This is a genomic window from Enterococcus avium ATCC 14025 (assembly GCF_000406965.1).
Classification (GTDB): Bacteria; Bacillota; Bacilli; order Lactobacillales; family Enterococcaceae; genus Enterococcus_A; species Enterococcus_A avium.
This window is the reverse complement of the sequence record NZ_KE136365.1, coordinates 114,848-172,518: the sequence shown is the minus strand read 5'-3', so window position 1 is coordinate 172,518 and position 57,671 is coordinate 114,848. Positions and strand designations below refer to the sequence as shown.

At 38.4% G+C, this 57,671-nt stretch carries 58 protein-coding genes (1 of these 58 cut by a window edge); 39 read left to right on the top strand and 19 right to left on the bottom strand.

Translation table 11 applies throughout. From position 1 onward, the window contains the following. The first annotated feature begins 41 nt into the window (after positions 1 to 41). From OMU_RS16385 to OMU_RS16375, 3 genes are read left to right on the top strand one after another with little or no spacing between them, the layout of a single operon-like run. Positions 42 to 956: an ABC transporter ATP-binding protein gene (locus tag OMU_RS16385; RefSeq protein WP_016180980.1), complete on the top strand. Its 915-nt coding sequence runs from the start codon at positions 42 to 44 to the stop codon at positions 954 to 956. Continuing rightward, positions 949 to 2,556, top strand: coding sequence for an ABC transporter permease (locus OMU_RS16380; RefSeq protein WP_016180979.1), 1,608 nt, complete (start codon positions 949 to 951; stop codon positions 2,554 to 2,556). Before OMU_RS16385 ends, OMU_RS16380 begins: the two co-directional genes overlap by 8 nt. Before the next feature lie 4 nt (positions 2,557 to 2,560). Further along, positions 2,561 to 3,196 carry a TetR/AcrR family transcriptional regulator gene (locus OMU_RS16375; protein ID WP_016180978.1) on the top strand — a complete coding sequence of 212 codons (636 nt, stop codon included), beginning with the start codon at positions 2,561 to 2,563 and terminating at the stop codon, positions 3,194 to 3,196. A 46-nt stretch (positions 3,197 to 3,242) separates the two neighbouring features. On the opposite strand, the gene OMU_RS16370 is transcribed toward OMU_RS16375, so the two are convergent. Then, positions 3,243 to 3,464 carry a hypothetical protein gene (locus OMU_RS16370; protein WP_016180977.1) on the bottom strand — a complete coding sequence of 74 codons (222 nt, stop codon included), beginning with the start codon at positions 3,462 to 3,464 and terminating at the stop codon, positions 3,243 to 3,245. Between the two features lie 214 nt (positions 3,465 to 3,678). On the opposite strand from OMU_RS16370, the gene OMU_RS16365 reads away from it, so the two are divergent. From OMU_RS16365 to OMU_RS16300, 14 genes are all read left to right on the top strand, one after another. Further along, positions 3,679 to 4,416 carry a GntR family transcriptional regulator gene (locus OMU_RS16365; protein WP_016180976.1) on the top strand — a complete coding sequence of 246 codons (738 nt, stop codon included), beginning with the start codon at positions 3,679 to 3,681 and terminating at the stop codon, positions 4,414 to 4,416. Positions 4,417 to 4,562: 146 nt separating this feature from the next. After that, positions 4,563 to 5,051 (top strand): PTS sugar transporter subunit IIB, encoded by a 489-nt coding sequence (locus tag OMU_RS16360; protein WP_016180975.1) that lies wholly within the window; start codon positions 4,563 to 4,565, stop codon positions 5,049 to 5,051. Between the two features lie 18 nt (positions 5,052 to 5,069). Beyond that, positions 5,070 to 5,882 carry a PTS mannose/fructose/sorbose/N-acetylgalactosamine transporter subunit IIC gene (locus OMU_RS16355; protein ID WP_016180974.1) on the top strand — a complete coding sequence of 271 codons (813 nt, stop codon included), beginning with the start codon at positions 5,070 to 5,072 and terminating at the stop codon, positions 5,880 to 5,882. Further along, positions 5,882 to 6,724: a PTS system mannose/fructose/sorbose family transporter subunit IID gene (locus tag OMU_RS16350; protein WP_016180973.1), complete on the top strand. Its 843-nt coding sequence runs from the start codon at positions 5,882 to 5,884 to the stop codon at positions 6,722 to 6,724. Before OMU_RS16355 ends, OMU_RS16350 begins: the two co-directional genes overlap by 1 nt. A gap of 28 nt (positions 6,725 to 6,752) precedes the next feature. Beyond that, positions 6,753 to 7,172: a PTS sugar transporter subunit IIA gene (locus OMU_RS16345; protein WP_016180972.1), complete on the top strand. Its 420-nt coding sequence runs from the start codon at positions 6,753 to 6,755 to the stop codon at positions 7,170 to 7,172. A 35-nt stretch (positions 7,173 to 7,207) separates the two neighbouring features. Then, positions 7,208 to 8,941 (top strand): class I mannose-6-phosphate isomerase, encoded by a 1,734-nt coding sequence (locus tag OMU_RS16340; protein ID WP_016180971.1) that lies wholly within the window; start codon positions 7,208 to 7,210, stop codon positions 8,939 to 8,941. Positions 8,942 to 8,957: 16 nt separating this feature from the next. Then, positions 8,958 to 9,737: a glucose-6-phosphate isomerase family protein gene (locus tag OMU_RS16335; RefSeq protein WP_016180970.1), complete on the top strand. Its 780-nt coding sequence runs from the start codon at positions 8,958 to 8,960 to the stop codon at positions 9,735 to 9,737. 23 nt (positions 9,738 to 9,760) lie between these two features. Then, positions 9,761 to 10,321: a glucose-6-phosphate isomerase family protein gene (locus OMU_RS16330; protein WP_016180969.1), complete on the top strand. Its 561-nt coding sequence runs from the start codon at positions 9,761 to 9,763 to the stop codon at positions 10,319 to 10,321. A 145-nt stretch (positions 10,322 to 10,466) separates the two neighbouring features. Beyond that, complete coding sequence (locus OMU_RS16325) at positions 10,467 to 11,111, top strand: hypothetical protein (protein ID WP_016180968.1); 645 nt, start codon at positions 10,467 to 10,469, stop codon at positions 11,109 to 11,111. A gap of 134 nt (positions 11,112 to 11,245) precedes the next feature. After that, positions 11,246 to 12,046, top strand: coding sequence for a 4-hydroxy-tetrahydrodipicolinate reductase (gene dapB / locus OMU_RS16320; RefSeq protein ID WP_016180967.1), 801 nt, complete (start codon positions 11,246 to 11,248; stop codon positions 12,044 to 12,046). Positions 12,047 to 12,690: 644 nt separating this feature from the next. Beyond that, a complete protein-coding gene (locus OMU_RS16315) occupies positions 12,691 to 13,833 on the top strand; it encodes a cystathionine gamma-synthase (RefSeq protein ID WP_016180966.1) in 1,143 nt (380 codons plus the stop codon). A 1-nt stretch (position 13,834) separates the two neighbouring features. Continuing rightward, entirely contained in the window at positions 13,835 to 14,608 is a 774-nt protein-coding gene (locus tag OMU_RS16310) for an amino acid ABC transporter substrate-binding protein (protein WP_016180965.1), read from the top strand. Between the two features lie 18 nt (positions 14,609 to 14,626). Beyond that, positions 14,627 to 15,280 (top strand): amino acid ABC transporter permease, encoded by a 654-nt coding sequence (locus tag OMU_RS16305; protein WP_016180964.1) that lies wholly within the window; start codon positions 14,627 to 14,629, stop codon positions 15,278 to 15,280. Positions 15,281 to 15,291: 11 nt separating this feature from the next. Continuing rightward, a complete protein-coding gene (locus OMU_RS16300) occupies positions 15,292 to 16,023 on the top strand; it encodes an amino acid ABC transporter ATP-binding protein (RefSeq protein WP_016180963.1) in 732 nt (243 codons plus the stop codon). A gap of 55 nt (positions 16,024 to 16,078) precedes the next feature. On the opposite strand, the gene OMU_RS16295 is transcribed toward OMU_RS16300, so the two are convergent. The 3 genes from OMU_RS16295 to OMU_RS16285 all read right to left on the bottom strand — a co-directional run bounded on the left by OMU_RS16295 (position 16,079) and on the right by OMU_RS16285 (position 21,053). After that, positions 16,079 to 18,748, bottom strand: a complete 2,670-nt coding sequence (locus OMU_RS16295; protein ID WP_016180962.1) for a cation-translocating P-type ATPase — start codon at positions 18,746 to 18,748, stop codon at positions 16,079 to 16,081. Positions 18,749 to 19,220: 472 nt separating this feature from the next. After that, on the bottom strand, positions 19,221 to 20,294 hold the full coding sequence (pepA, locus tag OMU_RS16290; RefSeq protein WP_016180961.1) for a glutamyl aminopeptidase: 1,074 nt from the start codon (positions 20,292 to 20,294) through the stop codon (positions 19,221 to 19,223). Between the two features lie 18 nt (positions 20,295 to 20,312). Continuing rightward, positions 20,313 to 21,053: a methyltransferase domain-containing protein gene (locus tag OMU_RS16285; RefSeq protein WP_016180960.1), complete on the bottom strand. Its 741-nt coding sequence runs from the start codon at positions 21,051 to 21,053 to the stop codon at positions 20,313 to 20,315. Between the two features lie 226 nt (positions 21,054 to 21,279). Between OMU_RS16285 and OMU_RS16280 the strand changes: the two genes are divergently transcribed. Continuing rightward, entirely contained in the window at positions 21,280 to 21,741 is a 462-nt protein-coding gene (locus OMU_RS16280) for a GNAT family N-acetyltransferase (protein WP_016180959.1), read from the top strand. A 111-nt stretch (positions 21,742 to 21,852) separates the two neighbouring features. Beyond that, positions 21,853 to 22,275: a GNAT family N-acetyltransferase gene (locus OMU_RS16275; RefSeq protein ID WP_016180958.1), complete on the top strand. Its 423-nt coding sequence runs from the start codon at positions 21,853 to 21,855 to the stop codon at positions 22,273 to 22,275. 24 nt (positions 22,276 to 22,299) lie between these two features. Here OMU_RS16275 and OMU_RS16270 read toward each other — a convergent pair whose 3' ends face one another. Both OMU_RS16270 and OMU_RS16265 read right to left on the bottom strand, forming a co-directional pair. After that, entirely contained in the window at positions 22,300 to 22,998 is a 699-nt protein-coding gene (locus tag OMU_RS16270; RefSeq protein WP_016180957.1) for a DUF554 domain-containing protein, read from the bottom strand. A 150-nt stretch (positions 22,999 to 23,148) separates the two neighbouring features. Next, positions 23,149 to 24,582 (bottom strand): amino acid permease, encoded by a 1,434-nt coding sequence (locus OMU_RS16265; protein ID WP_016180956.1) that lies wholly within the window; start codon positions 24,580 to 24,582, stop codon positions 23,149 to 23,151. Between the two features lie 309 nt (positions 24,583 to 24,891). Here OMU_RS16265 and OMU_RS16260 point away from each other — a divergent pair, with 309 nt between their 5' ends. Then, the gene (locus OMU_RS16260) at positions 24,892 to 25,479 is read left to right on the top strand and encodes an ATP-dependent Clp protease proteolytic subunit (protein WP_016180955.1); all 588 of its coding nucleotides are present in this window, start codon (positions 24,892 to 24,894) and stop codon (positions 25,477 to 25,479) included. A gap of 222 nt (positions 25,480 to 25,701) precedes the next feature. After that, positions 25,702 to 27,261, top strand: coding sequence for a PucR family transcriptional regulator (locus tag OMU_RS16255; protein WP_016180954.1), 1,560 nt, complete (start codon positions 25,702 to 25,704; stop codon positions 27,259 to 27,261). Positions 27,262 to 27,302: 41 nt separating this feature from the next. On the opposite strand, the gene OMU_RS16250 is transcribed toward OMU_RS16255, so the two are convergent. After that, positions 27,303 to 28,328 carry a threonine aldolase family protein gene (locus OMU_RS16250; protein ID WP_016180953.1) on the bottom strand — a complete coding sequence of 342 codons (1,026 nt, stop codon included), beginning with the start codon at positions 28,326 to 28,328 and terminating at the stop codon, positions 27,303 to 27,305. 107 nt (positions 28,329 to 28,435) lie between these two features. Continuing rightward, complete coding sequence (locus OMU_RS16245; RefSeq protein WP_016180952.1) at positions 28,436 to 29,119, bottom strand: metal-dependent hydrolase; 684 nt, start codon at positions 29,117 to 29,119, stop codon at positions 28,436 to 28,438. A 126-nt stretch (positions 29,120 to 29,245) separates the two neighbouring features. Between OMU_RS16245 and OMU_RS16240 the strand changes: the two genes are divergently transcribed. Then, positions 29,246 to 29,896, top strand: a complete 651-nt coding sequence (locus OMU_RS16240; RefSeq protein WP_016180951.1) for a B3/B4 domain-containing protein — start codon at positions 29,246 to 29,248, stop codon at positions 29,894 to 29,896. A 28-nt stretch (positions 29,897 to 29,924) separates the two neighbouring features. On the opposite strand, the gene OMU_RS16235 is transcribed toward OMU_RS16240, so the two are convergent. Further along, entirely contained in the window at positions 29,925 to 30,401 is a 477-nt protein-coding gene (locus tag OMU_RS16235) for a YbaK/EbsC family protein (protein WP_016180950.1), read from the bottom strand. A gap of 232 nt (positions 30,402 to 30,633) precedes the next feature. On the opposite strand from OMU_RS16235, the gene OMU_RS16230 reads away from it, so the two are divergent. From OMU_RS16230 to OMU_RS16210, 5 genes are all read left to right on the top strand, one after another. Then, on the top strand, positions 30,634 to 31,590 hold the full coding sequence (locus OMU_RS16230) for a sugar-binding transcriptional regulator (protein ID WP_016180949.1): 957 nt from the start codon (positions 30,634 to 30,636) through the stop codon (positions 31,588 to 31,590). 161 nt (positions 31,591 to 31,751) lie between these two features. Then, entirely contained in the window at positions 31,752 to 32,432 is a 681-nt protein-coding gene (locus OMU_RS16225) for a fructose-6-phosphate aldolase (RefSeq protein ID WP_016180948.1), read from the top strand. A 210-nt stretch (positions 32,433 to 32,642) separates the two neighbouring features. Continuing rightward, complete coding sequence (locus OMU_RS16220) at positions 32,643 to 32,960, top strand: DUF1722 domain-containing protein (RefSeq protein WP_071879929.1); 318 nt, start codon at positions 32,643 to 32,645, stop codon at positions 32,958 to 32,960. A 63-nt stretch (positions 32,961 to 33,023) separates the two neighbouring features. Next, on the top strand, positions 33,024 to 33,962 hold the full coding sequence (locus OMU_RS16215; protein WP_016180946.1) for an NADP-dependent oxidoreductase: 939 nt from the start codon (positions 33,024 to 33,026) through the stop codon (positions 33,960 to 33,962). Between the two features lie 152 nt (positions 33,963 to 34,114). Continuing rightward, positions 34,115 to 34,855, top strand: a complete 741-nt coding sequence (locus tag OMU_RS16210) for a cyclase family protein (protein WP_016180945.1) — start codon at positions 34,115 to 34,117, stop codon at positions 34,853 to 34,855. A gap of 17 nt (positions 34,856 to 34,872) precedes the next feature. Here OMU_RS16210 and OMU_RS16205 read toward each other — a convergent pair whose 3' ends face one another. Continuing rightward, positions 34,873 to 35,604 carry an NADPH-dependent oxidoreductase gene (locus OMU_RS16205; RefSeq protein WP_016180944.1) on the bottom strand — a complete coding sequence of 244 codons (732 nt, stop codon included), beginning with the start codon at positions 35,602 to 35,604 and terminating at the stop codon, positions 34,873 to 34,875. A gap of 378 nt (positions 35,605 to 35,982) precedes the next feature. On the opposite strand from OMU_RS16205, the gene OMU_RS16200 reads away from it, so the two are divergent. The 6 genes from OMU_RS16200 to OMU_RS16175 all read left to right on the top strand — a co-directional run bounded on the left by OMU_RS16200 (position 35,983) and on the right by OMU_RS16175 (position 45,138). Continuing rightward, positions 35,983 to 36,252 (top strand): ACT domain-containing protein, encoded by a 270-nt coding sequence (locus OMU_RS16200; RefSeq protein WP_016180943.1) that lies wholly within the window; start codon positions 35,983 to 35,985, stop codon positions 36,250 to 36,252. Positions 36,253 to 36,264: 12 nt separating this feature from the next. Further along, positions 36,265 to 37,608, top strand: coding sequence for a PFL family protein (locus OMU_RS16195; RefSeq protein ID WP_016180942.1), 1,344 nt, complete (start codon positions 36,265 to 36,267; stop codon positions 37,606 to 37,608). Between the two features lie 328 nt (positions 37,609 to 37,936). After that, positions 37,937 to 40,618 (top strand): ABC transporter permease, encoded by a 2,682-nt coding sequence (locus OMU_RS16190; protein ID WP_016180941.1) that lies wholly within the window; start codon positions 37,937 to 37,939, stop codon positions 40,616 to 40,618. A gap of 376 nt (positions 40,619 to 40,994) precedes the next feature. Then, complete coding sequence (thrS, locus tag OMU_RS16185; RefSeq protein WP_016180940.1) at positions 40,995 to 42,902, top strand: threonine--tRNA ligase; 1,908 nt, start codon at positions 40,995 to 40,997, stop codon at positions 42,900 to 42,902. Positions 42,903 to 43,120: 218 nt separating this feature from the next. Next, a complete protein-coding gene (locus tag OMU_RS16180; RefSeq protein WP_016180939.1) occupies positions 43,121 to 44,125 on the top strand; it encodes a nucleoid-associated protein in 1,005 nt (334 codons plus the stop codon). Between the two features lie 62 nt (positions 44,126 to 44,187). Beyond that, positions 44,188 to 45,138 carry a P1 family peptidase gene (locus tag OMU_RS16175; RefSeq protein WP_016180938.1) on the top strand — a complete coding sequence of 317 codons (951 nt, stop codon included), beginning with the start codon at positions 44,188 to 44,190 and terminating at the stop codon, positions 45,136 to 45,138. Positions 45,139 to 45,424: 286 nt separating this feature from the next. Here the strand turns inward: OMU_RS16175 and OMU_RS16170 are convergent, their stop codons facing one another. The 5 genes from OMU_RS16170 to OMU_RS16150 all read right to left on the bottom strand — a co-directional run bounded on the left by OMU_RS16170 (position 45,425) and on the right by OMU_RS16150 (position 49,407). After that, the gene (locus OMU_RS16170; RefSeq protein ID WP_016180937.1) at positions 45,425 to 45,961 is read right to left on the bottom strand and encodes an Asp23/Gls24 family envelope stress response protein; all 537 of its coding nucleotides are present in this window, start codon (positions 45,959 to 45,961) and stop codon (positions 45,425 to 45,427) included. Between the two features lie 73 nt (positions 45,962 to 46,034). Next, positions 46,035 to 46,223 carry a DUF2273 domain-containing protein gene (locus tag OMU_RS16165; protein ID WP_016180936.1) on the bottom strand — a complete coding sequence of 63 codons (189 nt, stop codon included), beginning with the start codon at positions 46,221 to 46,223 and terminating at the stop codon, positions 46,035 to 46,037. An 11-nt stretch (positions 46,224 to 46,234) separates the two neighbouring features. After that, complete coding sequence (amaP, locus tag OMU_RS16160; RefSeq protein ID WP_016180935.1) at positions 46,235 to 46,804, bottom strand: alkaline shock response membrane anchor protein AmaP; 570 nt, start codon at positions 46,802 to 46,804, stop codon at positions 46,235 to 46,237. 256 nt (positions 46,805 to 47,060) lie between these two features. Further along, the gene (locus OMU_RS16155; RefSeq protein ID WP_016180934.1) at positions 47,061 to 48,803 is read right to left on the bottom strand and encodes an ABC1 kinase family protein; all 1,743 of its coding nucleotides are present in this window, start codon (positions 48,801 to 48,803) and stop codon (positions 47,061 to 47,063) included. A gap of 142 nt (positions 48,804 to 48,945) precedes the next feature. Beyond that, on the bottom strand, positions 48,946 to 49,407 hold the full coding sequence (locus OMU_RS16150) for a DUF441 domain-containing protein (protein ID WP_016180933.1): 462 nt from the start codon (positions 49,405 to 49,407) through the stop codon (positions 48,946 to 48,948). A 152-nt stretch (positions 49,408 to 49,559) separates the two neighbouring features. On the opposite strand from OMU_RS16150, the gene OMU_RS16145 reads away from it, so the two are divergent. The 3 genes from OMU_RS16145 to OMU_RS23465 all read left to right on the top strand — a co-directional run bounded on the left by OMU_RS16145 (position 49,560) and on the right by OMU_RS23465 (position 51,717). Then, on the top strand, positions 49,560 to 50,510 hold the full coding sequence (locus OMU_RS16145; protein WP_016180932.1) for an aromatic acid exporter family protein: 951 nt from the start codon (positions 49,560 to 49,562) through the stop codon (positions 50,508 to 50,510). Positions 50,511 to 50,595: 85 nt separating this feature from the next. Then, positions 50,596 to 51,411 (top strand): DUF4097 family beta strand repeat-containing protein, encoded by an 816-nt coding sequence (locus tag OMU_RS16140; RefSeq protein ID WP_016180931.1) that lies wholly within the window; start codon positions 50,596 to 50,598, stop codon positions 51,409 to 51,411. Positions 51,412 to 51,558: 147 nt separating this feature from the next. Further along, positions 51,559 to 51,717 carry a hypothetical protein gene (locus tag OMU_RS23465; RefSeq protein ID WP_016180930.1) on the top strand — a complete coding sequence of 53 codons (159 nt, stop codon included), beginning with the start codon at positions 51,559 to 51,561 and terminating at the stop codon, positions 51,715 to 51,717. 35 nt (positions 51,718 to 51,752) lie between these two features. Here OMU_RS23465 and OMU_RS16135 read toward each other — a convergent pair whose 3' ends face one another. Further along, positions 51,753 to 52,442: a YoaK family protein gene (locus OMU_RS16135; protein ID WP_016180929.1), complete on the bottom strand. Its 690-nt coding sequence runs from the start codon at positions 52,440 to 52,442 to the stop codon at positions 51,753 to 51,755. 445 nt (positions 52,443 to 52,887) lie between these two features. On the opposite strand from OMU_RS16135, the gene OMU_RS16130 reads away from it, so the two are divergent. Both OMU_RS16130 and OMU_RS16125 read left to right on the top strand, forming a co-directional pair. Continuing rightward, positions 52,888 to 53,643, top strand: a complete 756-nt coding sequence (locus OMU_RS16130; RefSeq protein ID WP_016180928.1) for an AzlC family ABC transporter permease — start codon at positions 52,888 to 52,890, stop codon at positions 53,641 to 53,643. Then, positions 53,636 to 53,953, top strand: a complete 318-nt coding sequence (locus OMU_RS16125) for an AzlD domain-containing protein (RefSeq protein ID WP_016180927.1) — start codon at positions 53,636 to 53,638, stop codon at positions 53,951 to 53,953. The genes OMU_RS16130 and OMU_RS16125 overlap by 8 nt, the downstream gene beginning before the upstream one ends. Before the next feature lie 169 nt (positions 53,954 to 54,122). Here the strand turns inward: OMU_RS16125 and OMU_RS16120 are convergent, their stop codons facing one another. The 3 genes from OMU_RS16120 to OMU_RS16110 form a co-directional block, all read right to left on the bottom strand. Then, positions 54,123 to 54,431, bottom strand: coding sequence for a hypothetical protein (locus OMU_RS16120; protein ID WP_016180926.1), 309 nt, complete (start codon positions 54,429 to 54,431; stop codon positions 54,123 to 54,125). An 86-nt stretch (positions 54,432 to 54,517) separates the two neighbouring features. Further along, positions 54,518 to 55,567 (bottom strand): sensor histidine kinase, encoded by a 1,050-nt coding sequence (locus OMU_RS16115; protein ID WP_016180925.1) that lies wholly within the window; start codon positions 55,565 to 55,567, stop codon positions 54,518 to 54,520. Next, the gene (locus tag OMU_RS16110) at positions 55,564 to 56,238 is read right to left on the bottom strand and encodes a response regulator transcription factor (protein ID WP_016180924.1); all 675 of its coding nucleotides are present in this window, start codon (positions 56,236 to 56,238) and stop codon (positions 55,564 to 55,566) included. The genes OMU_RS16115 and OMU_RS16110 overlap by 4 nt, the downstream gene beginning before the upstream one ends. 234 nt (positions 56,239 to 56,472) lie before the next feature. Here OMU_RS16110 and OMU_RS16105 point away from each other — a divergent pair, with 234 nt between their 5' ends. Beyond that, positions 56,473 to 57,671, top strand: partial view of an ABC transporter ATP-binding protein/permease gene (locus tag OMU_RS16105; protein ID WP_233421632.1) — the 5' portion only. Its footprint extends 1,045 nt past the window's final position; only the first 1,199 of its 2,244 coding nucleotides appear in the window; its start codon is at positions 56,473 to 56,475; its stop codon lies beyond the right edge, outside the window.

Genomic DNA, 57,671 nt, shown 5'->3' with positions numbered 1-57,671 from the left:
TTAAACTAAAAAATGAATAGATAAAAACAGGAGTGAGAACGATGGAAAACCAGATCGTGTCGTTGAATAAGGTAGAAAAAAGATTTGGAAAGTTTCAGGCATTAAAGGATGTCACCTTCGATGTGAACAAAGGGGAAGTATTAGGCTTTATCGGTCCTAACGGGTCAGGAAAATCTACTACGATCCGGATTTTGTTAGGTATGCTGAAAAAGTCTGGCGGAGAAGCAACGATTTTTGGTAAAGATGTGTGGAAAGAAGACACAGCAATTCATAAGAATATTTCCTATGTCCCTGGGGATGTCTTTCTTTGGCCTAATTTGACGGGCGGGGAAATCATTGACTTACTACTAAGATTAAATGACCAAAAACGTACGCAGAGAACAGAAGAACTGATAAAAAAATTTCAATTAGACCCTAAGAAAAAAGCGCGAACCTATTCAAAAGGCAATCGCCAAAAGATAGCATTAGTTGCAGCTTTATCTCAAGAAGCGGAGCTGTACATTTTTGATGAGCCGACTTCCGGACTGGACCCGCTGAATGAGAAATCCTTCCAAGAAGAAGTGTTGAAATTAAAAGAAGCAGGTAAGAGCATTTTGTTGTCTAGCCATATATTGTCAGAGGTTGAAAAGATGTGTGATCGGATTGCGATTATTCGTGAAGGAGAGATAATCGAGACGGGTGACTTGAATTCCATGCGGCATTTAACACGATTGGAGATTGCAGTAGAAACGAAAGAGCCTCTTGATGGTATTGAACAATTAGCTGGTGTGCATACGGCGCATTTTTCAGGCGATGCGCACAGGAAAGCTGTTCTTTCAGTCGATCGTGATCAAATGACACAAATTATGATTTTTTTAGCAGAAAAACAAATTATCAATTTAACATCTATGCCGCCAACTTTAGAAGATCTATTCATGCGTTATTATGAAAAACAAGGGGCTGATTCTCATGAATAGTGGAGCAAAAACAGGTTATTTGTTAAAGGCAAATTTGAAGCAAAACCGTATCAAACACCTTATCTGGATCGTGATTTTAGTTGGCCTATTTGCTTCAGCTTCAACGAAGTTCAATGTATTATTTGGGACGCAAACAGATATCAATGCAATTGTTGAAACGTTGAAGACCCCAGCTATGGTTTCGCTGTTTGGTGAATTTTCTGCTATTGAGCCGTATACGACAGCGAATGTTTTTGCTTCTGAAATGCTGGTTTTTATGGGAATGTTTATGGTCTTTATGAATATTTCGTTGGCAATCTCAAATACACGGGCGGAGGAAGATTCAGGACTGTTGGAAATGGTTCGCTCACGAACAGTCGGACGCTTGGCACCAACCTACGCAACAGCTGTTGAGATACTTTTGATCAATGGGTTGATGGGAATTTTATATGTCGCTAGTTTGATTGCTGCTGATCTTAATGGGGCAACGCTGCAAGGAGATCTATTGATGGGCGTTAGTATTGCCAGTATTGGAATCATGTTCGGTTTTATCAGTCTGCTGCTGGCTCAGCTAGCGAATAATTCTCGTAGCGCGAACTTTATGAGCTATGGGTTGTATGGATTCTTCTATATCATCCGAATGATGACCGATGTGACAAATCCTAATTGGACTTGGATATCTCCTGTTGGATGGATTCAAAAAACGGCAATCTACACTTATAATAATTGGCTTCCGGTCATAATGACTTTAGGGCTAGGTCTGATTTGTTTAGCGATTGCTGTAAAGATCACTAAGACAAGGGATATTGGCAGCGGTGTTCTAGCAACTCGTGATGGAAAAGGAAAAGCAGGTAGGTTGTTGTCTTCACCGTTAGGATTAGTTTTAACGATTGAACGAAATAGTATCATTGGGTGGATTTTTGGCGGTGTTATACTAGGAGCGGCTTATGGATCAATCTTCAGTACGATTGGCGATATTATCGGCAGTAATCCAACCTATCGTAAAATTCTCGGTGTAACGCAAATTCATGCGGCGAATCGAGAATTGATCTTGAATTTTTTGAACATGTTAAGCTTGTTTTTTGTAGCGATCGCTGCGATTAGCGGAATTCTGATTATTTTTCGATTGAAATCAGATGACAAAAAGGGCTATCTGGAAATCCTTCACTCAAAAAGTATTTCTAAGACACGCCTAGCCTTCAGCTATTTCAGTGTTGGGACAATCGTGAGTGTTGTGGTGTTTACAGCAACTTTAGCTGGCGCCTTTTTTACTGGCAACAGCACACTGGATGACCCGATTGCAATCAAATATTTCTGGGAGACGCTGCTGGGCTTCCTACCGGCAACTTTATTCTTTGTTGGTATCGGAACATTCTTATCTGGTGCGTTACCTAAATTAACGACTGTTCTGTGGATTTATTTAGCTGCCAGTGTATTAGTCAAAATGTTTGGTCCGTTGTTGAACTTATCGGATGATGTGGCAAATATTTCGCCTTTAGGCTGGGTGGGAAAAGTACCGACCGAGAATGTTCATACGACTGTGGCAATTGTCTTAGTTGCAGTTTTTCTTATTTTGACGATTGTTGGATTAATGGGCTACAATAAGCGGGACTTGGAGTGATTGAATGAAGGAAGTAGTGAAAGATCCGCAAAAGGAACAACGCATTTTAATAACGAGCGCCAGTTTATTTGGTCAGCATGGCTATCGTGAGACAAAGACTGATCAGATTGCGGAAGAAGCTGGGGTTTCAAAAGGCTTGCTATTTCATTATTATGGAAATAAGGGGGGGTTATATCAGGCAACGTATACTTATGCTTCAGATTTTTTCTATCAGCGAATCGATTATTCGGTTTGGACGAATGCCTCTGATCTGTTAGAGATGGTCGTTGAAGCTACGAAATATAAAATCGAGTTGCAGTTGAAATATCCGCGTGAGTTTGCATTTTTGATGAAATCTTATACTGAAATGCAGACGTTGCCAGAACCTCTACGAAAAGAAATGGTACAGCGCCTAAATCAGGATTTTAGCCGCAGTATGAATTTAACAGACGAAGTGATTGGCAAACTTCCCTTGCGAAAAGAGGTTCAAGAAAAGGACGTGATCGAGACGATCTATGCCATTTTAAATAGTGAGACGACCAAGATTCAGCAGGAATTGACACAACATCCGGAATGGAAAACAATCGAGGATCTGATGCCGGTGATTGATCGGTTGAAACGCAAGCTGAAAATACTCGAATACGGTTTTGTTGAACGCTAAAAAACTCTGTCGCCTTATTGAGGTGACAGAGTTTTAGTTTACAGAATCAAAAATCAGAAAGAATGATCATCACGAATAGGCCTTCTTCAGCTAGGGCGCCAAAGAAGAGAATCAGGCTATCGACAAATAGGACACTCATATTGGTTCCGAACATCACAGCCAACCGTTCCAGTTTATCATTAATTTTTTTCTCTTTGAAATAGACTAGGAAAAGATAGAAATTTGCTAGCACAAGTATGATCGTTGATAAGATGATGGCGATTTTCATTGGTGTGCCCCTCACTTGATTAAAAGTAATCGTTTTTCTCTTTCTCATTATACTACGCAATTTTTAGAAAAAAAGGGGTAAAGCCAAATCTGAAGAACCACTAAATCAAACTTAATTATTATGAATGACAGAAAGAAAACGGATACTAATAAGGTTGATATTTTTGGCTGAATATATTATTGTTATGACAATAGAACTTTTAAGGAGTGATATTTTGAATGAGAAGCTAGCTAAAGGAAAAGGCGCTAGTCCTTTATACAGTCAAATTGCAGATGATTTAAGATTCAAAATTATTTCAGGTGAATGGGGAGATGGAGAGAAAATACCGCCAGAGCTAGATTTATGTGATATTTATCATGTTAGTCGAATCACCATTAGAAAAGCAATTGACGAATTGGTTCGTGAAGGCCATTTATATCGCGAACGAGCAAAAGGAACCTTTGTTTTATCAATGGATCATTCTACGGAAAAGGAACATTATACAATGGTCCGTAGCTTTACTCGTGAAATGGAGGAGTTAGGAAAAAAAGTACGAACTTTATCTGCTCAGGTTCAACTTATTGATGCTTCAGAAAGAATTTCTCAACAGTTAGGAATTGAAAAGGGGTCAAAAGTGCTTCAGCTAAGAAGAACTCGAGGAGTTGATGATGGAAAAGCCTTTGCCTATTTCGTTACACATATTCCCTATACAGAAAAATTTTCGTTAGATAGCAAGGATTATTATGGTTCCTTATACGATTATTTGAAAACCTTTGATATTGTCATGAGTGAGAGCAAAGAATATGTCGAGGCATTAAGTGCAACACCAGAACTGCAAGCCGTCTTAGATGTACCAGAGAATACTCCAATTTTAAAAAGAGTCCGGATGGTTTCAAGAGCAGATGGACAATACAAAGAAATCAGCGACTGTTACTATATTGGCGATCAATACCGTTATTACATTGAAATTTAATGGACGAAAAGTGCAGAATACGATAAGTAATTTTGCACTTTTTTTAAAAAGTAGGAAGAAAGCGTTGTCTTTTTTTGAAAAATAGCATATACTTTGAATGTGCTATTGTTATAACAAAATGACATAAAAGAACAGGAGTGGAAAAAATGGCAATATCTTTTATTCGAATTGATGATCGGATTATCCATGGACAAGTGGTAACACGATGGATGAGTGAACGTGCTTGTGATGGCGTGATTGCAGTGGACGATCGTTCAGCCAACAATTCAACTTTATCGAAAGCTCTTAAAGGGGCTGTTCCTAAACCATTGAAAGGCTTCGTTATGACAGTTGATCGCACGGCTTTGAAGTGGGAAGAAATCGTCAACAGCAAAAAAAATTATTTTTTAATCGCAAAAACACCTGAAACACTTGTACGTTTGTATGATGCTGGAGCTGATTTCATTTCTTGTTATTCTATTTTAAATGTCGGGCCCATGAGCGCACGAGAAGGTGCCAAAAAAATTGGTCCGAATGTAGCAATTACTGAAGGTGAACGAGCTGCTTTCAAGCGTTTAGATGAATTAGGGATGGACATTCAATTCAAATTGGTACCGGATTCAAAAGGCTTTACTTGGAAAGATATCGAAAAATAAAGAACGGAGGAAATTATTATGCTCTTTTTCCAAGCTGTATTAATCTCACTACTATGTTACTTAGGTGCTCTCGGCACTCCTTGGTTGATGGGGTTAACCGGCGGCTGGTATACGATTAGCCGCCCTTTAGTATCAGGTTTTTTAATTGGACTTATTTTAGGAGATGTCACTCAGGGAATTATTATTGGAGTCGCTATTCAGGCAGTGTATATTGCAATGGTTACTCCTGGCGGTCAGATGCCGGCTGATTTAAATTTTGTGGCATATCCGGCAATTGCTTTAGCTATTTTATCTAACTCATCAACAGAAGTAGCTGTGACGTTAGCTACAACAATTGGCGTTATCGGTACGATCGTGTTTAATTTCTTTCAGGTTGCCAATTCTTTTTGGAATCATCGGGCACAAAAAGCGATTGAAGAAGGCAACGAAAAAGCCTTTCATTTTAATTCAATCATTGGACCACAACTACTGAGCTTTGCCTTACGTTTTATTCCGTCATTTTTAGTAATCTACTTTGGCTCAAGCTTTGCTAAGGAGTTATTAGCCAGTATGCCGCAATACCTAATTGATGTTATGGGCATCTTAGGTGGTGCACTCCCTGCAATCGGGATCGTCATGTTACTCACGGCGGTTGTCAAAGAAGACATTATGCTACTATTCTTCTTGTTTGGTTTTGTCTGCGTAATTTTCCTAAAATTAAATATGATCGCTTTGGCAATTGTAGCAGGAGTGATCGCGTATATCTATTTCCAGGCAAAATCTAAACCAACACTAAAAGCAGCTACAGATGAAGGTTCTTATGATGATTTCGATGACGAGGAGGAATTCTAATGGAACAAAAAAAATCTTACCAACTTCTAGATAAAAAAACGTTGAATAAATCGTATATTCGTTGGATGATGTACAACCTAGTAGCGACAAGTTTTGAATTCTTGGAAGCCTTTGGTTTTGCCTTATCAATGGAGCCAATCGCAAAAAAGATATATAAAGATAATCCTGAAGCACAAAAAGCGATGCTGAAAAGACACTCTGTTTTTTACAATACGGAACCACAAATCGGTTCATTGATTAATGGTGTTGTTGTTGGGTTAGAAGAACAACGAGCATTAGGTAAAGAAGAAATCGATGATGATTTTGTCAATGGTTTAAAAGTCGGTTTGATGGGGCCTTTAGCAGGGATTGGTGATTCAATGATTCCTGGGATGCTGATTCCGATCCTGCTTTCGATCGGGATGGGATTATCAGAAAAGGGTAGTATTCTAGGACCAATCTTTTATATCGTTGCTTACAATACAATCATAATGCTAGGTTCACGCTTCTTATTTTTTAAAGGCTATGAACTGGGAGCTGAGTCCGTTGATACTTTTGTCGGAGAAAAAGCGCAACAGATCACGCAAGCTTTTTCAGTTCTAGGAATGATCGTGATCGGCGGAGTCGCGGCAAGCTATGTTAATTTAAAACTGCCAATCGTCTTGAAATTCAGCAGTGCGAAGATTGATATTCAACAGATTTTAGATGGTATTTTCCCAAATCTATTGCCGTTAGTTTTGGTCTTAGTTTCATGGTACTTGATGGCAAAAAAAGGCGTTTCTGCCTTAAAACTAATCGGAATTTATTTTATTGCAGCCTTTGGCGGTGTAGGGATCGCTTATTTGATCCAAATGATGTTTTAAACATAATTTAGTAGAAGGAGCAATGACGATGATCGGAGTTTTATTAGTGAGTCATTCAGAACTAGCTCATGGTATGAAAACAGCAGTTGAATTTGTCGCCGGTGAGCAGAAAAATTTCTTTTCTCTTGGATTAGAAGAATCAGGAGTAGCGATGTATAGAGCGAAACTGGAAAAATTAGTTGCCGATTTGCCAAAAGAAATCAAACAGATGATTATTGTCTGTGATATTCCATCAGGTTCACCTGGAACAAACGCTTATGATATTCTGGTTCAAACTGGCATGGAGGTTGAGATGCTATCTGGCATGAATCTGGCGATGCTACTAGATATGATATTGATGCGTGAAGGAAAAGAACTCCAGCAATTGATCGCAGATGGAATCAAAGCTGGGAAAGAAAGTATTGATCGAATGGATTTTTCAGAAGAAGAGGATGACGAAGAATTCTAATGTCATATCATTATAATTATTAAAGAGGGGTAAAAATGACGTATAATTTGCGACCGGAAATCAAGATTAAACACGCTGCACAAACATGGAATAATTATGACGAGATTGCCGAAGAACTAAATAAACAATTTAATGATGGCAAGAAAACTATTACTTTAGAATGCTATCCGGGCGTTAATTTACTTGAACTGGAGAAACAGCTGCTGAGTAAATTGACAGATGCTCGACTAGTTAAAGCGGATGACTACGCCTATGACGCTGAAACGGTGACGAATAGAATTGCTGCGAACATGACCGAAGATCGTGTTTTTGGCATTATGTCTCATGCAACACTAAATGATTTTTATCCAGAATATGAAGTGAAACAAGTGCAAAAAGAACTAGCTGAAGAAAAGAAGAGGATCGTAGTTTATGGTACAGGGGCTGCGATTATACAGCCGCAGCCAGATATTTTATGTTATGCCGATTTAACGCGCTGGGAGATTCAAAAACGTCATCGCGCAGGTATGTCGAACTGGAAAGCCGCGAATGAAAAAGAAGATAATCTAAAAAAGGTGAAGCGCGGATACTTCTTCGAATGGCGCATCGCTGATAGATTAAAACAACAGCTAACTGAACAAATTGATTACCTGATTGATACAAATATCCCTGAACAGGCAAAAATGGTCGATGGAACGAGCTATCAGGTTGCTTTGGATCAAATCGTGGAACAGCCGTTCCGATTAGTTCCATATTTTGACGCCAGTGTTTGGGGTGGTCAATGGATGAAGAAAGAATTTAATTTGGATTCTGAAAAGGAGAACTACGGTTGGGCCTTTGATGGCGTACCGGAGGAAAACAGTCTATGTCTGAATTTTTCAGGAACTGAGATAGAAATTCCAGCAATCAACGTGGTACACCAACGTCCGATTGCTTTACTAGGAAAAAAAGTTCAGGCACGCTTTGGAAATGAATTCCCGATTCGTTTCGATTACCTGGACACTGTAGGTGGTGGCAATTTAAGCCTACAGGTCCATCCACGGGTGGATTATATTCAGGATAAATTTGGTATGCCCTATACGCAAAATGAAAGCTATTATATTTTGCAGGCTTCTGAAAAATCAACGATCTATCTCGGTGTAAAAGAAGGAACAGAGAAAGCCGAACTTTTTAATGAGCTGCGCAAAGCAGAAAAGGGCGACTATCGTTTCCCAGATGAAAAATACATCAATTGTTTCCCAGTGAAAAAACATGACCACTATTCGATCCCAGCTGGTACGATTCATTGTGGTGGACCAGATACAGTGGTGTTGGAAATCAGTCAAACACCGTACATTTTTACCTTTAAACTATGGGATTGGGAACGTTTAGGATTAGATGGTGTTCCAAGACCTGTCCATTTGGCACATGGAGAAGAAAATGTGAATACTGATTTTGACACGACTTGGGTCCAAGAAAATCTGATCAATCCGGTTGAAACACTTCATAAGGATAGTGAAAGACGAGTTGAAAAGACTGGATTGCATGAACTGGAGTTTATTGAGACTCATCGTCATTGGTTCAAAAAAGAAGTGATAGTGGATGTTCATCAAAGCGTCAACATGTTGAACTTAGTGGAAGGTGAGACAATCACGGTCGAAAGTTTGAATAACAGCTTTGAACCTTTTGAGATTCATTACGGAGAGACTTTCATCGTTCCAGAAACAATCAAAGAGTACAAATTAGTCAATCAAGGTGACCCAAATAAAGAGGTAGCAGTGATTCAAGCATTTGTCAGAAATTTATCGTAAATTAAGAGGTGAGAAAATGATTGATACAGGACTAGGTATAACCTTTGATGAATCCTCCCATGAATTTATCTATCCATCTTCTGTTTTTGGTCCGTCTCAAACTGAGCAACGCTATTTAAAAGATATTCTTCAAAGTCTGGCGGATCATAAGGCGACAGGGCCTGAGATCGTTTATTCGATCGCGATGGATGTAGGATTAGAAAGAGATCGAGCAGACTTGCTGAAACGCGAATTACTTTTTGGCGTCGTTGCTTACGCGAAGGGTACGATCGGTGAAGAACCAGTCAAGAGTCAAGGGCATATCCATTCAATTTCTAAGGCTTGTCAAATGTCGACACCGGAGGTTTATGAGATCTGGACAGGAGAAGCGATTATCTATATGCAGGAAAGAGCAACAGATGCCCCAGGTCGTTGCTATGCTGTTCAAGCAAAAGCTGGAGAAGTCGTGATTGTTCCGCCCGGCTGGGCACACTGCACAATCAACGCCTCAAGATCTGAGAAAATGATTTTTGGCGCATGGTGTGTACGAGATTTCGGTTTTGAATATGAAGACGTACGAGCGCATAACGGTTTAGCTTATTATCCTAAATTTGATGCTCAAGGTACAATCGTCTGGGATCAGAATCCTAGTTACCGCTCAGACAAGCTAGTTGAGAAATCACCACGTGAATACACAGAGTTTATGATCGAATCTGATTTACCAATTTATCAGCAGTATCAACAAGATAAGAATAAATTTGATTTTGTTGTCCGTCCAGATCTATGTAAAGAAAAATGGGAAAATTATCTCCCATGAAATGATACGAAAAGGAGTCTGTGATGATCAATAAAAGTAAAGTAATGTATAACGGAGAGACGTTCAAGCTAGAAGGTACGGGTATCAAAGAGAAAGAGACTCGGGCAAAAGACTTAGCGGGATATTTTTTAAATTCAGAAGCATATGAAAAATTAGATCCGGAAACGGTGATGTATCGTGTGGAATATCAAGACAATGATTTAGTCGAAGGAACTCCCGGAGGATTGTATTTTGGTATTACTCATTTATATCCAGGAGTTGTTGGAGCAGAATATTTTTTGACAAAAGGACACTTTCATGCGAAAAGAAACACTGGGGAGTACTATTTTGGGCTAGAAGGTCATGGTTTGTTAATGATGACAGAAAATAGCGAAACGATTTTAGAAGAAGTACGTCCTGGATCAGTTCACTATATACCAGGAAATAAGGCTCATCGTTTAATTAATACGGGATCAAAAGAGTTATCTGTTTCAGCCTGCTGGCAAACAGAGTCAGGGCATGATTATGCACTTCCAGAAGAAATGTTTCCTTTAAGAGTTTTTCGGGATATAGTGGGAAAGCCTGTTATTGAAACAAATAGCTAAAAAGCTGGCGTGATTTTATCGCGCCAGCTTTTTTAAGATAGTTTTAAACTATCTTTGCTTTTTTCGTGAATAAATAAAATGGACTGACACCAAGCAATTGCTCAGCTATACTTAAAACAAGAAAGTAATGAAGGGGATGAGAACGATGAATTTTGCAGCGTCAGATTTTGATTATTATGAACGCACAATCAAGGTCATGTATCAGAACTATTATTGGAAACGGCTTATGGTTAGTGGAATTGCATTAGTTATTATTATAGCTTACAGTAGTATTTTCCAAGATAACTTGTTTTTGAATATCTTATTGATGGGAATACTAGCTTGTGCAATGGTTTATTTATTTTTAGAAAAACAAAAATTTTCAGAAGTCTATCAAGCTTTTCTCGCAGAAAATCAACCAGAAGTGCAGATTCATAAAATTCAAGAAGAAGAATACAGCTACAATGTGATAGATGCTGAAAAAGTCCGGATCAATAAAAAAGGGGTGCGCAATCTGCCTTCTAATAACAAACAGTACACAATGATGGTTGGATTCTCAAAAGCCTTTTTTTCTCGGGAGCCGCTACAAATTGTCTATTATGACATGCTTGACCTTACATATGAAGAAAAATTCCGTTTAAAGCGTAACGGTTATAGCTCAGTACCACGCTTTTTAAGACGATTTACTTTGAGTAATTTAAAGGCGAGTGCTGGAAATGCGGTTAGCTTTATTTTAGGTAATATTTTCCTCTTATTTATTTTATTTCGATTATTACGTTATTTATGGTCGTTCCTACGAATGTTTTTTTAATTAAGTTCAAGGTTATCATCTGTAGAGATATCTACGGGTGATTTTTTATTTTTCTTTGATTTCGCATCAATGAAGTTCTTTCCATGGTAAACTATTTTTGAAATCGTTTTATAGTTAGTACAGGAGGGAAAAATGTGATCAAAACAATCGTTGTTGGACCACGGGGGAAGATGGGGCGCTTAATCACGCAAATAGCTGCTGATAGTAAAGAATTAGAGCTAATAGCTGGAGTCGGAGCAAAGGATCGTGACTATATAGGTCAGGATTTAGGACAGACGGCATTACTTGGACGTAATCTAGGAGTATTTGTTGTGGATAATTTGGAAGAAGTAATTGACGAGTGCGATGTTATTATTGATTTTTCAACAAGAGAGATGGGCTTGAAGGTATTACAATTAGCTAAGAAACATAGAAAAGCTTTGGTTTGTGGAACGACTGGATTTAGTTCAGAAGAAATGAAATTATTTCGTGAAGCTGGAGAGACAATTCCAATGCTCTATGCCGCCAATACTTCAAAACTGGTAAATGTCATGAATAAATTATTGCAGTTGGCCACCGCGGCTATTGGAGAAGAAACGGATATTGAAATTGTAGAAATGCATGATCGCTGGAAAAAGGACGCACCAAGCGGAACGTCAAAAGAAATAGGTGAGTTGATTGCACATGAGTTAGGAGCTGAGCTTTCGAATTTAGCGATCTATGGACGTGAAGGAACTGGCGAACGTGGAAAGGGAACGATCGGTTATCACTCTGTTCGTATGGGAGATACACCAAGTAGCCACACCGTTTTCTTTGGCGGATTCGGTGAACGGTTAGAGATTAGTCATCATTCGACCGATTGGCGAGGGTTCGCAAAAGGAGCTTGCGATTGCGCACTATTTTTGGCTAAACAGCCACCAGGTAATTACTCGGTTTCTGATGTATTAAAAATTTAAATACATCGTTTTTTATAACTCTGTTTTTATTGGATAAATGCCTGAAATTAATGTGCTATTTAGATTTATCTAATTATTTAATTAGTTATTTTACTTTTTTTCTGATAGTTTATTGATTGACTTCTCATTTTTTAAGTGCTAAGTTTAATCCAATCATTTAAGGAGGTCAGGACTCATGACAAACAACATTGCGAAATCTATGAATCTTCAGACAGTTGAATCAGCATGTTGTTGTATGGTGCATAAAAGCAGTATACCATTTTGTCATGCCTATTAACTGTTCTGAGTTCGTTTGAAAAGAAGGATACTTCTCATTTTAACGATTCCAAGAGGTGCAGCTTTAATAGCTGCACCTCTTTTTTGTCAGTCTCGCTTTTCTGAGTGTAAAAAGATCGAGGGATGTTCATTGGATCAGAAAATTTATGATCGTGCTGTTTAGCGGAATGATATGCGTACGAAAATAACTTCATTTTTCTGGTTTTTAGAAAAATGATTACATCAAAAATGAGCTAGATGCCGTTGTTATCACATTCTAACGTGATTAGAAAATAGTACCCATATAAAAAAAGACAGGAGGAACCACCATGTGTTGTTGCTTAACAGATGAACGCTGAAGAAATGACTAAATATTAGGAGGAAATCAAATGCATTTATCAACGAAATTAATTCACGGAGGAATCAGTGAAGACCCATTGACAGGATCGGTCAGTGTACCAATCTATCAAACCTCGACATACCGTCAAACAAAATTAGGAGAACCGGGAGATTTTGAATACTCACGTTCTGGTAATCCGACTCGTTTAGCCCTAGAAGAACTAATTGCCGAACTTGAAGGTGGAGTGAAGGGTTTTGCTTTTGGGTCTGGCTTAGCAGCTATTCATGCGACATTATCCTTATTCCAACCGGGAGATCATTTGATTCTAGGTGATGATGTGTATGGTGGAACGTTCCGTTTATTGGAAAAAGTCTTTAAGCCGCTGGGTTTAAGCTACACGATGGTAGACAGTCGGGAACTTTCACAATTAGAAGCGGCTTTTACCGAAAAAACAAAGGCACTCTATTTAGAAACACCAAGTAATCCGTTATTAAAAATTGTCGATATAAAAGAGAGTGCAGCGTGGGCAAAGAATCATGAGTTACTGACAATTGTTGATAATACATTTGCAACCCCTTATTTTCAGCAGCCGTTATTACTGGGCGCAGATATTGTTTTGCATAGTGGGACAAAATATTTAGGGGGACACAGTGATTTAGTGGCTGGTTTAGCAACAACGAATAGTCAGGAGTTAGCTGAAAAAATTGGTTTCTATCAGAATTCGATTGGCGGAGTTCTTGGACCACAAGACAGCTGGTTGCTTCAAAGAGGAATCAAAACCTTAGCTGTACGAATGGAAGCTCATCAAAAGAATGCGGCAACACTTGCAAACTATTTAGTTGCCCATCCTGCCGTGGAAAAAGTATACTATCCTGGACTATTTGGCCATACTGGACATGAAATCGCTGCGAAACAGATGCGCGGTTTTGGAGGAATGGTGGCTTTTGAGTTAGTGAATGAAAGTAAAGTTGCCGAATTTGTTGAAGCACTGGAAGTCGTTACTTTGGCCGAAAGCCTCGGTGGTGTTGAAAGTTTAATTGAGGTTCCAGCGGTGATGACTCATGCCTCGATACCAAAAGAAAAACGAGAAGCGTCTGGCATTAATGATGGCTTGATTCGATTATCGGTGGGAATTGAAGATATTGAAGATTTAAAGCAGGATTTAAACCAAGCGTTAGAAGGGAAAAAATAAAATGAAAAAATCAATTATTGTAGTTGCTAGTTTATTAGTCGTCGGTGCCTTGTTTTTGGCAGGCTGCCAGTCAAAAGGTGATGGTGAAGCAAACTCGGAAAAGGTTTTGCGTGTAGGAACAGAAGGAACGTATTCACCATTTTCTTTTCGGGATGATAATGATAAGTTGACTGGTTACGATGTGGATGTCGCAAAAGCAGTGGCGAAAAAAATCAACTACAAAGTTAAATTTGTGGAAGCACCTTGGGATTCGATGTTAGCAGCCTTTGATGCAAATAAATCCGATGTGATCTTCAACCAAGTGTCGATCACCCCTGAACGTAAAGAAAAATATTTGTTTAGTACACCGTATTCAGTTTCTCATCCAGCATTGATCGTAAATAAAGACAATAATGAGATTAAGGACTTCGCTGATTTGAAGGGCAAAACCTCCGCTCAGTCATTAACTAGTAACTACGCTCAAATGGCAGAAGATCTTGGTGCAGAGATCTCCAGTGTTGATGGTTTTAGTAAGGCAGTGGAACTGGTTGGCGACAATCGTGCAGATGCTACTTTAAACGATGATGTGACCTATTACGATTATTTGAATCAAAAGCCAAATGCGCCAATCAAAATCGTTAAAACTTCGGATGAAGCCACAGAAGTAGCCGCAATGTTCCATAAAGATGATAAAGAATTAGCTGAGAAAGTCGATAAGGCCATCAAAGAGTTAGAAGCAGATGGTACCTTGACGAAGCTATCAGAAAAATATTTCAAGAAGGACATTTCTAAATAGAGGGAAGGACTAAGTAAAATGGAACGAACAATTGATATTATTCAAAGCTCAGCGCTGCCGTTGTTTTGGGCACTCTTAAAAATGACGATTCCCTTAACTCTGATTTCTTTCGCTTTGGGAATGGTCTTGGCATTAATCACTGCCTTAGCACGGATTTCAAAAAATCGCATTTTAAATGGAATCTTTTTCCTATATGTTTGGGTCTTCCGCGGAACGCCTTTATTAGTCCAATTATTTATCGTCTTTTTTGGACTCCCTTCTGTAGGAATCCAAATGGACGCATGGACTGCAGCGATTTTGACTTTTTCATTGAATACCGGCGCGTATGCTTCTGAAAACATTCGTTCCGCTTTACTAGCGATTCCTCAGGGTCAATATGAGTCCGCCGCTTCTTTAGGGATGAGCCGTTGGCAGATTTTGTATCGTATTATTGCGCCGCAAGCTTTTAAGATCGCTTTGCCGCCCTTGTCCAACAACTTTGTTAGTCTCGTCAAAGATACCTCGTTGGCAGCAAGTATCACGATTGTAGAAATTTTTATGACTGCTCAACGAATCGCTGCTCGCACTTACGAACCATTATTGCTTTACTGCATGGTGGCGGTCTATTATTTAGTGTTTTGTACCTTCTTGAATTATTTGCAGTCCGTACTTGAAAAACGGATGGTCTATTAGGGGGAAGCAACATGTTAACCATCGAGAAATTAAATAAAAGCTTTAATGATAATCAAGTGTTAAAGGAAATTGATTTAACCTTTCAACCCGGAGAGACAACTGTTATCTTAGGACCTTCGGGTTCAGGGAAAAGTACTTTGTTGCGTTCGATCGATTTATTGGAGACACCAGACAGCGGCAGAATCAAAATCGATCAGGACAATCTTTCTTTCCCACAAAATCTATCCTTTCGTCAATTGAAGGAATATCGTGGACATTTCAGTATCGTTTTCCAAGCCTATAACCTTTTTCCTCACTTGACGGTACTCCAAAACGTCATGGAGGGTCCTACACAGGTGAAGAAAATTTCGAAAGAGCAAGCAAAGACGCAGGCAGAGCAATTACTGACAAAGGTCGGATTATTAGACAAAGCAAACGAGCATCCAAAACAATTATCTGGTGGACAAATGCAACGGGTAGCGATTGCTCGTGCATTAGCAATGGAACCGGAGTTTATGCTTTATGATGAACCAACGAGTGCGCTAGACCCAGAGTTGGCACAAGAAGTGCTGCAAGTAATCAAGGATTTAGCAGAATCAGGAAACGGCCAAATTGTTGTAACTCACCATTTAGAGTTTGCTCGCAAGGTAGCAGATCGAATCGTTTTCCTTGAAGAAGGACAAGTTACTTTTAGCGGCAGCAGTCAGGCTTTCTTTGAAAGTGACAATCCGCGAATTCAACGTTATCTGCAACAATTATTATAAGCTAAAAACCGACATCAGAATTTTGATGTCGGTTTTTTCATGCGGTTGATCTAGCTTAATATTTATTCAATTGTGCCTTTGTTTTTGGTTCTTGAACTTTTATTATGATCATCTTAGTGATTTCCATCAATAAAACTGCTGAAATCGCTAGAACTAGAGCCAAACCAATTTCCTTCAAAGCAAAGGTTGCTGGAATAGCGAAAACTTCTCGTAACCCTGGTAATAATGTCAGACTGAAGAATCCACCACAAACAAGAATTGCCAGCAAAACCATTTTATTGGAGAATAAACCAACTTGTATAGAAGTTTGCGTGTTGGAACGAGCTGCAAAAGTTTGTAGTGTCCGACTTAAAATCAAGGTTGAAAAGGCCATCGCGACTCCCATTTCAGCTGATTGCAGATTTCCGATCCATTGAGCAGTAATCACGGCAATGGCGATCAAAATCCCTCGATAGGTTACAGAAATCAATGTTTTTCCAGTGAAAATCCCGCTATCTGGATCCCGTGGCTGACGCTTCATAATCGTTGGCTCCGCTTTTTCCATGCCTAAAGCAATTGCCGGCAGTGAATCATTTACCAAATTGATAAAAAGTAGCTGCAAAGCGGTAAAGGGATTTGCCCAACCAATTGCTAAGGCAAAGATGATTGCGATGATCGCACCTAAATTCCCAGCAAATAGATAAGCAACAGCCTTTTTGATATTATCAAAAACATTTCGTCCAACTTCGACGGCTTTAATGATTGAAGCAAAGTTGTCATCCGTTAGAACCATCGCGGCAGCATCTTTCGCAACATCTGTTCCGGTTCCCATCGCAATTCCGATATCTGCCTGCTTCAAGGCTGGAGCATCATTGACACCATCGCCAGTCATAGCGGAGATTTTGCCTTTGTCCTGCCAAGCACGGACGATTCGGATTTTGTTTTCTGGTGAGACACGAGCGTAGACCGTGATTTGTTCTAATTGTTCGGCTAACTCAGCTTCACTCAATTGATCCAATTCAGCACCAGTCAATGCAAGATCGCCTTGTTGGAAAATCCCAATTTCTTTCGCAATGGCAACAGCAGTCGTTTTATGGTCACCGGTGATCATCACTGTTTGGATACCGGCAGAGTTGGCATCAGCAACTGCTTGGAAAACTTCTTCCCGCGGCGGGTCGATCATTGCCAGCAATCCGACTAAGATCAGATCTTTTTCATCATCTAACGTTAGCGAATCCGTTGCTACTTCTTTATAAGCAAAGGCCAATACACGTAATGCCCGCTCAGAAAAAGCTTCGTTTTGTTTTTGGAAACGTGCTTTAAGCTCTGGTGTAAAATCGACAACCTGTCCGTCAAGCAACACTTTCGAGCTGCGCTCAAAAACGATATCCGGGCCACCTTTCGTTACCATGGTTTTTTGTTGATCGATCGTGTGAAGTGTTGACATTAATTTACGATCAGAGTCAAAAGGCAGTTCCGCCTGTCGTGGATATTTCTTACGCAAGTCACGATACGATTGGTTTTGTTCTTCGCTATAATCGATCAATGCAATCTCCGTTGGATCGCCTAATTTTGTCCCGTCTTCACTAATCGTTGCATCATTGGCTAGAACGCTAATTTCGATTAAACGTTGTTCATCTGCTTCCCATTGCTTGGGATCATTTGAAAATTCTCCGCTTTGTCCGTCGGCTAAGAAGTGATCAACAACGGTCATTTTATTTTGTGTCAAGGTCCCTGTTTTGTCAGTACAAATAATACTCGTTGAGCCTAGTGTTTCTACCGCAGGCAGCTTACGAATGATCGCATGCTGTTTCGCCATTTTCTTTGTTCCTAATGAAAGAACGATTGTAACGATTGATTGCAGCGCTTCGGGAATTGCCGCTACGGCTACGGCGACAGCGAACATAAAGGCATTGACAATATCTTGCGTCATATCGGCTGAACCATCTAAGAAAACGCGCAATAATTGAACACCTAGGATCACTAAAGATAGAACCAAAATCGCCATACTTAATTTCTTACTGAAACTGTCTAATCCTCGTTGAAGCGGTGTTTTTTGTTCGGTCGTTGATTCTAATAAACCAGCGACTTGACCAATCTCAGTATCATTGCCTGTAGCAGTTACTAAAAATTTCCCGCGACCATAAGTCACGATTGTTCCGCTAAAGACCATGTTGATACGATCACCAATAGGGACATCATTACCAAATGTTTTGATTTCTTTTTCAGCTGGTGTCGATTCACCAGTCAGCATCCCCTCATCAACTTTTAGCGATCCGGCTTCGAGCAATCGCCCGTCAGCTGGCACATAGTCACCAGCTTCTAGAATAACGATATCTCCAGTAACGATTTCTTTAGCCGGAATACTTTGCTCCTGTCCACCACGAAGAACACTAGCATCAGGTGCAGAAAGTTTTTTCAAAGCATCTAATGAGCCCTCAGCCTTTTTTGTTTGGATGACACTTACGACTGAATTAAGTAATAACACAGCAAAAATAACGATTGATTCAATGTGGGCTCCCATAATCATTTGAACAACGGCAACGATCAATAAGACAATCACCATCGCGTCTTTGAAGGTTTCTAAAAATAAAGTTAGCGAGGATTTTTTCTTCGCTTCTTTTAATTGATTTGAACCATTTTCTTGTAATCGCTGTTGAGCTTCTGTTTGGCTCAAACCTTCTGGTGAGGTATTCAAGTCTTTCATTAATCCGTCTGTTTCTTGTTGGTACACGTGTTTTGTCAATTTATAGCCTCCAATAATTTTTATTTCACTTGATTCGTAACTTTTGGCAGTTGATACTGTTCTGTGCGTGTGATTGACTAATCCGTTAATAGTGGCTAGCTCAATATTTACGAAATCCTTTTTCAAAAAACGAAAAAAGGAATTTATTTTCGTACGCATATCATTTTTCTAATCACGCTGAAGCGTGAAGAAAAACTGACAAAAAGAGACCTAAGGCAAGTGTTTAAACTTGTCTTAGGTCTCACCATTTCATACGATACCAGAAAACCATCGCTGGTTAACTTACTGTTGATATCACAACAACAACGTTGCCGGTTACTCCCCTAAGGAGTTATTAATATGTTTAAATCTTAACGGAAATGATTTTTGATTGCAAGAAAAATGCTGGTTTCACTTAATAAAGTCATCAAATAAGTTAGGAAAGCCTTGATAATCTCGATTTATCTGAAGTTATTTAATTTTTCTTAAGCGACTATTTTCCTTTGATGATTGTGTTGATTGTGCTTTCGTCCAAGCCCTTTAAAACGTGGATTAGCATTTCCCGAGCAGCATCAAAATCTGCAATGCTGAACATGGTTTGATGGGTATGAATGTAACGACCACAAACACCAATAACGGTACTTGGGATTCCTTCATTTGCCGTATGAGCAGCGCCGGCATCGGTTCCACCTTTAGAAACAAAGTATTGATAAGGAATATTGTGTGTTTCGGCAGTGTCCAATAGATATTCCCGTAACCGCGGTAATAGGATCATACCGGGATCTTGGATACGTAAAAGCGTCCCTTCGCCTAAGTGGCCAAAAGTCCCATTCGTTGTCACTAGATCATCAGCGGCTGAACAATCAACTGCAAAGAATAAATCTGGCTTGAATTTTGTAACAGCCGGTTTTGCTCCACGTAAGCCGACTTCTTCTTGCACGTTTGCGCCAGCGATCAGCGTATAATCTAGTTCTTCTTTTTGCAGTGCCTCTAAGGCTTCCAAAACGACAGTGCAGCCGTAGCGATTGTCCCAAGCTTTACTGATAATGTTTTTTCCATTCGCGGTTTTGATTGTTTCAGTTTGCGGAACAATCGTGTCGCCTGGAAGAACACCGTAAGCCAAAGCTTCATCCTTTGATTCAAATCCAGCATCAAAAAGAATATCTTCAACTTTAACCTGTCCTTGTCCGTTTGTTCCGCGTAACAAATGTGGGGGCACAGAAGAAGAGATGCATGGATAATTACCTTTGCTAGTTTTTAGAGTAAAGCGTTGAGCAGAAACCACATAAGGATTCCAACCACCTAAAGGCACAACCCTGAATAATCCGCGCGAGGTGATTTCTGTTAACATGAAGCCAACCTCATCCATATGAGCTGCAACCATCACACGTGGTTTGCTTTCATCAGCTTGACGCAGACCAAAAATTCCGCCTAAACCATCTTGCTGCACATCATCTACTAAAGGCGTGATAGCAGTTCGCAGATAGTCGCGAATATCTTCTTCAAAACCGCTCGTTCCTTGCAGTTCCGTTAAATCTTTAATTCGTTGAAACGTTTTTTCTTCCATTAAAAATCCCCCTTGATATTAAAATCCGTTCTCATTATAAGTCTTTGGTACGTGAAAATAAATCAATTCAAAGACGAGTGACTGCTGATTCATTTTTTGTTGTTTGTTCCCAAAGGTTTTCTCGGTGATTTTAGCTAATTCCACTGGAGAAAACTCCCCCAAAAAGTATTCCTGAAAAAAATCACGAGGGACATCTTCAGAATTTGTATACGCAAATTTTTTTGTAAGATATGGAATGTGCAGCTCATTTAAAAATGCTTTATAACGTTCATTCAATAACAAATCAGAGTTTATCTCCTCGTAAGGCGAGAAGAGCTGATCCTCGTCTGTTATAACACGTAAAATCAAACACCAATCATGACTTGCTTGGCAAAAATCGAGTAGCTCTTCTTTTGTTTGTAAAGCAGGATTCATGGCTGAAAAAACAATGCCATAACGCTGTTTATTCTGTGATAAGAAACTTTTTTGATCGTTTTTGATCAACTGAACAGTACTACTAGATTTAGCAGCTGCAAGTTTCAACATTTCCGCTGATAAATCTACAAGATCATATTTTTCTACATATGCTTTTAATGTAGATAAATAACGACCGGAACCTCCAGCAAGATCCAAAAAAGTTTGGCAGGGAAGGAGATTTTCTGCTAGTAAAAAATCTCGCAGCTCTTCAGCAATGGGAAATATTGATTCTTGTTGAATCGCTTCATATTCTTCGGCAAACTCATCCCAAAATGTTTCAAGCTCATTCAGATAATCAGTCATAATAAATCCTCTTTCTAAGTGTTAATTGACTTCAGTATACACCTCGTTGATGGATAAATTCACGAAATTGTGCCAATAAAACAGATAGTATGTTTAATGAACAGAAAATTACGAAGATTTTTGTTATTGGAAAAGCAGAAACTGTTCAATTACATTTGAAAAAAAACTAAGCAGTCCATTATAATTGAAGTATTGTATTAAATAAGGGTTAGGGGAGGACGATTTTATGGTGGCTATTAAAATTATTGAATGGGAAGATAAGTATGCCGAACAGTTTAAACGACTTTCATTGGAGTGGTTGGAAAAATATGTTTCTGTTGAACCAGCAGACTTAGAAATCATAAATAATCCCCATAGGAGTATTTTAGACAATGGTGGAATGATCTTCTTTGCCCTTTGTGATGGTCTAATCGTTGGAACTGTTGCTATGATAAGACAGAAAGATGGGAGCTTCGAACTAGCCAAATTAGCCGTAACGGAAGGCTATAAAGGTTTAAAAATCGGAAATCTGCTGATGGAGAAATCTTTGGAATTTGCAAGTCAAAGAAAAGCAATTACTGTTTTTCTATATACAAATCGAAGGTTATTGCCAGCGATTAACCTTTACGAAAAGTTTGGTTTTAAAGAGGTACCAGTAGCTCAAAATAAATATATCGAAGCAGATATGAAGATGGAACTAAAATTTTAAGCTGTTTATTTCATTTCTTTTGATTGAATTCCACAGGGGTTTAAAGCATGAATGAGTTAGAGAAATGTAAATAGTGTATTGAAATGTTTCGTTGGAAAGGAGGACTCCTCAATGAAGATCCAAGCTGTTACTAAGGGTGAGGTTACAGATAGATTATTAGAAATATTGGATCAGCAGCAGGTTGATTTTTTTGCATCGGAACCTGAACCCGATGCGTCTGAATGGGCTTTTTGTGCGAAGGAGGATAAGCATATAGTTGGTGGAATCACAGCGAAAAAGCAATATCAGACAATGCACATTTCATTATTAGCTGTTGATCCAGCTTATCGTAAAGACGGTATAGGTAGTCAATTGTTGGCTAAAATGGAACAAGTAGCTTTAAAACACCAAGTTACGACGATTACTTTAACGACAAAAGCTTATCAAGCATTAGGCTTCTATTTAAAGCAAGGGTATGAGGTGTTTGGCGAACTGGAAGATGTTCCGATGATAGGCACAACAAAATATTATCTGGTAAAAAAAATAAGCAGATGAAGGAAAGCTCCCTTCATCTGCTTATTAAAAGTAATAATACTGTACGACCATAATAGCTATCAAAACGAGAATACCTGGCAAATAGTTAGAGACACGAATCTTGGTCAGTTTCATGACGTTTAAGCCAATGGCTAAGATCATCAAACCGCCGATTGCACTGATTTCATTCATTAGACTATCTAGCAGCTCTGTAGGTAAATAACGAACAATGACGCTAGCAAAAATCGTGATAGCGCCTTGATAAATCAAAACTGGAAATGCCGAGAACAGAACACCGATGCCCAGTGAAGCAGTCAGCATGATGGACATGAAGCCATCCATTACCGCTTTAGTAAATAGGGTCTGGTGGTTACCGGTAACGCCACTTTCGATAGCTCCAATAATCCCCATTGAGCCAATGACATAAATCAAAGTTGCAGTGACAAAGCCCTCTGCGAAGTTGCTATTGCCCCGAGCAAAACGATTTTCAAGAAAAAGTCCTAAGCGTGTCATGGAGTCTTCGATTTTTAGAAATTCGCCGATCATTCCCCCAAGGCAAATACTGATGATGATAATGATAAAAGAACTTGCTTGTAACGACATTTGAATGGCCAATGCAACAACCCCTAAAGAAATCCCTTTTGTTACTGTATCTTTCGTTTGTTCCGTAATATTTCGTAAAATGATACCAGAAAAACTTCCAGCCATAATCGCAAGGCAATTTACCAATGACCCCAACAACATACTATTCACCCGTTTCTATGATTTCGATTAAAAAATAATTAATTCTTATTTAGACATCATCTTACCATGAGTGGGATTTTTTTTGAATAGTAAAAAAAACTGTACACCACTTCCTTAAAAGAAAGTGGTGTATAGTCTGATAGCTAGATATTATGTCGTTTTTTCTCGTTCACGTTTAGCTAAGGTTGGCATAATGAAGCCCAAACCAATCAGCACAGCGATTCCAACAATATTGATAATTAGTTCGTGCCAAAACAGGCTTGAACCATAAGGGGCATCCTGTGGTAAAACACCGAATAAAGTAGCGATAATAGTAACAACTAAACACCAGCCGCCAACAAACACGGCCATTCGATCATTCTTAATGAAGACATAGTCTGATTGAAATTTTTGACTATCTAGACGAATCCGAATAAAGGCATAGAAAATCCAGCAAGTTACACCTGGCGAAATGATGCCGTTAAGATTCAATAACCAATTGAAAATGTCATTCATTTCAGGTAAGAAAACGCCCAATAATAGAATAAACGCACTTAAGGCTGTGGTTAAAATGTAGCCGTTGATTGGTAAGCCTTCAGCGTTCAATTTCGTTAATTTTTTTGGCATGAATTGTTTACCAGTATCAGAAATCAGCATACGCGTCATAGCATCTAGTAAGACGGCTAGCAACGCACACATATAAATAATTTGTGTAACGGCAAAAATATACATCAGAGTATTGCCTAAATGGAAGAACTCTCCCAAACGCTGAAAGGCATAATAAGAGCCATTCATCTTTAAGTTATCTGGCAGGTGATGCGCATTGAAGAAGACGCCTAATGAGAAAGAACCAAAAACTGTTAAGAAAATTGTCATCACGGTCAACATAATCATGGCTTTGGGAAATTCTCGTTGCGGTTTACGCATCCGCGTGACAAATGGAGCAACCAGTTCGGCTCCGTTAATGGCATAGATTAAAAGACCAATCGTAGTCAAATAATGAAGATCAAACTTCGGTATGACAGCTCCAAGATTCATTGGCTGCGTTTCAATGTGTCCATTGGGCATAAACAATGAAGCGAACGTCATGAAGACGAATAAGATTGCCATGATGAACATGGCGCCGCCACCTAATGTGCTCAATACTTCTAGTGATTTTTTAAAATGACGTTGCAAGAAAATAAAAGCTAGGAAAACACAGAAGGTTAATAAGGCAAACATCGAATTAGACATTTTGTCTTCCATTGAATCATTTCCATTGATCAACCAACCAAAGCCGACAACAACGGCATTGGCAGTATCAACTACATAAGGAATTGACGCTGCCCAGTAGGTCCAGGCAGTGAAATAACCTAAACGATCACCGCTGGTTCCTCGAACCCACGAGGTCAGACCGCCGCCTTCATGATTAAAAACAGAACCCAATTGGCCAACCATTAAAGAATAGGGAATCACGTATAATAGCAGTAAAATTATCCAAGAAGTGATCACACCTAATCCTTGATTAGCAAAATTATAAATAATATCATCAAAGCCGATGACTGTAACAAATGACATCATGGCAAGTACAGGCCATGAGATAAAGCTTTTCTTTTCCTCAATCATACAAATTGCTCCTATTTCTATTAAGGTCTTAATTTTTTTAACTTACTGAAATATGAGAAAGGTTATCTCTCTGGAGACAGTGATGGTGATGGAGGCTTATTCCGATAGGTCACGAAAATCCCCTTTCTATTCACAAAATACGATTTATCATCCCATAGATAATAGAATTTCGCTACTAATAACTATTTTTTCATTCATAGTTTAGCATAGAAACCTTATTGGTACAGAATATCATTGATTATAGGCTTATTCTGTTCATTCCTCTTCTTTTTAGCTATACTGGTTTTAGAAGAAAAGGAGGACGTTCATATGAATGAATTTTTAGCCGAGGAAGAATTGGAGAAATCGGAAGAAAAAAATCCGATGATGTTAAAATTATTGAAGCAGCGCACGATATTGATTTACGGAGAAATTAACCAGGACTTGGCGAAGTCCGTGACAGAGCAATTGCTTTATCTATCTGCTGTCAGTGATGATCCCATCACGATGTTTATCAACAGTCAAGGCGGTCATGTGGAATCTGGTGATACGATCCATGACGTCATCCGTTTCATTAAGCCGAAAGTGAAAATGATTGGGACTGGTTGGGTTGCAAGTGCGGGAATTACAATCTATTTGGCTGCAGACAAAAAGGATCGCTATAGTCTGCCAAATACACGATATATGATCCATCAGCCAGCAGGTGGTGTACAAGGTCAATCAACTGAAATCCAGATCGAGGCAAAAGAAATTTTACGTATGCGTAAACGTGTAAACAAATTGATTGCCAAAGCAACTGGTCAAACATTGGAGCAAATCGAAAAAGATACAGATCGTAATTTTTGGCTGTCAGCCGAAGAAGCAAAAGATTACGGAATTGTTGGGAAAATTATAGAATCTGACTCTGCAGTAAAATAAGAGAAGATATATTTTTCGAGGTAGGCGAAAGCCTATCTTTTTTTGTCCCATTTCCTATATAACTGCTTCTAACATCATATGATTAAAGAGATTTTATAATTTTTGAATAAAAATGGATAGACAATAAAAAGTGAATCTGATAATGTTAGAAGAAAAATAAAATTTGATGTGAAAATTTTAACGATATTAATTTTACTTTGATAGGAATAAGGAGGAATAAATGTGGGTGCTAAATTAAAAGAGTTGTTAGGGCTGCCATCTTTACGTGAAGCTCAGTTAATGAGTGGACAAAATTGCTTAAATCAAACGGTCACATCCTTATCTTTCTTGGATATTTCAGATATGGATGATTATGTTACTTTGCTTGAGACAAATGAATACCATTCTGGCGAGTTAGCACTGACTTCTTTTTTCAGCATCAAAGACGACATAGAAAAGCAATGTGAAACAATTCGGCGGTTACATAAAATGGGTGTGCTGGGGATCGTCCTCTATTACGTAGGGATCGTAGTTCCAAAATTATCATCAGAAGTGATCCAAACAGCAGAAGATCTAGATTTTGTGATTATTCAAATGCCGAAAAATCAAAATCAGCTTCGCTATAGTGAAGTCATCGTAGAAGTGATGACAGCAATTCTTGAGAGTCGCCCGACAGAAAATATTGTAAACGAGGTTTTGGAGAAGGCCTCATTATTGCCAGACCATTTGCGAACAGTCGAGGTGACATTGAGATTGCTTTCTGACTTACTACGGACGAATATCATTTTGACTAATCCTGATAATGAGGTGATTAATCAGGTCAAATGGCCGCGTAATTCTTCTGTTGATCTAGAGCAACTGTTACGTCGAGTCGTAGTGGAGGATGATAAACAGGTTCAAAAAAATGATTTCGCGATTTTTTACAAAGAGCTTTATCACAAAGAAAACGGTCTTCTGCGATTCTATTTAATAAAGGAGAACGAGTTATTGACGGAGGTTGAATGCAATCAATCCGTTGAATTGCTGCAGGTGGCGATGAATTTTTGGGGAAAGAAGCATGGAGAAATCAGTGAGTATGCTTTAGTGCAGGCAATTTTGAGTGATGAAAGCGAAAAAATGTATCGTCTGGCTAATCATTTGAAGATTGATGTTAAGGGAATCGGTTTGATGTGGCTCCTACAGTTGAACGATTTGAGAGAAGAAAAGAAATTAAGACAGGATATTCTAGATTACGCCTCAAAATTTTATAAGACCTGTGTTGCTCAATTAATGGATGATCAATTGATCGTACTATTAGGAAATTATTGTCATAATGATTCTGAGCTAGAGCTAGGGGAGTCTTATCTGCGGACAAGTCCTTATCAAGAAATGATTGACAGTATCGTTTTGTGTCCACGTTTGCGCAACACCATGGATGTAAGAACGACCTATCAGTTAGTCAATAAAGTTGCGTTACAATTGCCAAAACTATTTCATGGGAAAAAGAGCTTTTCTATCAGTGAGATCCGGCAAGTGGCGAATGCGAGTAAGCTGATTCAATCGGGTGAAGCAGAAGTGGAAGAGACACTGAGCGTATTATCGCCGATTATGGATAGCAAGGAACAGCTGATGACGTTGTGCAGTTTTTTATTAGATGCTGGAGCCGATTTTCAAATTTGCAGCGAACAGCTGTTTATTCACAAAAATACAGTGAAGTATCGAATTAAAAAAATTAGTGAAGCATTAGGTTATAACGTTATGCGTTTTTCAGAGAGTTATGAATGTTACATCGCTTGTTTGACCTACCGTTTAATCAGTTTATAATTTTTAAACTGAAGGTGGCTCGGAATTCCGAGCCGCCTTTTTCATAATAATGCCAATAAAGCATCAATATCTTTTTCCTTCGTTGCCCAACTAGTTGCAAAACGAATCACTGTATGGGTATCATCATATTTTTCCCAAAAGCTAAAAGCGACTGCTTTTTTTAGTTCCGCCATTTGTTCATTTTCCAGAATAACGAATTGCTGATTTGTAGGTGATTCTAAATAAAAACGGTAATTCTTTTCAGCCAATCCTTGCTTCAATCGCATTGCCATCGCGATAGCGTGTTGACTAATCTCGAAATACAGTTGGTCAGTGAATAAGGTATCAAATTGCAACCCAAGCAATCGACCTTTGGCCAATAATGCTCCTTGTTGCTTCATATGGGCAACAAAGTATTCAGGTACGTTGTTTTTCGTAAAAACAATGGCTTCGCCTAATAAGGCCCCAACTTTAGTACCTCCGATGTAAAAGACATCACAATACTCTGCAATTAACGGCAACGTCAAATCAGATTCTGGACTAGCTAAACCGTAGCCCAATCGAGCCCCATCTAAGAATAAGGGGATTTGGTATTCGCGGCAGACATCAGAAATATTTTTTAATTCTTGTTTGGAATACAGCGTGCCATACTCGGTTGGGTGGGAGAGATAGACCATTCCTGGGAAAACCATGAATTCTTTATTATCATCTGACCAAAATTGTTCAAGATAAGCACGGATTTGTTGTGCTGAAATCTTGCCATTGGTTGGAGTTAAACTCAAAACCTTGTGTCCAGAAAACTCGATTGCGCCTGTCTCATGTGTAGCGATGTGGCCTGTTTCAGCAGCAATAACACCTTCAATTTTTTTTAACAGAGAGGCGATCACTAAAGCATTAGTCATTGTGCCACCAGAGATGAAAAAGACATCGGCATCAGGGCAATGACATGCTTGACGAATTTTGTTAATAGCGGAGGCTGAATATTTATCTCGTCCATACCCGCTCAATTTTTCCTCATTTGTTTCTAGCATGCGTTGCAGGATTTTTTCGTGCGCCCCTTCTAAATAATCACTTTCAAAATTTAACATAGTGTACCCCTTTCATTTAAAATAGTTCTCTTTTATTGTAGCAGATTGACAGAGTGTAGAAATGATAAAAAGACATGCGGCAAAATTGCTCACATGTCTCAATTTAATTAAAGAGTAATCGTTTCTCCAACAGCCATAACCTTACCGACATTTTCTGGTAATAGCTTGATAAAAGCTTCAGGATCTTGTTTGATGAGCGGGAAGGTATTGAAATGAATCGGTACAACCTTTTTTGCCCTTAAACGTTTCGCAGCATTAGCCGCTTCAGATGGTCCCATCGTGAAATTATCTCCAATTGGTAAAAAGGCGATATCGATATCAAAGGCCTCACCAAAAAGTGACATATCCCCGAAATTTGAGGTGTCTCCAGCATGATAGATTGTTTTACCTTCTGTCTGAAAAATAAAACCAGCCGGTTCACCCATATAAATCATTTGTCCATCTACTTCATATCCCGAGCTATGTTGAGCATGGACCATTTTTACTCGCCCAAAGGGAAAATCAAATTTTCCACCGATATTCATACCATGAGTCTTATTCACGCCATTTTTTTCTGCAAAACTGCAGATTTCAACGTTACTAATAACTGTGGCATCATTGTGTTTCGCAATTGGAATCATATCTCCGATGTGATCGCTATGTCCATGGGTGATCAAGAGCCAATCCGTTTCTACTTCATTTGTCTTTAAGTCTGTCAAAGAATTTCCTGTAATAAAAGGGTCAAACAACAATTTTTGTCCGTCTTCTGTAATGATCGATAGAACGGAGTGACCATGATAAGTGATTTTCATAGTGTATCCCTCTCTTTCTATAAAGCTATTATATCGAAGCTACACAATAATAAGTAAGCTTTTGCTTTCGTTTGAAATCGTTTAAAATAGGAGAAAAGCAAATCAGAAACTAACGGAGGGAAGAAGATGAAATTAGCGATTGATCCAAAAGTGAAAGAACAAGGTGTATCACTAGCTTATAGTGTTATCGAGTTTAAAAATGAAGCACACAACGAGAAAATTTGGCAGGAAATGTTGAATCCTTTATTAAAAAGTATTGAATCAACTGACACATTAGATACTATTAAAGAAAATCCGCAGATTATCACAACAAAAAAAGTTTATAAACTGTTAGGAAAAGACCCTGCTCGTTTTAGACCGTCTTCTGATAGTTTATGGCGGCGGATTGTTCAGCAAAAAGGACTGTACCAGATTAATGCACTCGTTGATCTGAATAACTATTTTTCATTAAAATGGAAACTGCCATTTGGGGCCTACGATCTAGAAAAAATCACAGAACCAATTCAATTGACCGTGGGACAAGCAGGCGCACGTTATACAGGGATTGGAAAAAAATCCGTCAATATTGAAAATCTTTTGGTGTTAGCGGACGATGCCGGACCATTCGGTAGCCCAACATCTGATTCGACACGCGGGATGATTGCTGAGGAAACAACACGTGCATTATTGGTTGGGTACCAATTTGAGGATGAAACGGTTATTGATCAAGCAGAAGTCAGATCTATTCTGGAAAGATATTTGGCTGACTGTCGAATCATTGAACAAGGGGTTATATAAAAAACGAGGCAAAAATCTGCCTCGTTGTCTATTCCCAATTTTTACAAACATCGATCCATTGCTTGAACTGTGTATATTTTTCTAATTCAGGTATGGTCAGTTCGATGGCATTATTTGAACTACCGCAAGCAGGATAAACACTTTCGAAGCGCTTTAAGGAATCATCAAGAAAAACATCGATACCATCATTGATTCCAAAAGGACAAACACCGCCGACTGGGTGTCCAATGGTTGATTCTACCTTCTCTGCCTTCAACATTAGAGCACGTTCACCAAAAGTAGCTTTGAATTTTGCATTGTCGATCTTTGCATCACCGGCAGTAACAATCAAAATACTTTTATCCGCTCTTTTTAGTTTAAAGGACAGAGTTTTTGCGATGCGTTCAGGAGCACAATTTAGAGCTTGGGCCGCTAGTTCAACCGTTGCACTAGAGACAGGGAATTCTTGAATCCGGTCAGCCATTCCATAGTGTGAGAAGTACTCTTTTACAGCTTCAACTGACATATATTTTCCTCCTTATTTATTTAAAAGCAATAAAATTTTTCTCAAGAGAGAAATTAGGTGGATCTGAATGTCGAAATTCTTTTTAGCTAAATATTCTGCGAAGAGTTGACATTCTTAATGTGATCATTTCATCTGTACGTTTATTTAATTAATAATGATACACGCTTTATCGGACGTAGTAAATAATATTTTGTTAGAATAGGAAAAGAGGTTCTCATAGGAGGAATCGAATATGAAAGAGGATAAAAAGAAGCTGCTAGCTAAGATTGCCTATATGTATTATGAACAAGAAATGACACAGGCTCAGATTGCTAAAGAGTTGGATATCTATCGTACAACGGTTAGCCGCATGTTGAGTCAAGCGAAAGCAGAAGGAATTGTAGAGATCAAGATTAATCATTTTGATGCGAGTCTGTTTGAGTTAGAAGAGCAGTTAAAACATGCCTTTAATCTGACTGCCGTTGAAATAGTCCCAAATGAAAGTGACAACAGTGAAGAGGCTAAAGAAGAGCAGTTAGCTGAAGCAGCCGGTGCTTGGATTCGTCGTCATTTATCGGATGATATGGTGATTGGCTTGTCTTGGGGTGCCAGCGTTGGAAGAGCAGTGAACAGGATTGATCCAAAGCAATTGTCAAATGTTTCTGTCGTTCCGATAGTCGGTGGACCAAGTCATATTAATTCGCGCTATCATGTGAATACACTGGTCTATGAGTTGGCCCGCAAATTGAATGGACAAAGCTTATTTGTAAATGCCACAGTTATTCAAGAAACAAAAGAACTAGCAGAAGGAATCTTCAATTCGAAATATTTCCACGATCTAAAAGAATATTGGAAACGACTCGATTTAGTCATTGTAGGTGTTGGTGGACCTTTAAGCTATCATAAAAGTCAGTGGCGAGATTTGCTATCGCAGGCAGATTATGAGGAGTTAAAATTACGTGAAGCAGTAGGAGATTGTTGTTGTCGTTTCTATGACGGCTACGGAAAGCTTTTGAATGGACCTTTAAATCAACGAACAATAGGCTTGTCATTAGCTGAGCTAGCTAGGGTTCCTCAAACAGTGGGAATTGCTCGCGGCGTTTCGAAGGCTCGTTCAATCGCTCCATTGCTGGAAAAAGGGTACCTTAAAACATTGATTACCGATCAAGAGACGGCCCAAGAGATTTTACGGCTGAATCAACGAAAGTAGTTTATTAATTACAAAATGCACATTTGTGCGATTCACTTAAGAAATTTATCTGCGGAAGGCTTGCGTAAAAGCTTTCCGCATTTTTTGTAATGAGAAGGCACAAATCTTTTTTTGAAGGTGCTATGCTAGTTCTATACAAAAAAGTAAGGGAGTTTTCAAAGATGGAATTTATGTTAGATACAGCCAATCTTGCTGATATTAAGAAATTTGCGGATTTTTTACCGATTGCGGGAGTCACTTCGAATCCTTCAATTGTTAAAAAAGAAGGAAAAATAGATTTTTTCCACCACATGAAAGAAATTCGCGGCATCATTGGAGAACACCGTTCATTACATGTACAAGTAGTGGCAACAGACTATGAAGGAATTATCAAAGATGCTGAAACGATCTTAGCAAACATTGATCAAAAGGTATTCATCAAGATTCCGGTCAATGAACCCGGCTTGAAGGCGATCAAAGAATTAAAACGCCGCGGTGTTAACGTCACTGCAACAGCTATCTATACGAAGTTTCAGGCTTATCTTGCAATCGCAGCTGGTGCGGATTATATCGCACCGTATTTTAATCGGATGGAAAACTTGAATATCGATCCACGGGAAGCTATTTTCGAAATGGCAGAAGAAATCGCTCGAACAAAGAGTGAAACAAAAATATTGGCAGCTAGTTTCAAGAATGTTGGTCAAGTAAATGCCGCCTTGGAAAATGGCAGTCAAGCAGCCACAATGGGTGTTGATATTATTCAACAAGCGTTAGCAATGCCATCAATTGCCCAAGCAGTGACTGATTTTACAGGAGATTGGGAGGCAATTTTCGGAGAAGGAACAACAGTTGCTGATTTATAACAAAAACACAAAAATATTTTTATGACTGTAGATGAGGTCTACAGTCTTTTTTTTGAAAAATGAATGCTCTATTTCGAGATAGAGATACATGATTAGACGAATCAGCAAGCTTTTCTCTTCAAAAATCAGATTATCAGATGTTAAGCTGAAGAGGAGGTGGGAACAATGCATGAGCTTCAGAAAGAATGGGCACAATGAAAGTATTTTGTCATGGCACGGTCGCAAAAGGAGTATTTAGTATTGCGACAGCTTTTTTCCGGCAATCAGTGGTCAGAGAAGAAAACTGAGCAATTTTATCAGCATTTGGCTGAGGTGAAAAAGTTGCCTATTAATTTAAATGCTCAAAGAAATGCTTACGAACATGTTTGGGGGTATTTCAAAAAAGTAGCTACGATAGAAGAAAAACAACACTTTTTTACATTGCTAAATCAGATGACAGAAACTAACAATGACGCATTGTCTTATTTGAAAAAGTTAGCGCAAAAGTATCAAACGAATTATCTTTTAGAATCTCATTTATTTGATTAAAGCAAATCGTTTCCGAATTTCTAACAGGACTTTTATAATGGAAGGATATGGAGGGATGTATGAATGGAAACACGTGCAATTGTAATAGAAGAATACGGTCATGCAGATCAATTAAAAGAAAGTAACGTAGCATTACCTGAGCTAGGTGAACACCAAGTTTTGGTTAAAATAAAGGCTACGTCAGTTAACCCAATCGATTGGAAATTACGAGAAGGTTATTTAGCACAAATGATGCCTTGGGATTTTCCAATCATTTTAGGATGGGATGTCGCTGGCGAAATTGTAGAGATTGGTTCAGCAGTAAAAGATTGGCAAGTTGGTCAAGAAATTTTTTCTCGTCCAGAGACCACTCGTTTTGGTACATATGCGGACTACACAATTGTGGATGATCATTTGTTAGCACGCAAACCTGAAGGGGCTTCTTTTGAAGATGCTGCCGCAGTGCCTTTAGCAGGATTAACAGCTTATCAAGCATTGTTCACTCACGGAAAACTAAAAGCAGGTGAAAAGGTCTTGATTCACGCAGGTGCGGGTGGAGTAGGCATTTACGCTGTTCAATTAGCGAAGAATATTGGTGCAACAGTAATCACTACAGCAAGCAAAAAAAATCACGCACTATTAAAAGAACTAGGAGCCGATCAAGTAATCGATTATCATACGACTGATTTTTCAGAGGTTTTAGAAGATATTGATCTAGTTTTTGATACAATGGGCGGCGATGTTCAAAGAGACAGCTTTAAAGTATTGAATGAAAATGGCCGTTTAATCTCAATCGTCAGTCAACCAGATGAAGAGTTAGCTAAAAACGTTGCTGTAGCAGAAAGCATCTGGCTTCAACCGGATGGCAAGCAATTACAAGAGATAGCAGATTTAATGACTGAAGGAAAAGTGAAAAGTGTCGTTGGACATACTTATCCTCTAACGGCAGAGGGTGTGAAAAAAGCACATGAATTAAGCGAGACTCACCATGCTAAAGGAAAAATTGTCTTAGTCAATGAATAGTTAAGAAGCTGTACCTAAACTTGGTGCAGCTTTTTTTCTATAACGTTTTTAAAATCGTAGGTTCAGTAATTGAAGATAAATAGTAATTTGACAGCGAATTTATTTATCGGTATCGTTAAGATAAAAATGAAAGCGATTTAAGGAGGAGTAATATGAATGAAATTGTGAATAGTGTACACTTTTTAAAACAACAAAAATGGGTGGATTTAAGTCATAGCATATATGGTGGTATTCCTTATTTTCAATCATTTCAGCCAATGCAGGAAAAAACACTAGTTACAGTCAAAAATGATGGATTTTTTGCTAAAGAGTATCAATTAGTGACACAATATGGAACTCATATTGATGCTCCAGTGCATTTCGTAGAAGATCGTGTGGCGGTGGATCAGTTACCAATCAAAGATTTTTTATTGCCTTTAATAGTTATCAACAAAGAAAAAGAAGTTGCAGAAAATCCTGATTATTCTCTGACGGTGGAAGATATTCTTACTTTTGAAGAAGAGCATGGAAACATTCCAGCAGAAAGCTTTGTCGCATTTGCCAGTGGCTGGTCTAAACGCTGGGAGGATTTGGAGGCATTCTATAATGTCGATCAAGAAGGGCAGGCCCACACGCCAGGTTGGTCCTTGGAGGCCTTAAAATTCTTACATGAAGAACGACAAGTTACAGCGATAGGTCATGAGACACTGGATACTGATTCAGCAGTGAATTGTACCCGAAATGGGGGACTAATTGGAGAGCTGTACTGGCTACAGCAGGACAAATTTCAAGTGGAGGTCTTAAATCGGTTGACGGAGCTTCCACCAGTTGGCGGCGCTATCTCGATTGGTGTACCAAAAGTCAAAGATGCTCCAGGGTTTAATGTTCGTGCGATTGCTATCATTCCAGCATGAAAAAAGCAAGGTTTCGTTTAAAAAACGAAGCCTTGTTTTTTTAGAAATTCAACAGTATTTTGACGTCTTGGATACTCAAAATGTTGTCGAACTTTTTCTGACCAGTTAGTGCTCTGAACATTCGTGCTTCGAGCTTGATAATAGTCAGCAGTTTTTTCATCATAAGCATTGATCATCTCGGCTGTTAATGATTGGTAGGTATTGGTTCCAAGTATAGTATTGAGTGGCAGTCTTGGTTTTACCTCATTTTTTTTAACTGGATAGCCGACAAACATACCAAATACTGGATAAGTTAACTCAGGGAGTTCAAGAATATCCTTCATCTGAAATAAGTTATTCCGAATACCACCGACATAACAAATTCCTAGACTAACCGATTCAGCATAAATTGCCATCGATTGTGCAGCTAAGGTTGCGTCAACGATTGAAACCACTAATGACTCCATTGTGCGCAAGTGTTCCATAGAGTCGTTGTTCATAGCTAAGACTTGTGCGTGTTTATTTAAATCTGCAACAAAAATGTAAAGAGCGCCTTTTTCCCCATTATCAACAGGAAAATTTGCGATTTGTTCAATCTTTTTTCTTTTTTTAGCTTCGGTAATTTCAATTATCGAGAAGGCTTGTAAAAAGTTAGAGCTGCTGGCACTTTGGGCGGATAAGATTAACTGTTCTCTTAGTTCGTCAGTTAGTTTTTGCTGGGTGAAGGACCGTACTGATGTGTGTTGGAGCATTGTTTCAAAAAGTTCCATTAAGAAACCTCCTCTTTTTATAGTAATTTACTCGTCAAACTGAATATATCACAGGGAAAAGACAATAGGAAGTAAAGCGATATTGGAGAGCTTGTGGGTATGCACAAGCAGCCAACAGAAAAATCAAACTATTTTCGAAGAGAAGATATGTGATTCTACTTAACCTGTTGAAGCAAGAAGATGAACTGACAAAGCGTAAAGAAAAAATCAAACTATCTTTGGACGCATACGATTCTACTAATCGCACTAAAAATACGAAGCGAAACTCGCAAAATCCGAACATTTTGATAAAAAGGTTTGATTTAATTCATAAAAATCTCATCGTTTTGTCATCACTGTGCTATAATGAGAAACAATTATCTGAAGGGAGTTATGCAAATGCGTGGCGTAGTAACGGTTATTGGAAAGGACAAGGTTGGTATCGTAGCCGGTACCAGTCAAAAATTAGCGGAATTAAAAATTAATATTCTTGATGTTTCTCAAACAATTATGGGAGATTATTTTACCATGATGATGTTAGTGGACTTGACCAATGCTACAGCAGATTTTGAAGGAGCACGTGAACAGCTTCATGAACTAGGGAAAAACTTAGGCGTGAAGATTAGTATTCAAAATCAAGAAATTTTTGACACGATGCATAAATTATAGGGAGGACTCTTTGTGGAAATCAATCAAATAATGGAAACGATTCGAATGATCGAAGAAGAAAATTTAGATATTCGAACGATTACCATGGGGATATCATTGCTAGATTGTATTAATAGCGACAGTGATCGCGCCTGTGAAAAGATTTATAACAAAATTACTACGAAAGCAAAAGACTTGGTTAAAGTTGGTGAGTCGATTGAAGCTGAATATGGTATTCCTATCATTAACAAACGTATCTCTGTTACACCGATTGGAATTATTGCAGCGGCGACTCCCGATACAGACTATGTAAAATTTGCTAAAATATTAGATAAAGCAGCGAAAGACGTGGGCGTTAACTTCTTAGGCGGTTTCTCAGCCTTAGTTGAAAAGGGCTATCAGCATGGAGACAGAATTCTAATCGATTCAATTCCTCAAGCGTTAGCAGAAACAGATTTTGTCTGTGCTTCAGTTAATATCGGTTCAACAAGAGCGGGAATTAACATGGATGCTGTTGCACATACAGGAAGAATTGTTAAAGAGACAGCAGCAGCTTCTGATCTCGGCTGTGCGAAATTAGTAATTTTTGCCAATGCAGTGGAAGACAACCCGTTCATGGCTGGTGCCTTTCATGGCGTAGGTGAAGCAGATTGTGTGATCAATGTTGGCGTCAGCGGCCCAGGAGTTGTGAAGCGTGCATTAGAAAAAGTCAAAGGTGAATCTTTTGATGTTGTCGCGGAAACGGTGAAGCAAACAGCTTTCAAAATCACACGCATGGGACAACTGGTCGGGAAGATTGCGTCAGAACGATTGAATGTACCTTTTGGAATCGTGGACTTATCATTAGCACCGACACCAGCAGTGGGTGATTCAGTGGCTCATGTGCTGGAAGAAATGGGCTTAGAAACAGTCGGAACTCATGGAACGACAGCAGCATTGGCTTTATTAAATGATGCAGTGAAAAAAGGCGGTGTCATGGCATGTAATCATGTTGGTGGATTATCTGGTGCATTCATTCCTGTTTCAGAAGATGCCGGGATGATTGATGCGGTGAATAATGGTTCTTTATCGATTGAAAAACTAGAAGCTATGACGGCGATTTGTTCGGTAGGTTTAGATATGATCGCAATTCCTGGCGATACACCAGCTAGTACCATTGGGGCAATGATCGCAGACGAAGCGGCAATAGGTGTGATCAATCATAAAACTACCGCTGTTCGGATCATTCCAGCGAAAGATAAAAAAATTGGTGATATGGTTGAATTTGGCGGTTTGCTGGGTAGAGCACCAGTTATGGCTGTTAATGCAGCTGGCTCTGATGATTTCATCGCTCGCGGTGGACGAATTCCAGCTCCGATTCACTCATTTAAGAACTAAATTTAATAGAAGTGATTGTTAAGAGAACGCTGCAAGAGTGGAAACTTTTGTAGTGTTCTTTTTTTGACAATATAGAAAGTATAAAATTTTCACATGAGTTAATTGCTTTACAACGGGAATATTCATGTCCGGCTTCACAAACTAGCTTTATCGGCAATAAGCAAAAATATTTCTAAATTTGAGAAGCAATTTAGAAATATTTTGGTCTTATTGCTCAAAAGCTGAGCGAGTTCGCGAAGCCTTTCTTAATTTTAGTTGAAATTTTTTGTGCCAGTCATGAAAACGTTTTGTGTTAGAATGAAATGGACGAAAAAACAGGAGTAGACAGATGAAAAATAAAACATATCTAAAGGCGAGTTTACGAGAAATCATTTACTCAAAAGGCCGTTTCATTTCAATCGTTTTAATTATTTTATTAGGCACATTATTGTACGTAGGGATCAAAGCAACTGGCCCAATCTTAAATCATTCGGCTAGTCAGTTTGTGGATAAGCAGGAGTTATCGAACCTGCAAATTATTTCAACTGGTGGTTTGACAAAAGAAGATGAAAAATTGGCAGAGACAGTCCCAAATGCTGAAGTCGAAAGTGGATATCAATTGTTTTATGCTGATAGTGATAAGAATCAAGTAGTGAAGCTTTATTCTTATGACAAAGACAATCAGCAGAATCAATTGATTGTAAAATCGGGACATTTGCCAAAAAAAGATAATGAGATTGTCTTGGATGAAAAAGCCAAAGAGGAAGGCTATCGTCTCAATCAAACATATAAAATTGATCAGCCAGATCAGTTGAAACGTAAAAACTTTAAAATCGTTGGATTTGTACAATCACCAATGTATATAAGTACAGAAGAACGCGGTCTTTCGAACGTCGGAAACGGCAGTGTTGATTTCTTCGCTTATTTACCAGAGAATAATTTTTCCAGTGAGATAAAATCGGTAATCTATCTCCGATTTTCAAATGTCGATGGGAAAGAAACCTATGGTAAAGCTTACGAGAAAAAGATGAATCAAAATATCGACAAAGTTGAAAAGCTTTTTGCAGAACGACCGCAAGAACGCGCGGCAGAGATCAAAGCAGAAGCAGAAAAGGATTTACTGCCAAGAAAAGTTGAAGTAACTGATAATTTGGCGAAGGCGGATGCCGGACAAAAGGAGTTGGATCAAGCCAAGGCTCAGTTAGAACAACAGGCCGTCATGGTACCAACTGGAAATCCAGAATTGGCAAAGGCTCAGGAAGAACTAGATGCACAGCAAAAAGAACTTACTAGAAACCGTGAACAACTAGTCGAGGCTCAACAAAAAATCAGCGATAGTGAAAAAGAAATCAGCGAGTTGAAAACGCCTAGTTATTCTTTTGACCAACGGGCAGACAATCCAGGCTTTCAAGAATATGGAGACCTTTCCGAGCGGATTGCAGCGATCGCTAATGTCTTTCCTATTTTTTTCTTTTTCATTGCAGCATTAATCACATTTACAACAATGACTCGGATGGTAGAGGAAAATCGACGAGAGATTGGTACTTTAAAGGCACTGGGCTATTCACGTTTTGAAATTTCGATCAAGTATATTATTTATGCTTTATCAGCAGCGGCTATAGGAATTGTTTTAGGTAGTGTGATTGGGACACATACATTGCCTCGATTAATTTTTGTACTTTCCAGTGATCGCTATAATTTTTCAGGAGTGACTGCATTTTATTTGCCGCGTCCCATCATCCAAGCCTCCATTGCTTTTCTATTTGCTAGTTTGGGAGCTGCTCTACTGGTATTGTTCCGTGAGCTGCATGAAAAACCGGCCGACCTCCTTCAACCGAAGGCTCCAAAACCTGGTAAACGGATTTTCTTGGAACGGCTCACACCGATATGGTCGCGTATGAGTTTTAACTCAAAGGTTAGCTATCGCAATTTATTTCGCTATAAATCGCGGATGATCATGGCTGTGATCGGAATTGCTGGCTGTGCTGCGTTGATGGTTGCTGGAGTCGGCTTGAAAGATTCACTAAGTTCAGTCGGTGATAAACAATTTGGCCCGATCATTGATTATGATGCGATTGTCACTCTGAAAGATCAACCTGATGAAGCAAAAGTTAATATGATCTTTTCTCAGAATAAAAAGCTTACTAGCGAATTGGCAATGATGAATCAAACCGTTGAATTAAAACAAAAAGGACAGGCCAATCAGAAACTTACCATGATGGTGCCAAAAGATCAGCAAAAGTTTATAAATTACTTGCATTTGAAGAATCAAGGTGAGAAATTTAATTTGCCAAATGATGGTGCCGTGATTACACAAAAGATGGCAGAACTGTTTAATCTAGAGAAAGGCGACAGCTTAACAGTCCATGATGAGGATCAACAAACCTTTAAAGTTAAAATCGCCAATATCGCTGACAATTATCTAGGAAACTTTTTGTATTTATCAAAGGATTACTATCAGCAGGCTCGGGGAAAAGATTTCAAAATGAATAGTTATTTATTGAAAAGTAAAAAAATGACTAAATCAGAGGAAAAAGAACTGTCTCAAAAACTGTTGAGTTCTGGTCAAGTGGTAAATACTTCTTTTATCTCTACGCAAATAGAAGCTCAAGAACAATCAATGGATAATCTTGATGGGATTGTATGGATCTTTGTCGTTTTATCAGGCTTATTGGCGTTCATTGTGTTGTATAATTTGACGAATATAAATGTTTCAGAACGAGTACGGGAACTGTCAACAATCAAAGTATTAGGCTTTTATGACCGAGAAGTCACTTCATACATTTTTCGTGAGAATTTTGTCTTTACTATTTTAGGAATTTTGTTTGGTTACGGTCTAGGGATTATTTTGACCAAATTTATTTTAGATCAAGCATCGATGGAGACTATCACATTTCCGTTAGTAATTCGCTTAGGTGCATATCTTTCGTCTGGCGGATTGACTATTCTTTTTTCCGTCATTGTAATGGTCGCGACACATTTTCGGTTGCGGCATATCAATATGATTGATGCTCTGAAATCAAATGAATAACCTTGGAAGAAAAGCGTTGACAAATATTTTTTGTGGGGCTATGCTTTACTCAATAATACAATGCAATGAAAAGGACAATATCTGAGTTTGTTTCTCGTCTCACCAGAGAAAGAAGCCATGGCTGGAAGCTTCTGAACGATAAAACCAGATTACTCCCTTTGAGCGGCCGCAAACGGTCCGGGTGATACCCGTTATCTATCTTACAAGCCAGAAAGTCTACACTTTTTGGGAACTTGGGTGGTAACACGTCTATTCACGTCCCTATTTTTTATAGGGACGTTTTTTTATTGAAAACCCTTCAGGCCTTTTGTTAAAATTAATTAGAAAAGGTACGCAGGAAAGAATATTATGAAAAAGCGGATCGGAGTTGAGTTGGATGTCAAAAGAAATCGAAATTGTTTTACCAGATGGAAGCAAACAAAAGGTGACAAAATATACCACCTTATTCGAGATAAAAAATCAGCTGATGGAAGAAGCAGTCGTTGGTAGTATTGATGGCGAGTTGGTTGATTTAGCAACTCCAGTGAAAGATAATGCTGAAATCGCTTTTTATGATTGTTCTTCTCCTGAAGGAACTACGGCAATTTGTCAGCTTGTTAGCCTCCTGCTGGAAGAGGCGATCAAGACGCTTTATCCGGAAGCTCTTTTTGCTAAGGCTCAGCGTGATGAGCAAACAGTTTGGGTCGATTTACGTGTGAATCAGCCATTGAGTGCATTGATCTTAAAAGATTTGGAGCACCATATCAAAAAGCAAATTAAAATGGGGGCTACGATTGAAAGTGCGGCGGTAAGCGTGTCCGAGGCAAGAGAAATCTTTAAAGACAATGAGTTGAAGCTATTTGCGCTGGCTGAGTTAATGGCAGATCAGCAAGTCTTTGTTTATTCTTTCGGTAATGTAACAGAATTTTTCCTTGAACCGATGGCGCTTGAATTAGCGACAGCGCAATATTTTTCATTATTAAAAGTTTCTGGCGCTTACTGGCAGGGAAACCCGGAAAATGAAATGCTGCAACGGGTCATGGGAGTTGTTTTTGCTGAGAAGTCACAGCTCCTTGCTCACTTAGATTATCTGGAAGAGTCAGAAAAACGCAGTCATCAGAAATTAGGGAAAGAGCTTGATTTATTTATGTTTTCTGAAGAAGCTCCTGGGATGCCTTTCTACTTGGAAAATGGCTTGACTATTCGGAATGAATTGCAGAGATTCTTACGAGAATTGCAGGCAAAATATGATTATAAAGAAGTTAAAACACCATTGATCTTGAATCAACGATTGTGGGAACGTTCAGGGCATTGGGATCATTATAAAAATAATATGTACTTCACGAAGGTTGCAGATGAAGATTATGCTTTGAAACCAATGAATTGTCCTGGTCATTGCTTGATCTTCAAGGATCGCAAACGATCATATCGTGATTTACCGATGCGGATGGCAGAGTTTGGCCAAGTCCACCGTCATGAATTCAGTGGTGCTTTGAACGGATTATTGAGAGTTCGGACCTTCTGTCAAGATGATGCTCATATTTTTGTACGACGGAATCAAATCGAACAAGAAATCGCCTTGGCCTTGAAAATTATTGATGAGGTTTACAAGATTTTTGGCTTTGAATATGGTGTCGAGCTTTCGACGCGACCAGATGACTTTATGGGTGAAATTGAGTTATGGGATGAAGCAGAAGCATCCTTAGGAAAAGTATTGACTGATCTTGGCTACAAATACAATATCAATGAAGGCGATGGCGCATTTTATGGACCGAAGATCGATATTCATATCAAAGATGCCTTAAATCGAAGCCATCAATGTGCCACCGTGCAATTAGACTTTCAAATGCCAGAAAAATTTGATCTGACTTATGTTGATGAAGATAATCAGGAGGCTCAGCCAGTGATGATTCATCGTGCGGTTTTTGGTTCATTGGATCGTTTCTTAGGTATCTTGATCGAGCATTATGCAGGAGCATTTCCCTTCTGGTTAGCTCCGAAGCAAGTCGCACTTATCAATGTAGCTCCGCCTCATGAGTCTGGTGTAGAAGAACTATTTCAAGAGTTTCATGCCGCAGGTATTCGTGTAGAGAAAGATTTGCGAAATGAAAAATTAGGCAAAAAAATCCGCGAGGCTGAATTACGGAAAATTCCTTACATCTTGGTAATTGGCGACAGGGAAATAAAAGAAGGAACATTTGCAGTTCGTAAACATGGCAGCGATAAAATCAAGCAAATGACCAAGCTCGAATTTATGAACTTGGTTAAACAGCAGATCCAAGAAAAAAATCATCAATATTATTAAAGCAAGATAGGTATTAAAAAAGCTGGAATTTTTCCAGCTTTTTTGATACCTATAAGCAACTAGGGAACTTTTATTAAAACAATAGTTGCCATTTTCCCTGTTTCCTGTGTATGATAGTCAGGTTGGCAATACTGTTTTACGCAGTTACGTTAAAAAAAGCTGGCTTTTTTAGCTCATAGAAAGAATTAAAAGTCACAATTTTAGAAAGCAGGGAACTTATGGATATTTATTTAAAAAAAGCTGCACTTCACATTGTGGATCGCGAATCAGGGGATCCGATTTATAGTCAGAGTGAATTAGATTTAACAAAAGAATACGTTCGTGAGTATTTGATAAAAAAAATTCAAAAGTTATCTTCCGCCCAAACCAAAACAGGAACGCTAGCAGAGGACTCAACATTTGCATTATTAAGCCAACAAGCAGAACATGATTTTTTACCCGCTAGTGAAAAAATTGTGACGCGTTGGTATGAAGCTTATAAAGAAAGTGAGGAAGCACCAAGTGCGGATGCCTTTGTCGTGTTATACGAAGAAGACACTCAACTATATTTGGCCTTTCTAAAAGTGAATTACCATGAAGGTTATACACATATCGTAGATTCAGACGATACTGGCTTGAAAAATGAATTGATCATTCATCGTGCGTTGCTTTCGGGTAAGACACAAAAAGCCGATGAAGGCATTGTAGTTAATCTGAACAATCTGAGTTATGAAGTGATCGAAAAAAAATACCCATTTTCAGGAGAAAAGCGTTTATACTTTTCAACGCAAGTGATCGAAAGTCGTCCCGCACCATCATTGGAAGAAAATGTTCGAGTGATTAAGAAGGTCGCGGAAAAAATTGGGGAAAAGTTTGAAAATCAAAAACATGATGTAATCGCTGACGTGAAGGAAGCTGTTTACGACATTGTAGAAGAAAGCGGACAGATTGATGCTAAAGTTGTGGCGCAAAAGGTTTTCAAAGACAATGTTTCAGCTCAAGTTGCGTTTCAAGAAGAAGTCGTTGAAAAAGGCTATGTGGATCAAGCGCCATTGTTGAGAGAAGTCCGTGAGATCACTGAAAAAAAATATGGCAAACAAAAATTAAAATTATCGAATGGAATTGAATTGATTGTGCCATTGGATGTTTATCGTAATCCAGAGTTAATCGAATTTATCAACAATCCTGACGGTACGATTTCTGTGACGATCAAAAATGTCGATGAAGTAATCAACCGTCTATAACAGGCGGTTGTTTTCTTTTATGGGAATAGCTAGAATTAGAGAAAATATCTCTGGAGGACAAGATGGAAGCATATCAAAATTTTTTTCATATTGGGCAATATACCGATTCTGAAGCGATGACGGGCTGCACAGTAATTCTTTGCGAAGATGGAGTTACAGGTGGCGTTTCTGTACGAGGGGGATTACCGAACACACGGGATACAGACGCTTTGAAATCTGAGAATAATCGAAAATTTGTCCATGGCGTGACATTATCTGGCGGCAGTGCTTTTGGTTTAGCCGCGAATGCTGGAATTGTGGATTTTTTAGAAGAAAACAAAATCGGACGAGATATGGGAATCACCTTTGTACCCAATGTTGTTGGTGCGAGTTTATTTGATTTACGAATCGGTCGTTCAGATGTTCGACCAAATTATCAAGCCGGACGCCAAGCGTGTGAAGCAGCATTTAACGATCAGCCATTTCAAGCGGGAAATTATGGTGCTGGAACAGGCTGCAGTGTCGGAACGATCAATGGTGCAAAAAACGCTATGAAAGGCGGGATCGGACTTCATACGATTGCACATGGAAATTTATGGGTAACCGCAGTGATTGCTGTCAATGCTGTAGGAGATGTTTTTGACGAAGAAGTTGGAAAGATAATCGCTGGTGCTCGTAAACCAGGTGAGCAGCGAATCGGCTTCTCGGAGGAGTTGTTCCTCGAGTATTATCAAAATGAAGCAGCCTTGTTTGATGGGAATACAGTGATTGGCTGTGTGATGACTAACGCGACTTTCCCAAAAGCTAAGATGAACAAATTAGCTGATATCAGTCATAATGGGATTGCGCGGGCGATTCGTCCTTCACATACAACCTATGATGGTGATACCTTATTTGTTTTAGGTGCAAATCAAATTAATGCTAGTTTTGAAGCAGTCTCGATTTTAGCGGTTGAAGCTGTTCGTCAGGCAATTGTAAAAGGAACTAAAGCTGCAGCGACCTATGGGGACTATTTAGGATATCAGAATCGATAAACAAACGGCCAAGACTAACATTGTCTTGGCCGTTTGTTTTATCAATTGATTTTAACCCTGTCTACGATTCCACTAACTTGCTAAAAGCAGAACTGGCAACTCGCGGCTAATTCGTTATAAGGAAACAATTTTTTCAAAACCTGAAAAAATTGAACCAATACTCATTCCGCCTACCATCCAACTAAACATCGCGAAGGAAGTCATGTTTTTAGGAATAATTTTTGCCAGTCCAACTAGAAGCACTGCAAAAAGACTAGCTAAGGTTCAGCTAGTCAATGGGGAAGAGTTATTTAACGCGTGGTTCTGATTCTAAATTGTCGCTGATTTTGTCTGTTTGATTGCTCAAAGCACTTTTTGCACGATTTGTTTGTTTTGAGGCGAATCTTCCAGTCGTTTGAGCGGCACTAGTAACTTTATCTTGAACAGTCTCGCTGTCTTCTTCGTATTCTGCGCGAGTTTTAATATCTACGACGTTCACATTGACTTCAATTACATCTAAGTGAGTCATTTTATTGACTTCCTCAGAGATCAATTTCTTCATTTGATCATAAATATTTTCGATGTCTTTACCATATTCAACAACAACATCCATATCGACAGCGACTTGTTGTTTGCCAACCTCTGTGCTGATTCCAGAAGTTACATCATCACTATTGACTAATTTGTCTTTGATATTCGAGAAAAATCCGCCATCTACAGTTAATAAGCCATTTACATTTTCCAAAGCAATGCCGATAATTTTTTGGATGACTTTGTCTTCATAGGTTAATTCACCTTTAATATCTTTTTTTGGTTCTGTTGGTTTGATTGTTGTGTTTTCCATTCTTTTGTCCTCCTATTGTGTTAATGGATGATTCTTTTCAAAAGAAAAGATCATGGTAATCTGATGTGTGTAACTATTTTTTTAAATAGTCATCTAAAATATGATTATTTTTTAAATAGATGCCGATAGCTACGCCGATGATCGTGATCAGAATCAATAAAATCGTTTTAAAAAAGCCGATTGTAAAGAATAGCACAGCTAAGATAAAACCGAGGATACCAAAGATCATAGGCAGTTTGTCTCGTGTTAAAAATTCTTGCATCGCTGTTCCTCCTATTCTACTCGCGGCCGAGTTACCGTTGCTTCTGATGAAGTTGGTTCAATTGCCTGTAGTTTTACTTTAATTGAAACTTTTTCTTCAGAACCTAATAATTCTCGAAGTTTTGTTTCCACGTTTTTAGTCCATTGATCTGTTTGACCAATTAAACCAGAAGTTTTCTTTAACTGACCATGAACATTTACTTTAATTCTATTTTTCGTCGCCGCTACATTGACCTTAGGGTTATTCATAAAGTCTTCCTGTTTGATACTTGTCCGAACATACCCTTCGATCGCTCGCTTATCCAGAGCTAACTCGCCACGATTTTCTTTCAAGGAGAATTTGGTTACTCTCTTTGGATAGAATATGATTACGAAGATACCGATTACCGTTAAGATCGCTAAAGCTGCTGCTACCCAAAATAAATAGAGCTGAGCATATTGATTTGTCAGCACAAATTGCTGCAGTGAGCTAAAGTCCAATGGGTTTGAAGCGATGAAGTAATAGATTGCTACAACGGATAGAAAAATGGAAAGTAAAACCAGTGAGAAAATAATCAAGATGGTTTTGAGAAATTTGTTCATACCGCACCTCCTTACTTCAATATTTTTAAATTGTTTACACTCAAATAGTAAAATGACACCCCTTTTATGTAAAAGAATCTGCCTATTGCCATAGTAAATTTCCTCTTTACATGTGGATAAAAGTAATATAATTAAGGAGATAATAACTTTTTTTGGAAATTTTCATTTTTTTTATTGAATCGGAAAAAAATGAAAGAGCATTATTTTTGAAAAAAAGAAGTGGGCTAGGAACCCACTTCTTACATAATTAAACTTGTTATCGTTCTTTCCATTTACGGTATCGACGATAGAGACTTTCAATGACTAAGAAAAGAATCGAAAGAGCTGCTACGGAATAGCCAAAGACACCAAGATCAGAGATCAAGGTATCACCTTCAGGAGATGTCTGGACCAAAATTGATGAGCCGATAACCAAAGCGGAAAGAATTAAGCCAATTACCAAACGATTGACCATTGCTTCTGCTCGTTCTAAGAAATTATGCTGATTTTTAAGCTCTAAATTTAACTTGCCCTTACCTTTAGCAAACGTATCAAGTACATTTAAGGTACGGTTAGGTATTTTTGGCAAAGCTTTTAGAGAAGTTAAGTAATCTAAACCAGTTTCTTGCAATTCATCTTTCAGATTCAATTGTTGAAGAAAATATTTTTGTGCAAAGGGGGCAACGACTTCAAATAAAGAGAGATCTGGATTAAGATCCTCGATGACTCCTTCTAGGGTACCGAAGGCTTTAATCAACATGGTGACTGAATCATCGATCTGTAGATTGTTATCATGACAGATAATCACTACTTGAGAAAATACTTTCTGCAGGTCGATTTCTTTGACAGGTAAGTTCAAATAACGATTTAAGAAATCATCTAGCTCATAAGTAAATTTCTCCTCATCAAAGCTGCCGACTTGTTTGCAAATAGCGTGAACAGCATTCGTAATTCGTTGATTGTCTTTACTATAAATGGCAATGATCGTATTACTCATCTTGGCCTGCATCTCGTGGTTGATAGTACCCATCATTCCAAAGTCGATCACGTTCAGACGAAAGGGTCGCAGCTGTTCATTGCGAGAAATGGTAATCTCATAAGGGATATTGCCAATTTTTCCTTGACGTTCCTTTGTTTTCAACTGTTGATCCTTTCGATTTTCTTCCTCGCTCATCAGCTGCAATAGAAGATTACCTGGGTGTGGATCAGCATGAAAGAAACCATCCTCAAAAACTTCTTTCATAAAATGCTCGATCAATAATTGACTAATCGTCTTTTTTAATTCCTTATAGGTTGTTTCGCCTTGGACGATTTTTTCATCCTTCGTATTGATTAGTTCCTTTAAATTTGTCCCAGGCATTAACTCCATTACGATGACTTTTTTAGAAGAGTAAGCTGGTTCCATTTTAGGAACTCGAATTTCTTTCCAATCATTGTTTAAACGATAAAATTCCTCCGCTAATTCTAGTTCTTTTTGAAAATCTAATTCATTTTGTAGAGACACACGAATCTCTTTTAAAATATTTTTGAGATCAATGACTTTGCTTTCTGGAACCCAATTGGCGATTGGGATGGCTTTTTCAAACAAAGATAGATCTAACTCGATTTCGGAAGCAATCCCAGGATGTTGAACTTTAGCGACAACTTTTTGCCCGTTTTTTAGCCGCGCATGATGCGCTTGTGCAATTGAAGCAGAGGCAAAGGGCTGTTCATCAAAGCTCTCGAAAATTTCTGTTAAAGGTAGCTCTAATTCTTTTTCAACTAAGGCTTTAACAGAGTCAAAATCATCTGTTTTCACGTCATCTTGTAATTTTCGCAGCTCTTTAGTGAAGTCTAAGGTAAAAATATCTGTCCTGACTGACATCATTTGCCCCACTTTGATGAAGGTGGGTCCTAATTCCTCGAAGGCCTTACGAACTTCCTCTGGATTCTTTTGTTGAGTAATATTTTTAACGACGCTGTAGTGGTTAACGATTTTCACGATTTGACGCAAACGAGCAGCTTTGGATTTTTCTCGCATTATTACACCCCCTAGTAGGTATTAAAGCAACTATTATGAAGAGTATGATGGATATCATTTGTTTCTATCTTACAAAAGATTTTTATGAGATACAAACAACCCCTAATTATTTCCGCTAGAAAAGAATTAGGGGTTCAAGAAATTAACGATTTGTCACGACTTGAATGACCTGCATGATGCAGTAGGTGATACCTGCGGCAATTACGGGGCCAGCGGCTATCCCTTTTAGAAAAACAACCCCCATAATCGTACCAAACACTAAAGCAACGGTAACTTCAGGAGATTGATTAATCAATCCAACCCCTTTTGAAGATAAGACCGCAACCAAAACGCCACAGAGTGTTGCAACCCAGCCCAACGGTGATTTTAAGGTGTTCAATAAATCTTTTAAGACAATATCACCAGTAGCGATAGGAACCAGGATCGTTGCTGATATTAGCGTAACACCCCAGTTGATTCCTTGTTTGTTTAAGATTGATAAAAATTTATCTGAATGGGGAATTAATTTTAAAACTAGTATCGCAAGTGTCGCGATCATTAAACTTTGATTTTTCGCAATAAGGGCGATTATTAAAATGACACCTAAAAAAAGCCAACTCTCCATTTTATTCACTCCTTCTTTGTATATATAAACTAATTTTTCTTCTATAATTAATTTGGACTTTCACAACGTATCTACTATACAAGATAATTCGTCAAGTTGCGACTTTTTTCCTAAGTGACTTTAGTGTAAGCTTTTAAGGAGGGAGGATATACATGAAAATAGGATTACGTACGATCAAGACCGCGGTGGCTGCACCTATCGCTTTATTATTAGCTGGAGGTTTAAGCTTAGAGTCGGCTGCATCAGCTGCTATCATAACGATCTTGACTGTCACCAATACTAAACGCTCTACAGCAAAGACTGCACTGAATAGACTTTTTTCATTAACATTAGCAACGAGTATTGCGGCTATCTGTTTTTCACTCTTGGGATTTCATCCAATTGTCTTCGGTTTGTATCTATTATTCTTCATCCCCTTGTCGATTCAGTTTGATTTAGCAGAGGGAATTGCCGTTAGTTCTGTTTTGATCACACATTACTTAGCAGCAGGTGAGATGCCTGTACCGTTGATCATTAATGAATACCTACTGATGATCATTGGGGTGGGCTGTGCGCTGGCCGCCAATCTTTATATGCCAAATACGGAGAAAAAAATTCAAGAAGATCAAGCAGTCGTCGAAGTTTCCATGAAAAAAATGCTGGGACAAATGTCCGCCTATCTGAATCAACCAGCTAAGGAAGAGCTTTTGCGGCAGGAATGTTTATCCTTACGCGACTTTGTTCGAGAAGCTCAAGTTCGCGCTCAAGAATATGAAGAGAATCGGTTCTTTTCTGGCAATAGTTACTATTTTGAGTATTTTGCGATGCGCCGCTTACAATTAAAAGTCCTATCTGACATGTTGCAGATATTAAATCGTCTAGATGCAGAACCAGAAGATGTGCAGGAACTACAAGAACTGTTTGAATTTACTGCTCAGACTTTAGCAGAGGACAACGATGGTGCAGAGATTTTAACGAAGATTGCTGAAACAGATCAGCGATATCAACAAAAAAAGTTACCAGAAAGTCGTCAGTCTTTCGAAGAACGAGCTATGCTTTTCCAACTTTTTCGACTATTTCAAGATTTCATTGAGATCAAAGCTGGATTTAATCGGAACAAGTGATGAGAAAGAATCAGTCTTTTGTCCCATGTAAACGGTTGAAAACTTCTTTATGATAAAGATAAGAAAACAGGTAAGGGGTATAAATATGAAAAAGATAGTTTTAGGGTTGATTTTAATTGGTGCGGCTTTAGTGTGTATTAGCAGTATGTTTGTTCACAATCGTATGAGTAATGAGACATTCACTACAACAAAGCCCGTTCGGGAATTGGTTGTAGATGATCGGAATATGCCGGTCGATATTGTGGGTGTGTCTGGGAATCGAACGCGAATCAACTATAAAAAGAGCAGAGATATCAAATACAACATTAAACAAACGAATAATACCTTAACTTTGGAGCGTAAAAGAAGTATTGGTTTTAATTTTGATTTCTTTAATTTCGGAAACAGCAGCCCTAGAGTAACAATTGAAGTGCCAAAAGCTAAGCTGAAGGATTTGCAGGTTGAAACGTCTAATGGCAAGCTGTCAACAGAAAATTTAGTGTTGGATAATTTAAATTTGGAAACTAGCAATAGCAAAATGATTATCAATGATGTCGATGCCAATAGTGTGGATGCAGAAACCAGCAATGGAAAAGTGGAGCTTTCACAGCTCAAATTTGATGATGGGTCCTTTGAAACGAGCAATGGTAAAATGGATCTTTCAGATTTGAATTTTAATGAGGGAGAATTCCAAACGTCAAATGGGAAGATTAATCTAATGAATGTGAAACCGAAAGAATCGCTTTCTCTTGAAACCAGTAATTCAGAGGTGAATGGAACGATTATTGGTAATAAAGAAGATTTTTCGATCACGTCAAAAACAAGTAATGCCTCAAACAATTTAGGCAATCAAAAGAATGGTTCAAAAGAGTTAGAAGTTAGGACTAGTAATGCAGATATTGAGATTGCCTTTGTTCGATAATTGATTTGTTAGGAGTTCTTCTAGGAATTTCAGCAAAGGGCTTGCCGTTCATGAAGAAGTTGGCGTTTCTCTTTTTATTCTCGCTATTCATTGAAGGAATGCAATTTGTCTTAAGAATAGGGGGCGACCGATGTAACGGATGTTCTGATGAATTTTATCGGTGGTTTCTTAGGAATTTGTATTTATCAAGGGTTACGGCGGATTGTTCCTGAAACAAAATTAGATAAGCGTCTCATTGCCATAGGTACTGTAATGGGGGGCCTATGTTTAGGAATGGTACTGTTTATCATTTTTATTAATCGTTAAAGACAAAGAAACTCTTCAGCAAGGTCGCTGAAGAGTTATTTTTTTTGGAAAGCATTCGTATTTCGTTGGAACCGCCATACCAAGAACGATTCAGAAACGGCTAAATATAGGAATAAACCAGCTATAATCAAGACCGCATCGGTACCAATCATTCGATAAGAAAAAACTGAGACAATCGCACCAGCGATGAAAGCCAAAACCACTAATAGAAAATGCACAAAGCGTGATTTAGCCTCGGAGTTTTTGGTAGCCAAATAATCGTAAAGATTTGTTGCGACCCCTTTTAAATTACCAGTTGTAAATAAATTTGTATAAGCAAGCCCGTTAATTTTATCAAAGGATACCCATTGAATTGCCGCAGTAAAGGCAATCATGATAGTAATAATTGCAGGATGTGGTTGTATAAAATCTAAGCTGATTATAAAAAAGACAACCGCTTCAAAATAAAGCAGAAATAATCGCCAGAAATGCATTTCCTTCTTTTTGAAATAATCAATCATAAATTTTGCTAAAAGAATTCCGATAAAAAAGAATAGGGTGGAAAGCATTTTTTTTCCAACCATGCTCCACTGCCGATCGTAGGCTTGAATGATTGCTAAAATTATATTCCCCGTTTGGGCTGAAGCGAAGGCGCTGTAACGAATATAGGTATAACTATCCATCATTCCGCCAATGAAGGTCAATAGCAATCCGACCGAACGATTCTCATGAAAACTAGTAGTCATTTGTTACTCATCTCTTTTCGCTGACTATCTTACCATATTTTTTCAGAAAAATGATAATCAATATCATAGGTATTTTCATATATTAAATTATTCAGCGGATTAAGATAAAATTTTATGCGATTCACAATCAGCTCTTGAATTTTCTAGTAAAAAGCTGATATAGCAGAAAACGTACATGAATTTTTCATAAGAATCATTTAAAAGTTTCCTCTTTTTAGCAGCCGAAAACAAATGATTTTATTTTTGATGGAAATATAATTCGGATTATTGGCTTTAATAGATAGAATCTTAAAAATAAATTAATGTTATTGGCTTATTTCACGAATGATTAGAAGGAAAAGAACAGCGAGTGAAGATATTCAAAAGGTGCTCTCTTTTTCGAAAGAATGTGTTAGAATGAAAATGCTTTTTATCCTGTGAACGTGAAGGGAATTGAGAACTTACCATGCCTGTAAAAAAAAGGACACCATGGTTAGAGGCGTTATACGCGGCGATGCCGCTCTGTTTTAGTTACATTCCGGTTGGTTTGGCATGTGGTATGCTTTTACAAAAAGCGGGATTTAACATCTTCTTAACAGCCTTACTATCGATGCTTGTTTTTTCAGGAGGCGCACAATTTTTAGTCGTCTCAATGATTAGTGTGCATGCATCATTTGTGTCTACTATCCTAATGGTTTTCTTCTTGGAGCTACGTTATGCTTTACTTGGTTCCAGTTTGTCGCAATTTTTTAAAAAAGAAAAACGATCATTCATTGCGCTTTTTTCACAATCAATGAATGATGAAAATTACGCAGTCAACTATTTGAAATATTCTACTGATCCTGAATGGAACCGTAAGAAAGCGTTATATGTTAATTGGTTTTCGATGGCGTCTTGGACAGGGAGTACAGTTTTAGGAACCATTTTCGGTTCTGTGATCCATGTCGACACTGAATTGGTTCATTTTGCTTTGACAGCCATGTTCATTTTTATGTTTATGATGCAATTAAGCAATGGTCTATTATTAGCCACTGGTTTATTGTCTGGCGTCTTAGCAATTATTTTCATGCTCCTTTTCAAAAATACCTTTGGGTTGATTTTAGCGACTTTATTGGCTTCATTAACCGGCTATTTGGTTGAACGTTTTTGGAAAACTGCCCATAATAAAAATGATGGACCGGATCATTACGATCTGACCGGTGGGGAGGTTCATCATGAGTAATACTTCTTTGCTATTGCTAATTCTTTGCTTATTTGGAGCCTCCTATTTACCGCGTCTTTTTCCGATGTTGTATTTTTCCCAACGACAGGTGCCGCAATGGTTCAGTGATTGGATGAAATATGTGCCAATCTCATTATTTGCAGCTTTAGTTTTTAAAGATGTATTTATCAGCGGAAATCATTTTGAAGTGATCGGCAATGTACGGATCATCGCAATGTTTTTAGTCGCTGGGGTAGCATACAAGACTCGTTCGATGGCTATTTCAGTGATTACTGGATTAGCGGCTATCTTCTTATTGTCCATGATTTAAAAATGAGACACTCTTGTAAGGGTTCTTTCTTAACGTTGAGTATGGAGAAAAGTTAGTGACGTATTTGTTCTTATCTTCAATAAGAGCCAAATAGATTACTAAGTTTTTCAGTCATATTCAAACTTGAGAAAGAATCTTTTTTAGAGTGTCTCTTTTTCCTGTTTGATTGTTAGTTTTGGTACTCAGCTATAGGTCGATAGGTTAGGACCTGCATTTTTCGATAGAATTCTGCTGGTAGATTTTTCCAGGACTGCAAAAGGTTATGGAAAAAACCGCCATCTGCATTAATGATATATTCATTTAATAATAAGCCAAAGGATTTTTTTGGCTGCTCTTTAACTAATTTTTCGTAGAACTCAGTTGCTTGTTCTTGGTTATCTGCGACAAAAAGTGTGTTGACTTCAACATATGCGCCCTCGATATTTTGGGTTTCTTCGACAAAGTACACGGACTTGGTAACCTTTTCTTTCTCCACCATATGAGTCACCCTTTCTTTAAGTTACTCATAGCTTACAAGACAAATATTAACTAATGATGAATTAATTCGTTTTTTACGTCAATTAATTATGAATTTTTTAGGTTGCTTGGCAAAAATATTTTAAAATTACTGCCTTTATTTGGTGAACTGTTGACTTTGATCGTTCCATGGTGTAGTTCAATGATTTGCTTTGCTAAAGCTAGACCTAAGCCGTTGCCTTTCGTTTTACGACTTGTATCGCTTTGATAAAATTTGTCGAAAATACGATCGGCGACATCTTCAGTCATGCCGATACCTTCGTCGCTGATCATAATGGTTTGCCCAGCGTTATCATTTTTTAGATAAACACGGATGTTGCTGTTCTTACGACTGTATTTAATTGCATTGTCCATTAAATTCAGCCAGACTTGATAAAGAAATTCCTCGTTGCCATAATACTCCGTCCAAGGAAGATCCAAATCTAGCGACAAGTTTAGCTGCTCCCATTTTGGTTGTAGAAATAAAATGACCTCACGAATTTGTTCATCTAAACGAAAGTATTGGAAATCCAGTCCGATGCCTTGGTTTTCCAGTTTGCTTAGTTTTAGAATATTATCGGTAAGATGTGTTAGCTGATGTGTACCATCCAGCATTCGTTCTAAGTAAATTTGCCGTTCCTCTTTTGATAATTCCTCATTTTGTAATAATTGTACATAACCCTTGATTGTAGCAATCGGTGTTTTAAATTCATGAGAGACCGTCGAAACAAAGTCATTTCGTAATGTTTCGATACTACTTAATTCTTTTACCATAACATTGAAATCATGGTAAAGCTCTTCAACGTCTTCCATTTGCTGTTGTTCGTCTAATTGTACAGTGAAATCGCCTTTTGAGACTTTGCTCATCGCTTGCCTTAGATTGCCGATTGGTAAAAGGATTCGCTTTCCTACAAAAAATGAAAGGGTAGCACCAATCACTAGGCTTAAGAAAATAATGAAATAAAAAGGGAAAAGGTGCCCTTCTTTTTCAGGTGCCAGCAGCTGGTAGTGATTGACTATAAAAAGCAGGCCGACAAAAACCGCTAATACAACGACCATCATTAAAAACGTGATCGCAACGAAGTACATCCATAATTGTGGAAATAATTTTTTTCTCATGAGTGAATGACCGCCTTGTAGCCTAATCCGCGAATTGTTTCAATCGAAAAATCCGAATTTTTTTCCAAGCGAGTACGCAGTCGTTTGATATGAACATCGATGGTTCGCTCATCAGTATCAGAGTCCAAGCCCCATATCTCGTCCATTAATTGCTGACGGGTAAAAATTTTGTTAGGATAAGCCAGTAATTTATATAGTAATAAAAATTCTTTTTGCGGCAAGGTTTCCGTTTGGTCGCTTGTTTTGATCTGGTAGGTTTCTTGGTCCAGCCGAGTTTTTCCTACTACTAATTCTTTTGTGTGGACAATTTGTGCTCGACGCAATAAAGCATCCACCCGCAGTATCATTTCGTTTACATCAATTGGCTTAACCATATAATCATCTATACCTATTGTAAAGCCACGTTTTTTATCTTCGAAAGAGTCCTTAGCTGTGATAAATAAAATAGGTAAATCATAGCCTGCTTCTCGTAAACTTTCGGCTAACTCATAGCCGTCCATATCCGGCATCATGATGTCGCTGATGATCAGATCAATGAATTGCTTATCTAGGATATTTAAGGCATCTACACCATTCATCGCACGAAATACCTCGAAGCGTTCATTTTTTAAAGCAGATTGATAAAGTAATGATAAGTTTTCATCATCTTCTACAATAAGTATTCGATTCATTTGCGTCACCTTCCTTTTTGCTTAATAATAGTAACAAATCACTGTGAACCTAGTATGAATTCTTGTTCATTTTGAGTTAATAATGCCATGCTATCTTTACGATGTAAACAGAAAGAAAAGGGTGACGTAATGTTAGAATTAAAAGACATTAAGAAATACTATCATGTGGGGGATACGACAACCAAGGCTTTAGATGGTGTATCAGTCGCATTTCGGCGGTAAGAATTTGTCGCAATTTTAGGTGCCAGCGGATCAGGTAAGACGACTATGTTGAATGTGATTGGCGGCTTAGATAACTATGATTCTGGTGATATGGTGATTGATGGGAAATCAACTAAAACCTTTAAGGATGCCGATTGGGATGCTTATCGTAATAACTCCATCGGATTCGTTTTTCAAAGCTATAATTTGATTAGTCATTTAGGAATCATCGACAACGTGGAACTTGGTATGACGTTAAGCGGGGTTTCAAAAGAAGAGAAACAACAAAGAGCAGAGGACGCTTTACGACGAGTCGGATTGGCCGATCATATGCATAAGAAACCGAACCAACTTTCTGGGGGCCAGATGCAGCGGGTCGCCATTGCTCGAGCGTTGGCGAACGATCCTGATATTTTACTTTGTGATGAGCCAACCGGGGCGTTAGATACGGAAACCAGTGTGCAAATCATGAATCTAATTCAAGAATTGTCGAAAGAGAAATTAGTCATCATGGTGACTCATAACCCTGAATTAGCAGATAAATATGCTGATCGGACCATCAGATTTTCCGATGGTCGGATTATGGATGATTCTCATCCGCATATTGAAGGAAAAAAAGGAGAACAATTTCAATTAAAACGTACGAAAATGAAATTCGTGACCGCATTGAAGCTTTCCTTTAATAATTTACGGACGAAAAAAGGTCGGACCTTCTTAACTGCCTTCGCTTCAAGTATTGGGATCATCAGTATCGGGATTGTGCTTTCACTATCCAGTGGATTCCAAAAGCAAATCGATAGCACGCAAGCTGAGACTATGGCGAAGTATCCAATCACGATCTCAAAAACAACAACAGATCAATCGGCTAATCGCGATCGGGCACTCGGTTCAGAAAAGGCCAGCGGGTCAAATAAAGACACGAAAAATAGTGTTGTGGCAAAGATCAGTGATGAGGACAAAGCCCAGCATACGAATAAAATCAATCAGGATTATGTTGATTATATTAATGATATCGATCCTAAATTGAGTAATAATATTGGCTTTACTCGTGTGGTTGGTATGAATCTTTTACGTGATATTGATGGCGATGTGAAGCCAGTAAAACTATCTAATGATTCGCCAGATAATGGTCCTTCAATGATGAGTGCGATGTCTAGTATGACAGGAATGGGTGTGTCTTCGTTTCCAACACAGCTAGATAAAGACTCAGGTAATTTCTTAAAGGATAACTA

Bases quoted from the DNA above. Each gene is read 5' to 3' on its own strand.
- OMU_RS16270 (WP_016180957.1), bottom strand. From the start codon at position 22,998: ATGTTGTTGGGGTCATTGGTAAATTGCCTTGCGATTATGGCTGGAAGT.
- OMU_RS16150 (WP_016180933.1), bottom strand. From the start codon at position 49,407: ATGGAGAGTTGGCTTTTTTTAGGTGTCATTTTAATAATCGCCCTTATT.
- OMU_RS16340 (WP_016180971.1), top strand. From the start codon at position 7,208: ATGACGTATAATTTGCGACCGGAAATCAAGATTAAACACGCTGCACAA.
- OMU_RS16250 (WP_016180953.1), bottom strand. From the start codon at position 28,328: ATGTTAAATTTTGAAAGTGATTATTTAGAAGGGGCGCACGAAAAAATC.
- OMU_RS16315 (WP_016180966.1), top strand. From the start codon at position 12,691: ATGCATTTATCAACGAAATTAATTCACGGAGGAATCAGTGAAGACCCA.
- OMU_RS23465 (WP_016180930.1), top strand. From the start codon at position 51,559: ATGAATTTTATCGGTGGTTTCTTAGGAATTTGTATTTATCAAGGGTTA.
- OMU_RS16220 (WP_071879929.1), top strand. From the start codon at position 32,643: ATGGCACGGTCGCAAAAGGAGTATTTAGTATTGCGACAGCTTTTTTCC.
- OMU_RS16115 (WP_016180925.1), bottom strand. From the start codon at position 55,567: ATGAGAAAAAAATTATTTCCACAATTATGGATGTACTTCGTTGCGATC.
- OMU_RS16275 (WP_016180958.1), top strand. From the start codon at position 21,853: ATGAAGATCCAAGCTGTTACTAAGGGTGAGGTTACAGATAGATTATTA.
- OMU_RS16205 (WP_016180944.1), bottom strand. From the start codon at position 35,604: ATGGAACTTTTTGAAACAATGCTCCAACACACATCAGTACGGTCCTTC.
- OMU_RS16200 (WP_016180943.1), top strand. From the start codon at position 35,983: ATGCGTGGCGTAGTAACGGTTATTGGAAAGGACAAGGTTGGTATCGTA.
- OMU_RS16265 (WP_016180956.1), bottom strand. From the start codon at position 24,582: ATGATTGAGGAAAAGAAAAGCTTTATCTCATGGCCTGTACTTGCCATG.
- OMU_RS16190 (WP_016180941.1), top strand. From the start codon at position 37,937: ATGAAAAATAAAACATATCTAAAGGCGAGTTTACGAGAAATCATTTAC.
- OMU_RS16380 (WP_016180979.1), top strand. From the start codon at position 949: ATGAATAGTGGAGCAAAAACAGGTTATTTGTTAAAGGCAAATTTGAAG.
- OMU_RS16325 (WP_016180968.1), top strand. From the start codon at position 10,467: ATGAATTTTGCAGCGTCAGATTTTGATTATTATGAACGCACAATCAAG.
- OMU_RS16260 (WP_016180955.1), top strand. From the start codon at position 24,892: ATGAATGAATTTTTAGCCGAGGAAGAATTGGAGAAATCGGAAGAAAAA.
- OMU_RS16165 (WP_016180936.1), bottom strand. From the start codon at position 46,223: ATGCAAGAATTTTTAACACGAGACAAACTGCCTATGATCTTTGGTATC.
- pepA (WP_016180961.1), bottom strand. From the start codon at position 20,294: ATGGAAGAAAAAACGTTTCAACGAATTAAAGATTTAACGGAACTGCAA.
- OMU_RS16305 (WP_016180964.1), top strand. From the start codon at position 14,627: ATGGAACGAACAATTGATATTATTCAAAGCTCAGCGCTGCCGTTGTTT.
- OMU_RS16335 (WP_016180970.1), top strand. From the start codon at position 8,958: ATGATTGATACAGGACTAGGTATAACCTTTGATGAATCCTCCCATGAA.
- OMU_RS16225 (WP_016180948.1), top strand. From the start codon at position 31,752: ATGGAATTTATGTTAGATACAGCCAATCTTGCTGATATTAAGAAATTT.
- amaP (WP_016180935.1), bottom strand. From the start codon at position 46,804: ATGAACAAATTTCTCAAAACCATCTTGATTATTTTCTCACTGGTTTTA.
- OMU_RS16245 (WP_016180952.1), bottom strand. From the start codon at position 29,119: ATGAAAATCACTTATCATGGTCACTCCGTTCTATCGATCATTACAGAA.
- OMU_RS16215 (WP_016180946.1), top strand. From the start codon at position 33,024: ATGGAAACACGTGCAATTGTAATAGAAGAATACGGTCATGCAGATCAA.
- OMU_RS16235 (WP_016180950.1), bottom strand. From the start codon at position 30,401: ATGTCAGTTGAAGCTGTAAAAGAGTACTTCTCACACTATGGAATGGCT.
- OMU_RS16210 (WP_016180945.1), top strand. From the start codon at position 34,115: ATGAATGAAATTGTGAATAGTGTACACTTTTTAAAACAACAAAAATGG.
- OMU_RS16110 (WP_016180924.1), bottom strand. From the start codon at position 56,238: ATGAATCGAATACTTATTGTAGAAGATGATGAAAACTTATCATTACTT.
- OMU_RS16330 (WP_016180969.1), top strand. From the start codon at position 9,761: ATGATCAATAAAAGTAAAGTAATGTATAACGGAGAGACGTTCAAGCTA.
- OMU_RS16350 (WP_016180973.1), top strand. From the start codon at position 5,882: ATGGAACAAAAAAAATCTTACCAACTTCTAGATAAAAAAACGTTGAAT.
- OMU_RS16170 (WP_016180937.1), bottom strand. From the start codon at position 45,961: ATGGAAAACACAACAATCAAACCAACAGAACCAAAAAAAGATATTAAA.
- OMU_RS16285 (WP_016180960.1), bottom strand. From the start codon at position 21,053: ATGACTGATTATCTGAATGAGCTTGAAACATTTTGGGATGAGTTTGCC.
- OMU_RS16385 (WP_016180980.1), top strand. From the start codon at position 42: ATGGAAAACCAGATCGTGTCGTTGAATAAGGTAGAAAAAAGATTTGGA.
- OMU_RS16375 (WP_016180978.1), top strand. From the start codon at position 2,561: ATGAAGGAAGTAGTGAAAGATCCGCAAAAGGAACAACGCATTTTAATA.
- OMU_RS16355 (WP_016180974.1), top strand. From the start codon at position 5,070: ATGCTCTTTTTCCAAGCTGTATTAATCTCACTACTATGTTACTTAGGT.
- OMU_RS16230 (WP_016180949.1), top strand. From the start codon at position 30,634: ATGAAAGAGGATAAAAAGAAGCTGCTAGCTAAGATTGCCTATATGTAT.
- OMU_RS16300 (WP_016180963.1), top strand. From the start codon at position 15,292: ATGTTAACCATCGAGAAATTAAATAAAAGCTTTAATGATAATCAAGTG.
- OMU_RS16130 (WP_016180928.1), top strand. From the start codon at position 52,888: ATGCCTGTAAAAAAAAGGACACCATGGTTAGAGGCGTTATACGCGGCG.
- OMU_RS16280 (WP_016180959.1), top strand. From the start codon at position 21,280: ATGGTGGCTATTAAAATTATTGAATGGGAAGATAAGTATGCCGAACAG.
- OMU_RS16120 (WP_016180926.1), bottom strand. From the start codon at position 54,431: ATGGTGGAGAAAGAAAAGGTTACCAAGTCCGTGTACTTTGTCGAAGAA.
- OMU_RS16240 (WP_016180951.1), top strand. From the start codon at position 29,246: ATGAAATTAGCGATTGATCCAAAAGTGAAAGAACAAGGTGTATCACTA.
- OMU_RS16155 (WP_016180934.1), bottom strand. From the start codon at position 48,803: ATGCGAGAAAAATCCAAAGCTGCTCGTTTGCGTCAAATCGTGAAAATC.
- thrS (WP_016180940.1), top strand. From the start codon at position 40,995: ATGTCAAAAGAAATCGAAATTGTTTTACCAGATGGAAGCAAACAAAAG.
- OMU_RS16125 (WP_016180927.1), top strand. From the start codon at position 53,636: ATGAGTAATACTTCTTTGCTATTGCTAATTCTTTGCTTATTTGGAGCC.
- OMU_RS16145 (WP_016180932.1), top strand. From the start codon at position 49,560: ATGAAAATAGGATTACGTACGATCAAGACCGCGGTGGCTGCACCTATC.
- OMU_RS16140 (WP_016180931.1), top strand. From the start codon at position 50,596: ATGAAAAAGATAGTTTTAGGGTTGATTTTAATTGGTGCGGCTTTAGTG.
- OMU_RS16310 (WP_016180965.1), top strand. From the start codon at position 13,835: ATGAAAAAATCAATTATTGTAGTTGCTAGTTTATTAGTCGTCGGTGCC.
- OMU_RS16135 (WP_016180929.1), bottom strand. From the start codon at position 52,442: ATGACTACTAGTTTTCATGAGAATCGTTCGGTCGGATTGCTATTGACC.
- OMU_RS16370 (WP_016180977.1), bottom strand. From the start codon at position 3,464: ATGAAAATCGCCATCATCTTATCAACGATCATACTTGTGCTAGCAAAT.
- OMU_RS16345 (WP_016180972.1), top strand. From the start codon at position 6,753: ATGATCGGAGTTTTATTAGTGAGTCATTCAGAACTAGCTCATGGTATG.
- OMU_RS16180 (WP_016180939.1), top strand. From the start codon at position 43,121: ATGGATATTTATTTAAAAAAAGCTGCACTTCACATTGTGGATCGCGAA.
- OMU_RS16175 (WP_016180938.1), top strand. From the start codon at position 44,188: ATGGAAGCATATCAAAATTTTTTTCATATTGGGCAATATACCGATTCT.
- OMU_RS16360 (WP_016180975.1), top strand. From the start codon at position 4,563: ATGGCAATATCTTTTATTCGAATTGATGATCGGATTATCCATGGACAA.